The following is a 53,839-nucleotide window of genomic DNA, read 5'->3' as shown; positions in this document are numbered from 1 at the left end:
TCGGCAGCCTGGGCATGACCGTGATCTTCCTGGTGGCCCAGGGCGTGTACCTGTCGCGCCATCTGCACGACGCCGACCCTTCCACCTCCAAACCCAAGGATTGACATGCTCTACGCCATCATCGCCAGCGACGTCGCGAGCTCCCTGGAAAAACGCCTGGCTGCCCGCCCTGCGCACATCGAGCGCCTGCAGCAACTCAAGGCCGAAGGTCGAGTGATCCTGGCCGGCCCGCATCCGGCCATCGACAGCAACGACCCGGGCGCTGCCGGTTTCACTGGCAGCCTGATCGTCGCCGAGTTCGACTCCCTTGCCGCCGCACAGGCCTGGGCCGACGCCGACCCGTACATCGCGGCAGGCGTGTACGAGAAGGTGGTGGTCAAACCGTTCAAGCAAGTGCTGCCCTGAGCCCGATCGTTTCTGTTCGCGTGCACGCCGTGAAGACGACTTGCACGCGAACAGGCCCAGGCAATCCACGGATTCATCTATTGCGACCCACTGCCGACAACCTTCTGAATCGAACAAGAATCAGGAGTTCCGATGCGCCAAGGTCCGATGTCCCTGCTGCTTTTCTGGCTGTTGCTGCTCTCTCCCCTCGCTCTCGCCGAACAGCCTCTGTCGCTGGAAGCTGGCGCGCGCATCACCGAGCTGCAGCAGCGCCTGGAAGACAGCGAGAAACAGCGCGCTGCGCTGAGCAAACAGCTGCAAGATGCCGACAGCGCCCGGGAAAGCACCCAACTCGAACGCCTGCGCCAGGACAACCAGCGCCTGCAGGCTGCGGTGGAAAAACTGCAGGCCAGCAGCCCCCTGCACCTGCTTACCGACCAGCAGCAATGGTTCCTGATCGGATCGGTCGTTGCACTGTTGTCGGCAGTCTGCGGTATCTTAGCCAGCGGCGGACACAGAAGACGCCGACAATGGTTGAATTGAGTGAGTCATGAGCGAGCTGTTACTGATTGATGATGACCAGGAGTTGTGCGAGCTGCTCGGCAGCTGGCTGACCCAGGAAGGCTTTGCGGTCCGCGCCTGCCACGACGGCGAGAGCGCGCGACAGGCCCTGGCCGCACACGCCCCGGCGGCGGTGGTGCTGGATGTAATGCTGCCCGATGGCAGCGGTCTGGAACTGCTCAAGCAACTGCGCAGCGACCACGCCGAACTGCCGGTACTGATGCTGTCGGCCCGTGGCGAACCGCTGGACCGCATCCTGGGCCTGGAACTGGGTGCCGACGATTACCTGGCCAAACCCTGCGACCCGCGTGAGCTGACCGCTCGCTTGCGTGCCGTGCTGCGCCGCAGCCACCCGGCGGCGCCCAGCACCCAGATCGAGATCGGCGACCTGGCCTTCAGCCCCGTACGCGGGGTGGTCAGCATCGATCAGCGCGAGATGAGCCTGACACTCTCCGAGAGCCGCATCCTCGAAGCCCTGCTGCGTCAACCCGGCGAGCCATTGGACAAGCAGGAGCTGGCACAGATCGGCCTGGGCCGCAAACTGACGCTCTATGACCGCAGCCTGGACATGCACGTCAGCAACCTGCGCAAGAAGATCGGCCCCCACGCCGATGGCCGCCCCCGCATCGTCGCCCTGCGCAGCCGCGGCTACTACTACAGCCTGTAAACGCCGCGGGGCGGCCCTGCCCCGCAGCGACACCTTCATTTGCGCAATGGATCGTCCCAGAACGGGCGCTCCACCTCCTGCAGGGTATCCGCCCGACTCAACCCCAGATCGTGCAGCGCATCGTCGCTGAGGCTGGCCAATTGCCGCCGCTGGCGGTACAGCTGTTGCCAGCGCAGCAGTCGCTGAAGCGCCTGTGCAAGAAGTTGGCCCAAGGAGAAGGGGGTGTGCGTGACGCCGAAATGACCTTTCATCGTGAAGCCCTCCGTGTGAGTGGCTTCAGTCTCGCGCTGGGCTTAGGATCAATCCAACGAATGTTTCTTATGTCTTGCATCTGGAGAATTGATGCAATGTCCACTTACCAGAGTCTCGACGCCGAGGTCTTGCGCACCTTCGTCGCCATCGCCGAACAAGGCGGCTTCACCCGCGCCGGGGAGGTCGTCAACCGTACCCAGTCGGCAGTGAGCATGCAGATGAAACGCCTGGAGGAAGACATCCTCCAGCGCCAGTTGTTCGAACGCGACGGACGCCAGGTGCGCCTGACCGCCGAGGGCCAGGTGCTGCTGGGTTACGCCCGGCGCATCCTCAAGCTGCACGGTGAGGTGTTCAACACCTTGCGCATGCCGCACATGGTCGGCGTGGTGCGCATCGGCACTCCAGACGACTACGCCATGCGCTTTCTGCCAGCGATTCTTGCCAGCTTCGCCTGCAGCTATCCGCTGATCCAGGTGGAGGTGCATTGCGAGCCATCGAAGCAGTTGATGCAGCGCCAGGACCTGGACCTGACCATCATCACCCGCGAGCCAGGTGCCGAGGTGGGCCAGCTGCTGCGTCAGGAGCGCCTGGTATGGGCAGCCGCCAAGGGCTTCTGCCCCCACGAACAGAGCCCGATGCCCCTGGCGATGTTCAACACCGACTGTTTCTGCCGCACCTGGGCCTGCAACGCCCTGGACCATCAGGGGATCGATTACCGCATCGCCTACACAAGCCCAAGCCTGGCGGCCATCTTTGCCATCGTCGGCGCAGGCCTGGCGGTTACAGCCCAGTTGCAGAGCCTCATCAGCGACCCTCTGTGCATCCTCGGCGAAGACCAGGGCCTGCCGCAGTTACCGGTGGCCAATGTGATGCTGCTGCGCAATGCGCAAAGCCATTCGCCGATCACCGACTGCATGGCCGACTACGTGATCGACGGCTTCAGGTAAACGCGATTACAGCTCCAGGCCCAGCATCACCGCACAGACAATCAGAAACACGCAGAACAGCGTACGCAGCACTTTCTCGGGCAACGCATGGGCCAGCTTCACGCCCCAGCTGATGCTGAGCAGACCGCCCACCGCCAGTGGAATACCGGCATGCCAGTCAACGCTGCCATGAACGCCATAGGTGAGCAGTGTCACCATGGTGCTCGGCGCCGCAAGCGCCAGCGACAGCCCCTGGGCCACCACCTGGGTGGTGCCGAACACGCTGGTCAGGATCGGCGTGGCCACTACCGCGCCGCCAACACCGAACAGCCCGCCCATGCTACCGGCGAAGCAACCCAGCACACCCAGCCAAGGCCAGGGATAACGCAACTGGCTGCTCGGCGGGCTGACCTTCATGAACATGCGTGCCACGTTCCACACCGCCAGCGCCACCAGGAACGCGACGAAACCCAGGCGCATGGAGTGCGCATCGAGCCCGACCGCCCAGATCGACCCCAGCCACGCAAAAATGAAACTGCACAGCGAAAGCGGCACCGCATGGCGCAGTTCGATGCGGTTGCGTTGATGGTAGCGCCACAGCGCCAGCAGCACGTTGGGCACTACCATCACCAACGCCGTGCCTTGGGCCAGTTGCTGGTCGAGACCGAACAGCACTCCCAGCGCAGGAATAGCAATCAACCCGCCGCCGATGCCGAACAGGCCACCCATGGTGCCCAGCGCCGCGCCTAAAACGATGTACATCACCCACTCGATCATCAGTGCCTCATCCGACAGCATTCTCAATCCAGGCATGCTACCCAGTGCAGGCTGGCGGGGAAACGCACAGCAGCGCACAATGGCTTTGCGTTTTACGCAAAAGCATGGGAAGGGTCATGAGTCCAGATATCCTCACCGAACAATTGAGTCTGTTTCTCGACGTGCTGGAAACCGGCAGCTTCTCTGCCGCCGCGCGTCGTCACCCCTTGACGCCTTCGGCAGTCGCACGACGCATCGACAACCTGGAAAACGCCGTGGGCAGCCGCCTGTTCGTGCGCAGCACCCATGCCGTGCGCCCGACCCCAGCGGGCAATGCCTTCGCCGAACGCGCCCGGCGCATCATCGAGGAACTGCGCCTGGCACGCGCTGAAGCGGTATCCCTGAGCAATGCACCGGAAGGCCTGATCCGCATGGATGCCCCGGCAGCCTTCGGACGCCGTCACCTGGCACCCGCGATCGCCGACTTCCTGGTGGCCTACCCCGGGCTCGATGTGCAACTGCGCCTGATCGACAGTTTCGTCGACATGCACGGCAGCCACCTGGGTGAGGTCGACCTGGTGCTGCGCGCAGGCACTCTGGCCGACACACGACTGGTCGCCACACCGCTGGCCTACATGGTGCGCATCGCCTGCGCCAGCCCGGCCTACCTGGCCGCGCGAGGGGTGCCTACCTGCCCCAGCGAGCTGCCGCAGCACGACGGCCTGGACTGGGATGGCCTGGCACCACCGTTCGCCTGGCGCTTCGCCGTCGATGGCCAGGTGCGCCTGTACCGCCCGGCACGCCTGCGTATGACCGCCAACAACGCCGAAACCCTGCTGTTCGGCGCCCTCGCCGGCCTCGGCATCGCCCATCTGCCCACCTGGCTGGTCAGCGAATACCTGCTGCGCGGTGAACTGCTGCCGCTGTTCTGCGAAAACGGCCTGCCCGAACCGGAAACCACCGGTATCTATGCACTCCGGCTCGAACATGAAACGAACTCTCGCAGCCGCTTGCTGCTCGAATTCCTCAAGAGCCGCTTCAGCCCGGTCCCTCCCTGGGACCTGGCGCTACGCAGTGGACTGCGTGGTTGATGAGCGCGCTAACGATCTGCGTGCTAGATTCTTAACTGAACTCATTCAAGGACTTGCATGAACGCCGACACCAAAGCCCCCTGCGACGAGCTGCTGCTGGACAACCAGGTGTGCTTCGCCCTGCACTCCACCTCGTTGCTGATGACCAAGGTCTACAAACCCTTGTTGCAGGCCCTGGGCCTCACCTACCCGCAATACCTGGCCATGCTCGTGCTGTGGGAGCAGGACGGCCTGACCGTAGGCGAAATCAGCCAGCGCCTGTTGACCGACCCCGGTTCGCTCACCCCGCTGCTCAAGCGCCTGGAAAGCGAAGGCCTGCTCAAGCGCACCCGCAGCCGCGACGATGAGCGCGTGGTGCTGGTGCAACTGACCGACAAGGGCCGTGATTTGCGCGATGAGGCCAGCAAGGTGCCGCACTGCATCCTGGAAGCCTCCGGGCGCACGGTGGAACGCTTGCAGAAGCTGCAGGCCGAACTGCTCGACCTGCGCGACAGCCTGCAAAAAAGCCTCTGAGGACTATGCTGTGAAAGCCTGTCGGACGAATGGTCGAAAATTTATCTTGCGCACTAAATAATTGCGCGCTAACTTAAACCCACACCCACCCAGCGCCAAGGCGCACAGCACACAAGCGAGGCTCAAGATGCAAAAGGTCACTCCCCTGTACATCGCAGAAGCAACCTCCACTGGTGGTCGCGACGGCAAATCCCGCTCCAGCGACGGCAAGCTCGAAGTCAAGCTGAGCACCCCTAAAGAACTGGGCGGTGCTGGCGGTGAAGGCACCAACCCCGAGCAGATGTTCGCTGCCGGCTACTCGGCCTGCTTCATCGGCGCGCTGAAGTTCGTCGCCGGCCAGGAAAAGAAAGCCCTGCCTGCCGACGCCTCGATCACCGCCAAGGTCGGTATCGGCCAGATCCCCGGTGGTTTCGGCCTGGACATCGACCTGCACATCAACCTGCCGGGCCTGGCCCAGGCAGATGCCGAAGGCCTGGTGGAGAAGGCGCACAAAGTCTGCCCATACTCCAACGCCACCCGCGGCAACGTCGATGTGCGCCTGCACGTGACGGTCTGAGTAAACGCCAGACACAAAAAACCCGGCCAAGGCCGGGTTTTTTGTGGGTCGCAAGAAGATTACTTCTTGGAACGGCCCTTGAAGCTGTTGTCGCGAGTGTCGATGTCGATCCACTCGTCGATCTGGATGAAGTCAGCTACCGAAATCTCGGTACCGTTCTTCAGCTTGGCAGGCTTCATGACCTTGCCCGAGGTATCGCCGCGAGCAGCGTTCTCGGTGTAGACAACCTGACGGCTGATGGTGGTCGGCAGTTCAACCGATACCAGGCGGCCTTCGAAGAAGACGGCTTCACAGACATCTTCCATGCCTTCTTCGATGTACGGCAGAACGGCGTCGATGTCTTCGGCGTTCAGCTCGTACATGGTGTAGTCGGTGGTGTCCATGAAGGTGTACGAGTCACCGCTGATGAACGACAGGGTCGCTTCTTTGCGATCCAGGATCACGTCGTCCAGCTTGTCGTCCGCACCGTAGACGGTTTCGGTCTTGTAGCCGGTCAGCAGGTTCTTCAGCTTGGTCTTCATGATCGCGCTGTTACGGCCCGACTTGGTGAATTCCGCTTTCTGGACCAGCCACGGGTCGTTGTCGATCCGCAGTACGGTACCGGGTTTCAGCTCTTTACCAGTTTTCATTACGAAGTATCCGAATCTGGATGGATTTATAAAAATCGAGGCCGCATATCATATCCAATTTCGGTAAAACTGTACCAGCGCTGTGGCAAGGTCCGGCCGAGTGGCCTGTTCCAGACACCATTGCCGGGCGTGCGTCTGCAGTTGCGGCCAGTGTTTGAGCACCCCGCGCCAGGCCTCGCCCATGTCACGATCCATGTTCCAGGCACGCCACAACGCCACCAGCGCATCTGCGGCATCGTCCGACAGCCCCTGTCGATAGATCTTGAGAAAAGCCTCGAGCTTTTCCCAGTGAGCATTCTCCTCTTGCACGTAGATGTGCCACAGCAGAGGGCGCCCGGCCCATTGTGCACGCACGAAGGAATCCTCGCCGCGCACGGCATTGAAGTCGCAGCACCAGAGGATACGGTCGTAGTCGTCCTGGCTGACGAATGGCAGCACCTGCAAGGTCAGCGCCCCGCGCTGGCGCACCTCGCCCACGGCCAGTCGTTCACCCAGCCACGCATGCAGGTCGGACAGGATTCGACCTTCGGGGACCACCAGGTGGGTGGGCTGATCGTCTGCCGCCAGGGCTTCCAGCCAATGGCCCAACTGTGCGTTCTCGTAGGCGAACAACGACATCAGTCGCGCCTCGGGCGCAGGTTTCACGCCGAGGCCGGCAAGGAATGCCTTGCGCGCGGCAGCATCCTCCTCGAACGCAGCACGCTTGCCCAGCAGTTCGCCTTCACGCAGCAAGCCGCCGGTATTGGCGGTGAAGCCTGGGAAGAAAAACACTTTGCGCAGGCCATTGGGTTGTGGCGACGGCAGCCCATGACAACCCTCGACCCAGTCTTCGGCGCTCAGGTATTCGAGGTTCAGCCACAACGCCGGTGTAGGGCGACCGGCCAGGGCTTCGACATAGGCCGCCGGTAGTCGGCAACCGAAGGCACCGATCACCACCTCGGCGGTTTCGCATGCGGGCCAATCGACCGGCCAATGGCATACCTCGACGCCTTGCTGATATTGCCGCTCGGCCTGTGGATCAGCCTCCGGGCAGAGGCGTGCGAACGCCTGCAGGTCGTCCACCCAAAGCCGCACGGTCAACGCATGCTCATCGGCGAGCTGGCGCGCCAGGCGCCAGGTGACGCCAATATCGCCGTAGTTGTCGACGACCGTGCAGAAAATGTCCCAGGTGGCTTTCACGACCACTCCCCTCGCAGCGCAGAAAACCATGGATTGTGCGGATAAACCGGCACCGACAAAAGCGCTACCCGCACCCGGCAATAAAACAAATCGCACAGCCATGCGACAATGGCCCCTTGATCGACCCCTGCCAGGAGGCCACGATGCCCCGTCGCCGCGAACTGAAGATCACCCTGAACCCTTTGCAGTTGATTGTCTGCGTGGCCATCGGCCTGTGGCTCGGCGCCGTGGCCATCGCCCTGAGCCTGTGGCTGGCCTGGCAGTTGTGGCCGGAGCAGGTCGCACCACTGGCCCAGGCAGTGGCCCCGGCACGCACCGCCCCCGCCCCGGTTGCCCCGCCGCAACCGGCCGACGCGCAGCAGGCGATGTTCGAGCGCTACAAGGAAATCCTGAATACACAGCAGGCCCAACAGGCCATCGAGGCCAACCCGCGCAACCTGAACAACCCCAAATGCCAGTTCTGGCTACAGCAGAACCGCAATGCACCGACCGACAAGAGCCAGGCCAACGTGCTGGAGTTCTGCCGCTGACCATGGACAAGCCAACCCTGCTCGCACGCATCATCGACACCCTCGTGCACGACATGGAGGTGCTGCGACGCGCCGCCCAGACCGCCTACGAAACCGCCACTGCCGAAGAGAACATCGCCGAGAACAAGTACGACACCCTGGGGCTCGAAGCTTCCTACCTCGCCACCGGCCAGGCGCGCCGTACCGCGGAAATCCGCCAAGCGCTGCTGAGCTACCAGCAGTTGCTGCTGCGCGACTACGATCCGGCGCGGGGGATCCAGCTCAGCAACCGGGTAACGCTTGAAGACGAGCAAGGTCGCCAGCAGTTGCTGTTTCTCGGTCCCGAGGGCGCCGGACTGAAAATCGGCGAAGGCCCTGGACTGGTGACCGTGATCACCCCGCGCTCGCCGCTTGGCAAGCAGTTGATCGGCAAGAAACTCGATGACGAAGTAAGCCTGATGCTCGCCGGGGTGGCGCAGGTGCAGTTCGTAGTCGAAGTCGACTGACGGCAGGATTCAGACGCCTGCCATCGCATCGAACTGCTTCGCCAACCCCTGCGCCTCGAAACACGCCACCAGATAGTCGATGAACGCGCGGGTCTTGCCCGGCAGCAGCTTGCGCTCGGCGTAGTAGACGCTGACGCTGCCATCGTCCACATACCAGTCCGGCAACACCCTGCACAGCCGTTTGCTGGCGAAGTACGGCACGGCGAACGGCATGCTCACCAAGGCAATCCCCAACCCTTGCTCCGCCGCAGCACAGGCGGCATCCGAGTCGCTCATGGTCATCGCCTGGCGCAGTTGCAGCGGGCGCTGCTCCTGGCTGCGGCTGGTCAGGGGCCAGGAACGCACTCGCCCGGTCTGCGGCGACCGGATCAGGATGCCGTCGTGCTGGGGTAGTTGTTCCGGCATCTGGATCGGCGCGTGCCGCTGCAGGTACTCAGGCGCCGCTACCAAGACCCGGTGTGCAGGCGCCAGCTTGCGCGCAACGACACCCGGCGGCAGGTCGAAGCCGCCGCCGATAGCGGCATCGAACCCTTGGCCGATGAGATCGACCTGGCGGTTGTCGAAATGCCAGTCCGCGGTGATTGCCGGGTATCGGCGCAGGAACTCCCCCAGCAACGGCAGCACGTACAAACGCCCGAACACGATGCCCATGCTGACCCGCAGCACCCCGGCCGGTTGGCCTTCGCTGCTGGCCAGGTTGGCGACGGCGTACTGGATGCTGCGAAAACTCTCGCTCACTTCACCGAGAAAGCGTTGCCCGGCCTCGGTCAGGGTCAACTTGCGCGTACTGCGCTGGAACAGGCGCACACCCAGGCGGGACTCCAACTGGGCGACGTTCTTGCCCACCGCCGCAGGCGTGATCGACAAGCGCCGGGCGGCCTCGGCGAAGCTGCCGACCTCGGCACTGGTGATGAAGCACTCGAGGCTGCTGAAGGATTCCATGGGCGATTCCCAACCAGAAGTTCACTCTGACGATAGCGATTGCCATCTTATCAGCAGGTAATACCCAGCCGATACTGGGCTCATCCAAGGCACACCGCCTTGCTCGCTTCAGGAGAGCAGCATGTCCCACGTATCGAACCTCGAAGGCAAAGTCGCCCTGGTCCAGGGCGGTTCCCGCGGCATCGGCGCCGCCATCGTCCGGCGCCTGGCCCGCGAAGGCGCGCAAGTCGCCTTCACTTATGTCAGCTCAGTTGCCCCCGCGCAGGCCCTGGCTGATGCCATCAACGCCGAGGGGGGCCGCGCCCTGGCCTTGCGCGCCGACAGTGCTGATGCCAGTGCGGTGCAGCAAGCGGTGGAAGATACCGTCAAAGCCTTCGGCCGCCTCGACATCCTGGTCAACAACGCCGGTGTACTGGCCGTGGCGCCAGTGACCGAATTCGACCTCGAAGACTTCGACCGCATGCTGGCGATCAATGTGCGCAGCGTGTTCGTGGCGAGCCAGGCTGCGGCCCGGCACATGGGCCAGGGCGGCCGGATCATCAACATCGGCAGCACCAACGCCGAACGCATGCCGTTCGCAGGCGGCGCGCCCTATGCCATGAGCAAGTCGGCGCTGGTCGGCCTGACCCGCGGCATGGCCCGCGACCTCGGGCCCCAGGGCATCACCGTCAACAATGTGCAGCCTGGCCCGGTGGACACCGATATGAATCCGGCCAACGGCGAGTTCGCCGACAGCCTGATCCCGCTGATGGCGATCGGACGCTACGGGCATGCCGATGAAATCGCCAGCTTCGTCGCCTATCTGGCCGGCCCGGAAGCTGGCTACATCACCGGTGCCAGCCTGCTGGCAGATGGCGGGTTCGCCGCCTGAGGCCATGGCGACAGGGAGCGGCCCAATGGCCGCCCCTATCCGCCGGCCGCCACGAAGGCTTCGTCCACCCGCGCCAACTGCGCTTCGCTCAAGGTTCCCGCCTGGTAATGCAGCTTGATCCAGGCCAGCAGGTAGTCGTAGCGCGCCCGCGCCAAGTCACGCCGGGTGGTCGCCAGTTGCTGTTCGGCATTGAGCACATCCAGATTGACCCGCTCGCCCCCTTGCACACTCTTGCGCGTCGACACCACCAGAGCCTCGGCCGCCTGCAGCGCCCTTTCGTAGGCGCGCAGGCGACTGGCACCGGACTCGCAGGCGCTGTACTGCTTGCGCAGCTCGATCAAGGTGCGGCGGGTATTACCGTCGAGCTCGTACTCGGCCTGCTCCAGATGCCGGCTGGCCTGGCGCGTCGAGGCGCTGACGCCACCACCGGCAAACAGCGGCACGCTGATTTCGATACCGACGGTGTTGGTGTCGTAGCGCTGGTTGTAGGTGTTACCACTGTCCGACTCCTGGCGCCGCGAAGTCGCGAAGGCGCTGACCTTGGGCAGGTGCCCGGCACGATTGCGCTCGACCTCGTAACGCGCCACTTCCAGCGCATGGCGCTGCGAGCCGAGCTGCGGGTTGCTGGCCAGGGCCAGCGATTGCCAGGCCTCGTAACCGCTGGGCATCACCTGCGGCAAGGCAAAGCCGCTGCGCAGGGGGGCGAGCATGTCGATCTGCACCGCCGGTTCGCCAATCAACGCGCCGAGTTCACGCAGGGCGGCATCCTCGTCGTTACGTGCCTGGATTTCCTCGGCATCGGCCAGTTCGAAACGCGCCTGGGCCTCGAGAATGTCAGTGCGCGTCCCCTCGCCGGCCTGGAACAGGCGCTGGTTCTGCTGGAATTGCTGGCGGTAGGCCTGCTTGCTGGCCACGCTGATAGCGATCTGGTCTCGGGCGTACAGGGCCTGGGTATAGCTGGTCATCACTCGCACCAGCAACTGCTGGCTCTGGTCGCGAAAGCTTTCGTCGGCGAACAGCGCCTGGGCCACCCCTTTGCGATAGGCCGCATAGGCTTCGTAGTCGAACAACGGTTGCTGGAGGATGAAGGTCGAGCCATAGCTGTCATAGCGCCTGTCTTCGCTGGAGCGACGCGAATCACCGAGGTAGCTGGCCTTCGAATCGTTACGGCCCTTGTTGTAGCTGTAGGAAAGGTTGGGCAGCAAGCCTGCGCGGCCGATGGTCCGGTACTCCTGGCCCGCCTCACGGGCCTTGAAGGCTGCAAGGTAGGTCGGATCGCGGCGCAGCGCCTGCTCGTAGACCTGGAACGGCCCCATGCTGGCCTGGGCCAGTGTCGGCAGCAGCACGAAGGCCAGCAGCAGCCTGGTTGCAGATGTGTTCATCAGCGCGTCCTTATTGTTCGGTCAAGGCGCTGCCTGCACGGTCGAGCAGGGGCTTGAACAGGTAGTTGAGCAGCGAGCGCTCGCCAGTGCGCACGAACAGTTCGGCTGGCATGCCCGGGCGGATCGCCAAGCCCTGCAAACGCGCCAGCGCCTCTTCGCTGACGGTGCTGCGCAGCACGTAGTACGGCTGGCCACTGCGCTCGTCGAGCAACTGGTCGGCCGACACCAGCGCCACTTCGCCGGTGACCCGTGGCGTGCTGTTCTGGTTGAAGGCTGTGAACAGGATATCGACCGGCAACTGCGGCGCGACCTTGTCCACCAGGTTCACCGGCAGGCGCCCTTCCACCTCCAGCGCCGTACCTTGCGGCACGATCTCCAGCAACGTGTCGCCTGCCCGCACCACTGCACCTTCGGTGTGTACCCCCAGGTTGACGGCGATGCCGTCGGCTGGCGCGAGGATCTCGCTGTGACGCAACTCGAAGCGCGCCGAGTTGAGCTGCTGCTCCAGCGTCGCGGCCTTGACCTGGGCCTCGGCCAGTTGGGTGCGCACCTCTTTCTGGTATTCCTCACGGCGCTGCTGCAGGTTGAGCCGAGCCTCGACGATGCCCTGTTCCAGGCGCGCGCTGTCGCCCGCGTTCTGCGCCAGGTCACGTTGCACCTGGGACAACTGACGCTGGTATTCGAGCACCCGATTGCGCGGGATGTAGCCCTCGCCAGCCAGCGGGCGCAGGTTGTCCAACTGCTCGCGCAGGGAGTCGGCCTGGGCCTGCAGGTCGCCCCGTGCACGGCGCATGCCGGCCAGTTGGGCCTGGGAGCCTTCGATGCTGGCCGACACCGCGCCCTGTTCACGGGCCAGGGCCTGGCGACGGCTGTCGAACAACTGGCGCTGACCTTCAAGAACCAGGCCGAGTTGCGCGTCGGACTCATCCATCAGCTCAGCAGGAAACTGCACCTGCCCCGCGTTGTCACGCTCACCGCGCCAACGCGCCAGGCTGGCCAGGGCCAGGCGGTACTGGGCCTGCAGCGCCTCGACATCTGCCTGTACCTGGGTACGGTCGAGACGGAACAGCGGCTCACCCTGACGCACCGTCTGCCCTTCGCGGACCAGAATCCGGCTGACCACCCCGGCAGCCATGGACTGCACTGCCTTGCGCTTGCCCGACACCACCACGGTGCCCTGCACCGCCACGCCCTGATCCAGCGGCGCAAGGCTGGCCCAGGCCATGAACCCGCCAAACCCCAGCAGGGTCAGTAGCCAACCAAGGCGGACATAAAAACGCGCATCGCTTGTCGTGCGGCTCATGCGCCACCTCCGGCTTGCAGCGGCCGCTGCGTGGTGCCCTGGCCCAGCGCCTGGAGAATATCCCGCGCAGGGCCAAACGCCTGCACACGCCCGTCGTTCATCACCAGCAGCTTGTCGGCCTGGGCCAGAGCCGCACTGCGATGGGTCACCAGCACCACAGTGCGCCCCAGCGCCTTCAACTGAACGATGGCATTGGCCAGCGCCGCCTCGCCAAGGCTGTCGAGGTTGGAGTTGGGTTCGTCGAGCACGATCAGGCACGGGTTGCCATAGAGCGCACGCGCCAGGGCAATGCGTTGTTTCTGGCCTCCGGAGAGGTCGCCGCCGCCCTCGCCAAGGCGTGTGTCGTAACCCTGCGGCAAGCGCAGGATCAACTCATGCACACCCGCCAGGCGCGCCGCTTCCACCACTTTGTGGCCATCAAGTTCGCCGAAGCGGGCGATATTTTCGGCGATGCTGCCGCGCAGCAGCTCGATGCCTTGCGGCAGATAGCCGATATGCGGACCAAGCGCATCGCGGTCCCACTGGCAAAGCTCGGCGCCATCCAGGCGCACCTGGCCCGCCAGTGGTTGCCAGACGCCAACCAGCAGCCTGGCCAGGGTCGACTTGCCAGAGCCCGAAGCCCCCAGCACCCCCAGCACCTCACCGGGTGCCAGGGCAAAACTGACCTGCTGCACGGTAGCCACCCTGCGCCCCGGTGGCCCGCCGCTGACCTGCTCGATGGACAACTGGCCGCCAGGCGCCGGTAGCGGCATTGGTAGCGCCGGTTCAGGGTGCTCCTGCAGCAGGGTTTCCAGACGCTTGTAGGCCAACTGGGCACCGCTCCACTGCTTCCACACCGCGATGAGCTGGTCGATTGGCGCCAGCACCCGGCCCATGAGAATGGAGCCGGCAATCATCATGCCCGGCGTCATCTGGCCCTCGATCACCAGCAACGCCCCAAGGCCCAGCACCAGCGACTGCAAACACAAGCGCAGGGACTTGCTGGTGGCCGTGATCACTGCCGACGTGTCGCTGGCACGGTTCTGCAACTCGAGAAAGCGTCCGTGCAAGGCAAACCAGCGCTGACGCAGCGCACCGAGCATGCCCATGGCCTGGATGCTCTCGGCGTTGAGCAGTTGGCTGCCGGCCAGGCTACTCGACTGCTGCTGCAGGCTGCTTGCCTCGGCCAACGGGCGCTGGGTCAGGCGTTCATTGAGCACAGCCAGCAGCACCAACAGCAAGGCTCCGGCACTGGCGAGCACACCCAACCAGACGTTGAACAGGAAGATCACCGCCAGATACACCGGAAACCACGGTGCATCGAAGAAGGCGAACAACGCGGGGCCGGTGACGAACTGACGCACTTGGGTCATGTCGTTCAAAGCCTGGCCAGCGGCGCCATCACCTTGGCGCAAGTGACGCTCGAACGCGGCGCGATAAATCCGCAGGTTGAAGCGCTGCTCCAATCGATGGCCGACTCGAATCACAATGAAACTGCGCACCGCCTCCAGTACGCCCATATAGACGAAGAAACCCACCACCATCAGGGTCAACATCCACAAGGTGGTTTCATTCTGCGAAGTCAGTACACGGTCGTACACTTGCAGCATATATATCGATGGCACGAGCATGAGAATATTGATCAACGCAGTAAAACAACCGACGCTGATCAACGTCGATTTGAATTCGCCAAGTGCCGCCCACAAAAGTGCGCCGGGCCTGTTGCTCGGAAGTTTCATGTTTCGCCCTTATGGCCGTTATAACCTGGCCGGGTAATTAGTTATCCACACGCTCCAGCACCACTGCACTGCCGGCAGCAGACGTCCAGGTATAGCGACCGGCGCCCTGGCGGCTGAAATGCACCACCGTGCTGCCGTCGCTGCCCACCAGGGCCAGGGTGTCGGGGGTCACCAGCCAACTGCCCGGGCGCACGCCGAGCAAGGTTTCGGCGCAGGCCAGGTCGCCGTCCAGCGCGCCCTCGCTGGCGGCCAGGTTCAGGCTGCAGGCGCTGGCCTGCTGCGGTTGCGCATAAAGCTGCCAGCGCCCGGCCAGTTGCGCGGCGTTGGGGAGTAGCAGGCTGCTCGCCATACCTACCTCGGTCATCGACATCAGGGAAATCGCGGCCAGCGCGATCATTCGTTTGATTGCTCGCATCCACCCACCTCACGTGGCTGGGAGCGACCCATGCAATACAGCGTGAGCCGCTCCCGGCCCATCAGACCACGATATCCGTGGCGACGGCCTGACCCACCGTGGTCACCAGGAAGTCAGCCAGGCTGTTTCCGGTGAAATCGATGGACAGACTGCCCAGGTTGGTCGCCTGGTCATAGCTCAGGACCGCCTCGCCGGCATGTCCGGTGAAGGCGCTGACGAACTCCAACGGCAGCTTGCCCTGGGAAAACGCCGAGATCGCAGACAGATCGATCTTGTCCTGACCACTGACGAAATCCATGATCCGATCCGGCGCACTGACCGTGGAGTCGCTGATGGCGCCATAGACGAAGGTATCCGCACCGCTTCCCCCCCAGAGGGTGTCAGCCCCGCCACCGCCGTAGATGATGTCGTTGCCGGCACCGCCCTTGAGCACGTTGGCCACCGCGTTGCCAATCAGCAGGTCGTTGCCCGAACCGCCGATGGCGTTCTCCACCGTCACGCCCTTGGCGATCGAGACGTTGCCGATCATGCCGCCAACATCGGAGAACGAAGCCTCGTTGAGGTTGATCTTCTGGTTCTGAGTGAACCCGGAGAAATCCAGGGTGTCGTTGCCACCACCATCCCACACGCTGAACACCACCTTCGACGACGCCGAGGTAGCCGAGTAGAAATCGCGGTCGGCGGTGGAGTTGAAGCCATACACGGTATCGCCCGAGCGGGTGGCGTAGTTGGCGCCGTAGAGCTTCTGGATGGCGGCGATGTCGTCCATCAGCGGGGCCGAGGCATAGTACTGCCCGCCGCCCTTGACGAAGTTCTGCGCCGTGTTGCTCTCGCTCCAGTAGCTCATGACACTGTAGCCACGGGTGTCCTGCGCATACGAAGCGTCACGATAGCTCGGATTGCCTTCGCCGGCGTTGTAGTCGCCGGGATGGGACAGCCCGAGTACGTGACCGATCTCGTGGGTCAGGGTCTGGCGGCCGTAGTTGCCGGTGTCCGGGTTGATGTTCACCTGATAGCCGCTATTGATCAGGTACCAGGACTCACCCTTGTGCGAACCCCGGCCATCGAACGGCAGGTAGGCAAATGCCGCCCCGCCATTGCTGGCGCTGAAGTTGCCGAAGGTCATGTGCCCGTCGCCGCCCGAAGCGGCTTCGGTAAAGGTCACCTTGGCCACATCGCCCCAGGACTCCATGGCCAGCTTGGCCTGGGCCTTCTGCTGGTTGTTGAACTGGCTGAAGCTGCCCAGGCCACGGCTGACGAAGTCCGCCGGTGCCTTGGTCAGGAAGGTGTAGGTGAGGCTGATGGTGCCGTCCTTGTTCAGGTCCTTCCAGGACGCCCCGTCGCGCAACAGCTGGGTGGCTGCCTGGTCGACGGTGAACGAAGGTTTGCCATTGATGTTCGCGCCACCGCGATCGTACTGGTGGGCGAAGTTGTTGATCAGCCCGAAGGCCGAACTCGGCCCGTTCGGCTGCAACACCGAGGCGGCGGAAACAACAGCATTTGCTTTGACTTTCGACATGCAGACACTTCCTTGTTTGCGGAATAGTTGATGTTCGACAGGAACGCTCAAACTTTCGGCGAGAGCATCCTGTCACTCGCCCTTGTGAGGCGCAAAAAAACTGACACATCCTGAAACTTTCTGTCCAGTGTTTTTTGACGTCATTTTTTCTGCGTGAATCATCATCTGCTGTATCGCTGTTATTTGCGCAAACTGTTATCGATCAATTGCATTAGTGAATACCCCCAATCCAGATAATGACTGATCGGTTTAATATTCAGGACGGGGAAGTTTTATTATGAAAAGGCGACGGAGTGCTGGTGTTTCAATGAGGCCATTCGTTATTGGCGCGGATGTCGCGACAACCGGTCGCATGACCCTCCGTCGCCTGCTCGTTGACTTGCCGAGGGGTGCGGCGCTCAGTAGGTGCTGGTCACAGCCCTTCCACTGACAGGACGACACAATGACAAGACTCACGGTGCAATCCGGCGACTTCTTGCAAGGTGAAGGCGAGTATCGCAACGGATCGCTCACACTCAAGACCCCACGCAGCCAGGCCGGTGAGCGCATCTCACTGGCCCGTATCAAGGACCTCAGGCTTGCCAGCCTGGAATCGAACCGCAATCTGGGCGCCACCCTCGGCTGGGGTGTGGCCGGTGCCTTGGTGGCCGGACCGGTCGGCCTGCTCGCCGGCTTGTGGCTGGGCGGCAAAGAGGAAGAAGCCACCTTTCTTGCCACGTTCAAGGATGGCCGCAAGCTGCTGGCCATTACCGATGGCAAGACCTGGTCGAAGATCGACGACACCTGGCGCCAGCGGCAAAAACCAAGTCAGCAATAAAGCAAGCTGATTCGAGTTCGTCTGAATGATCGAGGTGTTCTTTTCGCGGGCAAGCCCGCTCCCACAGGTATCACACTGCTCTGAGTTCGTGGGAGCGGGCTTGCCCGCGAAAAGAACACCGCACAGCCCCTGACACCCCTGCTACCATTGCGCCCCCTTTGCCAACCGCCTCACCGACAATAGCCGGAGCATACCGGCGCGTCCGTTTTCCAAGGAGCCTTGCATGACCCCGCTTCGCCCCCGCCTGCCCCTCGGCCTGCTCGGCCTGGGCCTTGCGCTGCATGCTGGCCATGGTCTGGCCGATGAACGCGTGACCCTCGCCCCCTTGCAGGTCACCGAGCGCAGCGACGACGGCTATCAACCTGGTGAAGCCCAGGTCGGCGGCTGGCATGCCGCGCCACTGCTCGACACCCCGGCCTCGGTCAGCGTATTCAGCCGCCAGTTGCTCGACGACCGCCAGGTGCGCACGCTCAGCGAAGTGCTGCAAAGCGATGCCTCGGTCGGCGAAAGCTACGCCCCCATCGGCTACTACGAGAACTTCAACGTGCGCGGCTTCGAGCTCAATGCCGCCAGCAGCTACCGGATCAATGGCCAGACCATCGCCGGCGAGCAGAACGTGGCGCTGGAGAACAAGCAGCAGGTCGAATTGCTCAAGGGGCTGTCGGGGTTGCAGAGCGGGGTATCGGAGCCCGGCGGGCTGGTCAACTATGTGACCAAGCGCGCCGAGGACGCACGCAGTGTCACTGTCTCGACCAACGAGCAGGGCGAACGCTACCTGGCCACCGACCTCGGCGGCTGGTTCGGCAGCGAGAAGCAGTTCGGCCTGCGCGCCAACCTCGCGCATGAAGACATCCGTTCCTACGTCGACCACGCCGACGGCAAGCGCGACTTCGCCTCGCTGGCATTCGACTGGCAGATCAACCCCGATGCCACCCTGCAACTCGATGCCGAGTACCAGCACCGCGAACAGCGCTCGGTGCCCGGCTACCAGCTGCTGGGCGGCACCCAGGTGCCCCACGGCATCGACCCGGACGACCGCCTGGCCTACCAGCACTGGGCCAAGCCTGTGACGAACGACTCGCTGAACCTGGGCGGGCGCTTCGAGTACCGTTTCGACGAAGCCTGGACCGGCGCCCTCAGCGCTTCGCGCAGCAAGGTGGTGATCGACGACTACAGTGCGTTCGCCTGGGGCTCCAGCGAGGGTGCGTTCTTCGGCAGCAATGGCGACTACGACATCTACGACTTCCGCAGCCCCGACGACACCCGGCGCACCGACGAACTCCAGGCCACCCTCGAAGGCCGTTTCCAAGCCTTGGGCCTGCAGCATGAACTGACTGTCGGCAGCAGCGCCCAGCGTCGGACCCTTGATCAGCGTCCGTATTACAACGAGTGGCTCGGCAATGGAAACATCTACACCGGCGCGCCCGCTCTGGCGCCGTCCGAAAAACCGATCGGACATAGCGAACGCCGCCTGGACAGCCGCCAGTACGGCCTGTTCGTCAGCGACCGCATCAGCTTCAACGAGCAATGGCAGACCGTACTCGGCGCCCGCGAAGTGCGCCTGGACGAAAAGACCTGGGACGAAACCGGCACACCGGGCCGTCATACCCGCCAGTACCAGTTGCTGCCCAACGCCGCCCTGATCTACAAACCGCAAGCGGACACCACGCTGTACGCCAGCTGGTCCAAAGGCCTGTCGGCGGGCGGCACCGCGCCTTGGTTCGCCAGCAATCGCTACGAAATCCTCGCTCCGACCCTGTCGCGCCAATTGGAAGTGGGTATCAAGCGCGACTGGAAAGGCATGAGCCTGAGCGCAGCGCTGTTCCAGATCCGTCAGGCCTACCAGTACGCCCGCCCACAGGACGGCACGGCCCCGATCTATGTGCAGCAAGGCCAACAGAAGAACACCGGCCTGGAGCTGGGCGCCAGCGGCTGGGTGACGTCCAACCTGCAACTGCACGCCAGCGCCGCCGCGATCCGCGCCCGGGTGCAGAACAGCGGCACCGACGTCTACGAGGGCCACCAGGCGATCAACGTGCCCCGCCTGCGCGCGGCGCTGCAGGCCGAATACAACCTCCCGGTGCCGGGCCTGGCACTGCTCGGCGGTGCACGCTACAGCGCCAGCAAGTACGCAAGCCAAGCGGGTAACGTCGAGGTGGGTGGCTACACGTTATTCGATATCGGCAGCCGCTACCGCACCCGCATCGGTGACTACGACACCGTGCTGCGCCTGACGGTCGACAACGTCTTCGACAAGCGCTACTGGCGCGACGTGGGGGACTATCTGGGGGACAACTATCTGTTCCAGGGGGCACCGCGCACGGCACGACTGTCGGCTTCGGTCAGTTTCTGAAGATATCGCCCGCCTGCGAGCACCGGTTGAGTCGGTAATCGCGGGCGAGCCAGCCAAGCCGGATTTCACGCAAACAAAAAACCCCTGAACCTTTCGATTCAGGGGTTTCTCGTGGAATGTGGCGGTGAAGAAGGGATTTGAACCCTTGATACGATTTCTCGTATACACACTTTCCAGGCGTGCTCCTTCGACCACTCGGACACTTCACCGGATCTCTTCAAGCTATTCAGCCTGTCGAGGCGCGCTAATTTAGTAGAAGACCCTTTCTTTGGCAAGCATTTTTTTCAGAATTTTCATGCGCTTAAGCCTCACCCCGGAAAAACCCGGCCAGCCAGGGCGATGCTGCCAATCTGGCCTGCGCTTTTTCCGCATTCCTGGCGCCTGCCCCGGCGCCACACGGGGTCGGTGACGCAGGCTGACTGGCCAGTCAGCCTTGGCGCTTTACCTGGCCTGCGCCGCTGGGTAACGTCATCGCCACGCCACCCAAAGGACTCTGTCATGAGCGAGTTGATTACCTACCACGCCGAAGACGGCATCGCCACCCTGACCCTGAACAACGGCAAGGTCAACGCGATCTCGCCGGACGTCATCACCGCGTTCAACGCAGCACTGGACCGAGCCGAGGAAGAGCGCGCCGTGGTGATCATCACCGGCCAGCCAGGCATTCTTTCCGGCGGCTACGATCTCAAGGTGATGACCGCCGGCCCCAAAGAGGCTATCGACCTGGTCACCGCCGGCTCCACCCTGGCCCGCCGCCTGCTCTCGCACCCTTTCCCGGTGATCGTCGCCTGCCCCGGCAATGCCGTGGCCAAAGGCGCGTTCCTGCTGCTGTCGGCCGACTACCGCATCGGTGTCGAAGGCCCTTACAAGATCTGCCTGAACGAGGTCCAGATCGGCATGACCATGCACCATGCCGGAATCGAACTGGCCCGCGACCGCCTGACCCGCTCGACCTTCCAGCGCTCGGTGAACAATGCCGAAGTGTTCGACCCGCACGGGGCGGTGGTGGCCGGGTTCCTCGACAAGGTGGTGCCGGCCGAGCAACTGCAGGAAACGGCGCTGAGCGCGGCGCGAGAGCTGAAGAAACTGAACATGCTGGCGCACAAGAACACCAAGCGCAAAGTGCGCAAGGCGCTGCTGGAGACGCTCGACAAGGCGATCGAGGCCGATAAGGGCCACATGGGCTGAAACCAGGCCTCCTGGAGCGGTAACGTGCCGCTCCTGACAGGCCAGGACACTACAGAGCGTTGTCCGCAGGTTTGCCCCAGCCAGTGCACGGTCGTACACTGCGCCGCGACTGTCTGGTGTGAGCCGTATCATGCTCTATATGCTTCGCATGCTCCTTCTGGCGCTGCACTTCCTGCTGGTCGGCGCCGTCGGCCTGGTCATCGGCCTGTGCCGCCCCTTCAACCCCGATAACAGCCGCCTGTTCGCCCGCCTCTACAGCGTGCCGGCAGCCTGGTTCATGCGCATCCGGGTCAAGGCCGAAGTCGGCCCCTTGTGGGACCAGCCGCCCGGCTGCGTGATCGTTGCCAATCATCAATCCAACTACGACCTGTTCATCCTCGGCCAGGTGGTTCCACGGCGTACGGTCGCCATCGGCAAGAAGAGCCTGGGCTGGATTCCGTTGTTCGGCCAATTGTTCTGGCTCGGCGGCAACGTGCTGGTGGACCGCAAGAATGCCTACCAGGCGCGCAAGGCGATGCAACTGACCACACGGATCCTGCGCGATGACACCTCGATCTGGATCTTCCCCGAAGGCACGCGCAACCCGGCGGAACAGCTGCTGGCGTTCAAGAAAGGCGCGTTCCACATGGCAGTCGAGGCCGGCGTGCCGATCGTGCCGGTGTGCGTCAGCCGCTACTCCAGGCGCCTGAGCCTCAACAGCTGGCGACGGCGCACGGTGATCGTCCGCTCGTTGCCGCCGATCGCCACCCATGGCCTAGGCCAGCAGGACGTGCCCGCGCTGATGGAGCAATGCCGCCTGCAGATGCAGCAGTGCATCGACCGCATGGAGCGGGAATTGCCGCACGCCTGAGCCGCCAGCTTGCTCTGCGCCGCAGCACGGCCCAAGCTGTCGAGGTGTCCAACCGAAGAAGCAGGCAACCATGGGTCGAGTCGTCGCAGCGGCGGTGTACAGCGCCGGGAGAAAGGTCACCAACATCAGCCTGGATGAAGGCAGCGAATGGGCACGCAAGCCCGGGCATTTCGTCTGGATCGGCCTGGAAGAGCCCAACGCCCAGGAACTGGCCAACCTGCAACGCCAGTTCGGCCTGCACGAACTGGCCATCGAGGACGCCCTCGAGAAACACAGCCGCCCCAAGCTCGAAACCTTCGGCGATGCGCTGTTCATCGTCACCTATTCGCCGGTGCGCCATGAGGGCAAGCTGGAGTTCATCGAGACCCACATTTTTGCGGGCAACGGCTACATCATCACCTGCCGTAACGGTCATTCGAAATCCTACGCCCTGGTGCGCCAACGCTGTGAAGCGCGGCCGCTGCTGCTCGAGCACGGCGAGGACTTCGTGCTCTACGCCCTGCTCGACTTCGTCACCGAAAACTACCAGCCCGTCAGCGAGGCGATCCATGGCGAGATCGAGGAGCTGGAGCAAAGCGTGCTCAGCGGCTCGCTGCAAGAGCAGGACATCCGCCGCCTGCACAGCTTGCGTCGCGACATCCTGCGGCTGCGCCGCTACGTGGCGCCGATGGTGGAGATCGGCGAAGAACTGCAGCGCCTGAGCTTCCCTTTCATCGACAAGAACATGCGCCCGTACTTTCGCGACGTGCAGATCCACGTCACACGGCAGATGGAAGACCTTGTCGGCATACGCGACATCGCCAGCCAGACCATCGAGATCGGCATGCTGCTGGAGTCGTCACGCCAGAGCATCGTGCAGCGCAAGTTCGCTGCCTGGGCGGCGATACTCGCCTTCCCCACGGCCATTGCCGGGATCTACGGGATGAACTTCCAGAACATGCCGGAGCTGGGCTGGCACTACGGCTATTTTGCGGTGCTGGGGGTGATCGGGGCGGGATGTGCGGGGCTGTACGCGAGCTTCAAGCGCTCGGGATGGTTGTAACCGGCCGAGTACCGAGTCGTTCTTTTCGCGGCGGTTCGGTGCTCCGACAACCCCGCGAAAAGAACGATGCAGTGGCAGGCTCAGGCAGCGCTCTGCTTGCCCTTGCGCGGTTGCTTGACGAACCGCATCATCCACTCGCCCACCAGATCGCCCTGGTGCTCGGTGGCAAGGCTCGCCACCGCCTTGTGATACACCTCATCCCCCAGAACGTCCTGGCGCGCATCGAGCAGCGCACGGGAATAGTCGTGGACAAACTCCGGATGCCCCTGGAAGCACAGCACCTGGTCACCCACGTGATAGGCCGCATTCGGGCAGAAATCGCTGGAGGCGATCAGGGTCGCGCCTTCAGGCAACGCGGTCACCTGGTCCTGGTGGCTGATCAGCAGGGTCAGCTCGGTCACTTCAGGATCCATCCACGGCGCATGGGCCGCCAGGCTGTAGCGGTGGATACCCAGCCCCCAACCGCGGTCGGCGCGCTCGGCCTTGCCACCCAACACCAACGCCAGCAACTGGTGACCAAAACAGACACCCAGCAGCTTCTCGCCCCGCTCATAGAGCTTGAGCAGGTAGGCCTTGAGGGTCTGAATCCAGGGATCGGAACCGAACGAGTCGGCCTTGCTGCCGGTCACAAGGTAGGCATCGAAGGTTTCACCTTCGGGTGGGTACTCGCCGTTCATCACGTTGTAGACGCGAAACTCGGCGGCGATCGGCTGACGCGAGAACAGCTGCTCGAACATCCTTCCGTAGCCCTGGTACTGCGCGGTCAACTCCGGTCGCAGGACATCGGTTTCAAGGATGCAGATGCGTAACGACATAGGGATAGTCCTGAACGACATGTGGTGGAATCTGATGTAGAGACTGACGCGAAAGACACGTACAAGCAAGAGGTGTGCACTGACGAACGGTCACCTTGCAGGCCCTGCCCGCGCAGCCTCCACGATGTGTCTAGTCAGAGCATGCCAGCTAAATGGCCAGTGGCCTCATAACGTTCGGAAATGCCTGCTGTCACGCTTAGAACAAAGCGTTCTCAAACAGGCCCGGTGTTCGCCCTACTGTTGGGTGTAGATATCCACGCAAGAGGCACGCAAGGCCTGCGTTTCATACGCCACAGTGATCGACCCGACGCAAGACAAGGAAGCCAAAGGCTATTCAGGAATAACAACAAGAAGGCGGTCCGCCATGTTCAGACAATCGAAAGTACGCCAAGCCGGACTCATACTCTTCGCCACCACGTTGCTGCTGATCCTGCCGAACCTGACACGCTTGTTCGGCTGACGGCAGCGGTGGCATTCACAGGCTGCGCAGGAGTAATCTGCCGACCTTTCAGGGTTGGAGATCGTTCATGCGTCATTGCCTGAGTTTGCTGTTGCTGCTGGTCAGCCTGCCGCTGGCAGCCGCGCAATTGACGCTGGAGCTGGGCAACGGTCAACGCCAATGGCAATCCGAGCAATTGCTCGAACACCCGCAGGCGCGTGCTATCGACATCCCCCAGGATGTCGCCTACAAACGCCCCATGCATTACCGCGCCGTGCCACTGGCCACCCTGCTCGAAGGAGTGAAGCCGGGCGATCACCTGCAAGCGGTGGCACTGGATGGCTTTGCCGCGGAGATGCCCGCTGCGCAGTTGCTGCAGGAAGGTCCGGCACGGGCCTGGGTGGCGGTGGAAGATCCGCGCCAGCCGTGGCCAGCGCTGGCCCAGGACAAACCCGGTGCCGGCCCGTTCTACCTGGTCTGGACCAACCCGCAAGCCAGCGGCATCCGTCCCGAGCAATGGCCCTACCAGATCGCCAGCATCCGCCGCCTGGCGCCGGTCGCCGAGCGTTTCCCTGCCCTGTTGCCAGCGCCCGAACTCCCCGCGCAAGACCCGATACGCCAGGGTTTTGCACTGTTCCAGCAGAACTGCCTGGCCTGTCATCGCCTCAACGGTGCGGGGGATGCCCAGTTCGGACCAGACCTGAACCTGCCGCACAATCCCACCGAGTACTTCCAGCCGGGTTACCTGCGCCTGTACATTCGCGACCCGCAGAGCCTCAGGCAGTGGCCGCAGGCTCGCATGCCGGGATTCTCGAAGGATGTGTTGAGCGAGCAGGAGCTCGATGCGCTGATCGCCTACCTCGGGCACATGGCCAAGCGGCGACCTTGAGAGGAATGCGCGGGGCCGCAATGCAGCCCCGAACGCGTCAGGCGATGGGTCTTTCCTGTTTGACGCCCCAGCCCTCGACCTCGCCTCCCAGCGGCGAGATCACCGCCTCGAAGGCCTCCTCGAAAGCCCCGATCCCTCGGTAGGTGGCGTACATGACCTTGCTCAGCTCCAGGTGCCAGGCGCCGTCATCGCGCTCGCGTACCTGGGCATTGATCGACTCCCCGCGGAATTGCCCCGCGGCCCGGCGTGCCCCGACTTCGTCTGGAAAAGTGGCATAGAACTCGATGGGATGGATCTGGGTGAAGTCGAAACCACCCGCTTTCATCTGGCGAAGCACGCTGCTGCTGATGTCTTCGTTCTGGCTGCTCATGAAACGTCCTCCTGAAAAACCCAAGGGATAGACTTTCCGTGCACTACGCACCTGCCGGCAGCCCGCAAGGGGCCTGGCAGTTCGAGCTGATGCAAGACGCGAATGAAAACGGCGTAGACCCGCAGAAGACCAACGCCTCTGTCCAGCGTAGTGCGGATGACGGCACCTTGCCAGTTGCCCCGTTCAGGGCGCTTCGTGAATGGTGGTGATGATCACGCCGTTCTGCTCCTTGAGCCACAGCGCGGTAGGGGAAGGCTTTCGGTCCTGGAAATCGTTGAGGTCCAGTTCATCCATGAGCGGAAACAGCTTGGAGCGGATGGCCCGCGCCGCATCCTCTTCACTGGGCAGATGCTCGCTTTTGAGCAGCAGGGACTGCGGTACACCTTTCTGATCAGCAAAGATGACTTCCCACTCTTTCATTGATCGACCCTCTTGGAAGCACAACGGTCAGTGATATCCGTACTTAGCTGACCATACACAAAGGCTGATGTTCAGAGTGGCTGAGAGATGGAGATGAAGATTTCTTCAGCAAGCGATGACAGAGGCCGCAAATGAAAAAGCCCGCCATCATCGGCGGGCTTCTGCACACGGGTAGCCGTTACTCAGGCTTGCCGTGAACCACACCGGCGGTGTTGTCCAGCAGACTCTTGGTCGCGGTCTGGATATAGGCCTCGAGCTTCTTGAGCATTTCCGGCTGGTCCGGACTTTCGATCAGTTCGGCCTTGAACTCACGCCCCAGCTGGTAGCGATACATCCGTGGCGTCATGTCCTTGGACTCGATGAGGATGTGATCACCCTGCACCAGGCCAACGATCTGCTCGCTGCCCGATGGCTTGATCATGCCTACGCCCTGGTCACCGGCCGGCAGGTTGAGCAGGTCACGACCCCAGCACTGGTGACGGGTGTCGCCACCCAGGCGCCCCATGATGGTCGGCACGATATCGACCTGGGTGCCAACGGTATGGTTGACCGCACCGAACTTGTCCTGGATACCCGGGGCGATCAGCAGCAGCGGCACGTTGAAACGGCCCAGATCCAGCTCGGTGACCTGTTGGTGGTTACCGAAACCGTGGTCGCCGACGATCACGAACAGGGTCTCCTTGAAGTAGGGCTCCTTGCGCGCCTTCTCGAAGAACTGCCCCAACGCCCAGTCGGAGTAACGCATGGCGGTCAGGTGCTCATCCAGGCGGCCTTGGCCGGTGACCTTCTCCACCGGCAGGTCCTTGGGCAAGGCGTACGGGGTGTGGTTGGAGAGGGTCTGGAGCAAGGCGTAGAACGGTTTCTTGCCGTAGTTGTGGGCCAGCTCCTGATTGGCACGGTCGAACATGTCCTGGTCCGAAACACCCCAGGTCGGGTCGGAGAACACCGGATTGACGAAGTCGTTGCGGCCGATGAAGGTGGTCATGCCCTGGTTGCCGAAGAACCCGGACTGGTTGTCCCAGGCGAAGTCGCCGTTGTAGACGTAGACATCATCGTAGTCGCGGGCGCTGAGCAGTGCCGGCAGGCCCGAGAGCTTGTGTCCGCCCTCTGGGGTCTGCATCAGGTACTCGAAGCCCGGCAGGTTGGGGAAGCACGCCATGGTGGCGAACATGCCCTGGTGGGTGTGGGTACCGTTGGAGAAGAAGCGGTCGAACAACAGCCCCTCCTTGGCCAGCTTATCGAAGTACGGGGTGATGTTGTTCGGGCTGCCCAGGGCGCCCACCGAGTGACCAGCGAAGCTCTCCATGAGGATCACCACCACGTTCTTGATCGGCAAGGTGTTGCCGGCCGGCGGCACGAAGTCTCGGCGGATGGCCGCCTGGTCGGCATCGACCAGCGTGTCGTTGGGGGTCAGCAGCAGGTCACGCACACTTTGCTGGGCGACTCCGGTTTCCAGTACCGGTTTCCAGATATTGGCGCGGTCTTCACCGAAGCGGCTCTTGGCGGCGTCGATCAGCGTCAAGGTGCCGTTCAGGCCCAGCTGGTTGACGAAGTTGGAGTCGGTGGTGAAGGCATCACCCCAGCGCATGGGTGGGCCCTGGCGCAGGGTGCCGCGGGCGGCGACCACCGCCACCACCAGGATGACCATGAACACCGCCAGGCGGGCGTACCAGGGTGCGACACGGCGCTGAGCGACGATCTGGCCGCTGCCCTGGCCACCACGGGTCAGGCGGTCGATACCCTTGAACAGCAGGCTCAGCAGCCAGGTGCCGAACAACCACGCCAGCAGGTAGCGAACCACCGGGAAGCCGTACCAGAGCATGCTCATGACGGTCTTGGGGTCTTCCTTGATGTACTGGAAGACCAGGCCATTCAGGCGCTGGTGAAATTCACGGTAGAAATCCAGCTCCATCAGGCCAAGGAACATCACGACGCTGGAGCTGACGGTCAACCAGAAACGGAACAAGCCGCGCCGCGCCATGGCCCAGGGGCTGTTAAGGGCCAGCAGTAGCGGAATGCTCAGGTACACCACCACCCGCAGGTCGAAGCGCAGGCCGTTGAGGAAGCCTTCGGCCACCGTGGAGTACGGGGTGTCGCCGATCATGTCGCTGTTGTAGATCAGCAGCGCCAGGCGCACCAGGCTGAGCATCAGCATGATCAGCAGGCCGCTGAGCAAGGTGTAGGCGAGGTGCGATTTGAGGGTCGGCGAGAACGGTGCCGACGCGGCCCGTTGCTTCAAGGCATCCGTGTTAGCCATGAATGGGAAGATCCTAGGATTTCGGGGTTGGGAAAGGCGCTGACGCGGCCTCGCAGTCCTGTGCCGGACAATCGCCGGCAAGGGCCTATACATTAAATGTGCGGCGCGGAGTTTGGTTAATGCCGTGTGAAAATTTTGTCACGATGAACGGTCAGAGGCGCACGTTACCCCGTGGCCCTGCAATTGCCCAGATGATCAGGCCCAGCACCGGCAACAGCAGGATGAGCAGAATCCACAGGATCTTGATGCCTACCTCGCTGCCACTTTTCAGCACGTTGATGATCGCCCAGATATCCAGGGCAAGAATGATCAGCCCGACCAGGCCGTTGAAGGTAGATCCCATGCTGCAGCTCCTGCGTGAACGTTCCTGTGGCTGAGCATAGTCCGCTATCGGCACGATAGAAGGGAATCCTTGGCCGGGCTGGCAGGTCACTGGATAGACTGCTGTCATCCATCGCTTTCGAGGTTCCCATGCCACCCGCCCACAGCCACAGCGCCGCCCCTCCTTCACTCATCCATGCCTGGCGCCAGCAAGCGCTGAGTACCCCCTGGCTCAGTGCAGGCCTTGGCTTGAGCCTGCTGGCGATCGTCTTCCTGCTGCTGGCCAGCCTGTGGAATGCCGTCAACGGCGATCATTCGCAGAACCTGCACCTGGCGGTGCTGGGTGGGCTGTCGGGCTTCGGCGCCACGGCCCTGGGCGCGGTGCTGGCCGTGGTGCTGCGCGATGTCAGTGCCCGCAGCCAGGATGTGATGCTGGGTTTCGCTGCCGGCATGATGCTCGCCGCCAGCTCGTTCTCGCTGATCCTGCCGGGTCTGGATGCCGCCCGGGAAATCACCGGCAACGGCCCCGCCGCTGCGGGCGTCGTCGTGCTGGGCATGGGCCTGGGCGTGCTGCTGATGCTCGGCCTGGACCGCTTCACCCCACATGAGCACGAGAGCACTGGCCCTTGTGGGCCGGACGCTGAACGAATCAGCCGGGTGTGGCTGTTCGTGCTCGCCATCACCCTGCACAACCTGCCCGAGGGCATGGCCATCGGCGTGAGTTTCACCAACGGTGACATGAGCATCGGCCTGCCGCTGACCAGCGCCATCGCGATCCAGGACATCCCCGAAGGCCTGGCCGTGGCCATGGCCCTGCGCGCCACAGGACTGTCGAACTTCAAGGCCGCGCTGGTGGCGATCGGCTCTGGCCTGATGGAGCCGCTGGGGGCAGTGATAGGCCTGGGCATCTCCACCGGCTTCGCCCTCGCCTACCCGATCAGCATGGGCCTGGCAGCGGGCGCGATGATCTTCGTGGTGTCGCACGAGGTGATTCCGGAAACCCATCGCAACGGTCACCAGACCTCGGCAACCCTGGGCCTGATGGGCGGCTTTGCGGTGATGATGTTCCTCGACACCGCGCTGGGCTGATCTGCAGGAGCCCCATGGGGGCGGCGTTCGCCGCCCCTGCAACACACAATCACAGCGTCAGACGTGCACCGCGACCTTCAAGGCCTCCAACGCCGGTTCCACCTTGATGCCCAACTCGGCGCCCAGCTCCAGCGCGCGCGCCAGGTCCTGCTGACCGACCATCACCATCTGCAGCTCGTCATCGAGCAACTGGCTGAAGTTCAGCAGCACATAGCCGCCCGCTTCCTTGTTCAGTGCACCCATCTGCACCTGGATGCGGTTGAGCGCGGTCAGCGGCTCGGTGCGCGCCAGTTGCTTGGGCTTGAGGGTGAATGGCACGCTCTTGTCGAACGAATCGGTGATCGCCTGGAACAGGTCCTGGTAGCTGTCGGCCTGGAACACCACGGTGTCCGGCAGACTGCCGAGCACTACCCATTCGCCCAGTGGGATCGGGAAACTGTCGTCGTAGTTGATGTCTGGATTGGCCGCAAGAAAAGCGGCAGGGTCGGCGTAGGCCTGGGCGGCCTCGTCGGCGATACGCTCGATGTCAGCCTCGCGCAGGCAACCGGCGCCGATGAGGCTGATGAATTCGAGCAACTGGTTTTTCATGGGGTGCCCTGCTTGGCGATTGGCGAAAAAGGCGCCAAGGATACCCCCCGAGGTGTCAGCCTGCCAGCGCCTGCAGGCGAGCGGCTGCTTCGCTGGCACCCATGGTCTGCGCTGCGGCCAGTGCGGTGGCGCCACGTGCATCCTGGCGCGCCGGATCAGCGCCCTGGGCCAGGAGATAGTCGAGGATTTCGCTGCGGTTGAACATCGCTGCCAGCATCAATGCCGTACGGCCATCGCCCGCCGCCGCGTCCACCGGCACTCCGTGTTCGATGAACAACCGGATCATCGCCAGGTCGCCCTTGAAGGCTGCACCGGCTATCGGCAACTGGCCATTGTCGTTGGCGATCAAGGGGTCCGCGCCATGGGCCAGCAGCACTTTCACCGCCTCGTGATGACCGTGGTAGCTCGCCAGCATCAGCAAGGTGTCGCCCTTGTGGTTGCGCAGATTGGCCGGCAGGCCACCGTCCAGCAGACGCTCGAGCATGGTGGCATCGCCACGACGGGCGCGCTCGAACACTTCTTCGGCGAAGGCGGCGGATTCTTCTTCGGTCATGGCGGTGGGCTGTTGGTCGGACATCTGGAACCTCCTGGCAAGTGTGATGGCCCAATTTTGTGTCAGGCCATCGTCGAACGGCAAAGGTTCAGATTCTATGGGACCGAGAGGCAGGCTCTATGACCTTGCAAAATGCACTGTGCAAAATGCACGACCATGCACAATGCACGGCAGGCGACTTCTTGAATTGCCTTAAATTATTGTTTTTAAAGGAGTTTATTTTTACTTAAGGCCTGGCACGGTCACTGCAACCATCAACTCACGTCTGCAAACCTACACGTCAGGAGTTGATATGGACCTCATCCAGGAAAAATTCGTCTCGGTCTTCGCGGCCTATCAGGTCGACACCAAGTCCCGTCCGGACGGCGGCATCCTGCTGACCCTGCGCGCCGCCGACGGCACCGTGACTCGCCGCGTGCTGTCCTATGCGCAACTGCACAGCGCCGAACAGCTGTCCTGGGCCATCAGCGCCATTCGCCGCGACCTGGCCGAGCAGGCCAGCGAGCTGCCGGTGATCTCCATGCTGCAGAGCCAGCAACGTTTCGCCCTGCCAACCTATCGTTGACAGTGCCGCCCGTTTCGCGGGGCAATCCTCCTTCCACGAAGGGATTCTGTGGGAAGAGGATTGCCCCGCGATCTATTACAGCTCGCTCATCCCCACAAACTGTCGTGCCTGCTCGTCGCCAGTCATGGTGATGCCCTGCTCGCTGCCGAACAGGCGCAAGGCCAGACAGAACGGTGTATCGCCCAGGTCGATCCAGCGACGGGTCTGCGCAGGCACAACCAGCACATCGCCCTTCTCGCACAGCAGCGCAAACACCTGCTCACCCAGGCGCAGGCTGATCTGGCCTCGCCCGCTCACCACGGCAAATACCTCGACGGCGTCATGCACGTGCTCATCACGCAGATCGACCTCGACCAACTGCTCGCCGTCGCGGTTCAGCAGCATCAATCCCTTGCAACCGTGCGCGGTCATCAGTGTGTCGATCAAGCCAGCGGCCTCTTGGCGCACCTGTGCCTCGGCGCTGCCCGGACGAATACGCAGTCCGTGCTCGTGTCGTGCAAATTGCACGCCCTGCTCGGCCAGGGTAGCGGCAATGTCTTCATGGTGGGTCAGCACCTTGTGCGCCAGCTGCGGGCTGCTGGAATGAAAAACGCTGAGAATGCTCATCAGGGGCTGTTCCTGGTCTGTTGCGAACGAAGGGCAATGATAACGGCTGCAGCCAGCGCTGCGACGCTGGCCATACCAAAGGTGAACTGCGGGCCGAGCAGTTTCCAGCTGTAGCCCGAATAGAGCGCGCCCAGCGCGCCACCGGTGCCGGACAGCGCCGCATACAGCGCCTGGCCCTGCCCCTGCTGGCGAGCGCCGAAGCTGGACTGGACGAAGGCGATGGAGGCGGCGTGGAAGCAACCGAAGGTGGCTGCATGCAGCAACTGGGCGAGGATCAGCACTGCCGGGATATCGGCAAGGCTGCCCAGCAGCAGCCAGCGCAACGAGGCCAGCAAGAAGCTCACCAACAGCACACTGCGCACCGGGAAGCGCGCGAAGATCCGGCTCATCAGCATGAACATCAGCACCTCGGCGACCACCCCGAGCGCCCACAGCAGGCCGATGGCGCCGCGGCTGTAGCCCAGGTGTTCCAGGTGCAGGGTCAGGAAGGTGTAGTACGGACCGTGGCTGAGCTGCATCAGCGCCACGCAGATATAGAACGCCAGCACTCCCGGTGCCGCCAACTGCTTGAGAAAGCCCCCCGCCGCGCGCCGTTCGGCATGCTCGACCGGCTGGGCATTGGGCACCCACAGGCTGGCGATGACGATGCCGACCATGATGCTGACCATCGCCAGCGGGTAGACGTCCAGGCTCAACCATTCGAACAACCGCCCCAACCCGACCACAGTGAGGATGAAGCCGATCGAACCCCATAGCCGGACCTGGCTGTAGCGCGAGGTCTGTCCATGCAGGTGCGCCAGGGTGATCACTTCGAACTGCGGCAGCACCGCATGCCAGAAGAACGCGTGCAGGGCCATGACCAGCGCCAGCCAGGCGTAGCTCTTGGCGAAGAAGATCAGGGAAAAGGTCGCCAGCGTGCACAACGCTCCCAGGCGCACGATCAGCAGGCGCCGCCCGCTGCGATCACCCAACCAGCCCCACAGGTTGGGAGCGATGCAACGCATGAGCATGGGGATCGCCACCAGCTCGCCGATGCGTGCCGGGGGAAAACCCAGGTGATCGAAGTACAGGGCCAGGAAAGGTGCGGTGGCACCGAGCAAGGCGAAGTAGCAGAGGTAGAAGCTGGACAGACGCCAGTAGGGGATGGGGTGCATGGGTGGGCCTTGTGGGGACCTTTACCGGCCTCTTCGCGGGCACGTCCGCGAAGAGGCCGGGCCTGGCTGAATCAGAGCTGGCCCAGCACCGGGGTGTCGACCTTCACATCGGCATTCTGCGCACGCTGGCGCAGCAGGTGGTCCATCAGCACGATGGCCATCATCGCCTCGGCGATCGGCGTGGCGCGAATGCCCACGCACGGGTCATGACGGCCCTTGGTGACGACGTCGACCGGGTTGCCATCGACGTCGATCGAGCGGCCCGGCACGGTAATGCTCGAAGTGGGCTTGAGCGCCAGATGGGCAACGATCGGCTGACCCGACGAAATACCGCCGAGGATGCCGCCGGCGTTATTGATGAGGAAGCCTTCCGGGGTGAGCTCGTCGCGGTGCTCGCTGCCGCGCTGGGCGATGCTGGCGAACCCTGCGCCGATCTCCACGCCCTTGACCGCGTTGATGCTCATCAGCGCGTGGGCCAGTTCGGCGTCGAGGCGGTCGAAGATCGGCTCGCCCAGGCCCGGCATCACGCCCTCGGCGACCACGGTGATCTTCGCGCCGACCGAATCCTGGTCGCGGCGCAGTTGGTCCATGTACGCCTCAAGCTCAGGGACCTTGTCCGGGTCGGGGCTGAAGAAGGCGTTCTGCTCGACGCTGTCCCAGGTCTTGAAGGGGATTTCGATCGGGCCCAACTGGCTCATGTAGCCGCGCACGCGAATGCCCTGGGTGGCCAGGAACTTCTTGGCGATGGCACCGGCGGCCACGCGCATGGCGGTTTCCCGCGCCGAGCTGCGGCCACCGCCACGGTAATCGCGGATGCCGTACTTGTGGTGGTAGGTGTAGTCGGCGTGGGCCGGGCGGAACAGATCCTTGATGGCCGAGTAGTCCTTGGACTTCTGGTCGGTGTTGCGGATCAGCAGACCGATCGAGCAACCGGTGGTGCGACCTTCGAACACCCCGGAGAGGATTTCGACTTCGTCGGCTTCCTGGCGCTGGGTGGTGTGCCGGCTGGTACCGGGCTTGCGACGATCCAGGTCGTGCTGCAGGTCGGCCAGCGAGATTTCCAGGCCCGGCGGGCAGCCGTCGACGATGGCGACCAGCGCGGGGCCATGGCTTTCGCCTGCGGTGGTGACGGTGAACAGCTTGCCGTAGGTATTGCCGGACATGGACGCTCCGCGAAAATCAGCCTGAACTTGAAAGAGGCCGCCAGTATACGGAAAGCCGCAGCTTTGCGAAAAAAATCGCGAGAACCTTCGTTCGCGCTCCAGGTCCAACCGAACATCTCCCCATGCAGTATCCGAAGATGCGCATCGTCGCCCTGCTCTTGCTGTTCTGCGCAAGCCTGGCCCAGGCCGCCGCCCCTACCGTGCTCAAGCATCCCATCGACCTGGACACTGGTCATGGCGTGCTGCACGGCAGCCTGCTGCTGCCGCTGCAGGATACTCCGCCGCCGGTGGCGCTGATCATCGCCGGCTCCGGCCCGACCGACCGCGATGGCAACAACCCGGCATCCGGGCGCATCGACAACCTAAAGCGCCTGGCCCAACTGCTAGCCAACGAGCACATCGCCAGCGTGCGCTACGACAAGCGCGGGGTCGCCGCCAGCCAGCCCGCAGCGCCCGACGAACGCGACCTGAGCGTCGAAGGCTATGTCGCCGATGTCGTGGCCTGGGCGCACAAGCTGCAAGCCGACCCACGCTTCGGCCCGGTGATCCTGATCGGCCACAGCGAAGGCGCGCTGATCGCCAGCCTCGCCGCCAATGAGGCCGGCGCCAGCGCGGTGATCACCCTGGCCGGCAGCGGCCGCCCCATCGCCGACGTGCTGCGTGAACAACTGGCCCAGCGGCTGTCTGCGGCGCAACTGGCCCGCGGCAACAGCCTGCTCGACCGCCTCCAGGCCGGCCAGACCAGCCTGGATGTGCCCACGCCCTTGCGCGAGGTGTTTCGACCTACGGTGCAGCCCTACCTGATCTCACTGTTCCGCCAGGACCCGGCCACGGCCTTTTCGCGTCTGCAGGTGCCGGCGCTGATCGTCCAGGGCCGCAATGACGTACAGGTCGAGGTCGACGACGCCAAGCGCCTGAAAGCCGCCAAGCCGGACGCGGAACTGGTGCTGATCGACGGCATGAACCATATGCTGCGCATCAGCCCGCGGGCGATGAGCGAGCAACGCGACAGTTACAGCAATCCTGACCTGCCCCTGGCTCATGAGCTGGGCGAGCGGATCGTCGCCTTCATCCACCGCTTGCAGTCCGCCTGACACTTTTACCCCTCAGGTCTTGCCCGGTGCTGCCGATAACGCATGGCAAGAGGCGGTGATGCCAAAGAGCCTTATCGCGCAGCGACCGTTGCGCGCCCGCGCATGGCATCAACCGACCCGTGCACTTGAGGATTGCCCTGATGACCGATGCCCCCGCCGCCGAGGCGACCGAAGAACACCCCCCAGAGAGCGCACCGCTGCCCTGGGCCGACCTGGCCGCTGAACACTTTCAGCTGCTGCGCCTGGCGCCGCTGCCCACCGATCGCAACAGCGGCGCGCGACCGCTGCGCTTCGTGCAATTCGGCTACGCCGAGCGCCACGACAAGGCCAACAGCCTGCTGCGCATGGAAATCCTGCTGCCAGGCCAGAAGGTACGCAAGGAGCAGAACCGCCTCGACGTGCGGGTCGACCATGAACACCGTGTGGTGCGCATCGGCGACGAAGCCGGCCTGCAACTGGAACCGCTCAACCGTGGGCTGGGCCGTTACTTGCTGGCCCAGGCCGTACAATGGCTGCAGCGCAAGTGGTCGCACTATCAGGTCGAGGGCATGGCCCTGCCGAGCAAGGATGCCCTCAACGAAGACTCGCGCCTGCGCCGCGACCATGTGCTGCGCAGCGTAGGACTGGAAGTGGAATATGCCGACGGCCAGATGCTCAAGGCCCGAACCGTCGAGACCCCGGTTGGCCAGCTCAAGAGCCTCTGGAGCAGCGAGAAGGTGCAGCGCGTCGACATGCTCGAAGCGGCGACCATGCTGCAGCAGGCCGAGCAGAAACTGCAGGAGAAGGAAGCGCAACTGCGCGAGCGTGACGAGCGTGTGGCCAAGTACCGCCGCGAGGACAGCGGCCTGCGCTTCACCATCACCTGCCTGGTGGCCTTTGCGGTGTTCCAGGCCGGCCTGCTGATCTGGATCGCCACCCGCTGACGCCGGATCGCGGGGGCCTGCCCCGCGACCGAAGCCTCATACTCGCGAAGCAAACAGCTCCTGGTGGTCCCGGCACTGTTGCGCCGTGAGCATGAACACGCCGTGGCCACCGCGCTCGAACTCCAGCCAGGCGAAGTCCACCTCCGGGTAGAGGGCTTCGACATGCACCTGGCTGTTGCCCACCTCGACGATCAACAAGCCCTTCTCGGTCAGGTGATCAGCGGCTTCGGCAAGCATGCGTCGCACCAGGTCCAGACCGTCGTTGCCACAGGCCAGACCAAGCTCCGGCTCGTGGTGGTATTCGGTGGGCATGTCGGCGAAATCCTCGGCGTCGACATAAGGCGGATTGGACAGGATCAGGTCGAAACGCTGCCCAGGCAGCCCGGCGAAACCATCGCCCTGCACGGTGAACACCCGCTGGTCGAGGCCGTGGCGCTCGATATTCTGATTGGCCACTTCGAGTGCGTCGAAGGACAGGTCGGCCAGTACCACCTCGGCCTCCTGGAACACATCGGCGGCAACGATACCGATGCAGCCGGAGCCGGTGCAAAGGTCGAGGATCCGCGCCGGCTCGCTGGCCAGCCAAGGCTCGAAGCGCTTCTCGATCAATTCGCCGATCGGGGAGCGCGGTATCAGTACACGTTCGTCGACGATGAACGACATGCCACAGAACCACGCCTCGCCCAGCAGGTAGGCGGTCGGTACCCGCTCCTCGATGCGTCGCTTGAGCAAGTGCTGCAGGCGCACCCGCTCGTCATCCTCCAGCTGGCAGTCCAGGTAGCTGTCGGCCACCTCCCAGGGCAAGTGCACGGCACCGAGCACCAGCAGGCGGGCCTCGTCCCAGGCGTTGTCGGCGCCATGGCCGAAGAACAGCTCGTGCTCATGGAAGCGGCTGACCGCCCAGCGGATGTGGTCGCGCAGGGTGCGCAGGCGGGATGTGATCACGGAGTACTCCTTTTCAGACTGTGCGAAAGTCTAACAGTCCCCCGGCTGAAATGTTCCACCGGTTCCCGTTCGGATAGCCACAGGCCAGTAATCATGCCGTCTGCGTTGTCAACCATTCACATTGGCGCCGAGGCAAGGGAGAATAGAGGGATAAAAGCCCTTCCAAGGAGCCCTTGATGTCCGTTCCAACCACGATGTTCCGCCTCACCGGCCGCGACTACCCGCCGGCCAGGCTGAGCCAAGCCAGCCTGATCGTCATCGACGCGCAAAAGGAGTACCTGAGCGGTCCGCTGGCGCTGTCGGGCATGGACGAGGCCGTGGCGAACATTGCCAAGTTGCTCGAGGCTGCCCGCAAGGCCGGCCGCCCGATCATCCATGTCCGCCACCTCGGCACCGTCGGTGGCCGCTTCGACCCACAGGGGCCGGCCGGCGAATTCATTCCGGGCCTCGAGCCGCAAGGCGATGAAATCGTCATCGAGAAGCGCATGCCCAACGCCTTCAAGAACACCAAGCTGCACGAGACGCTGCAGGAGCTCGGCCACCTGGACCTGATCGTCTGCGGTTTCATGAGCCACTCCAGCGTCAGCACCACGGTGCGCCGCGCCAAGGACTATGGTTATCGCTGCACTCTGGTGGAAGACGCCTCGGCCACCCGTGACCTGGCGCTCAAGGATACGGTCATCCCGGCCGCGCAGATCCACCAGTGCGAGATGGCCGTGATGGCCGACAACTTTGCCTGTGTCGCCCCGACCGCCAGCCTGATCTGACTGCGCAACCGCCCGGCAGCCGGGCGGAACCCGAAGGGCGAGCACAGGTCTGATTCCGGATACCTACAGAGGAACACGGAATGAAGCTCAAAGGCAGTTTCGATGCCAGGCGCCTGCGCCCGCACGAGCCGGGCAACTGGGGCGCGCGCCTGGCTGCCGGCCTGTCCGCCCTGCTCGCCACCTTGGGCATTCTCCTGGCCATGGCCGGTATCGCCGGGCTGCTGGGCAACTACCAGGCCCTGGCCGAACTCAACGCCAACCGTCCCTTGTCGGCCATCCTCGCTGTGGTCGGGCTGCTGATGCTGTACCTGGGAGTGCGCTTCTGGCGGCGCAGCCGCATTCGCCTGCGCCGTGGACGGGAGCTGAACCTGTCGCCGCACCTGATGAAAAAGCATGATTGAGCGTTGGCCGCAGCGGTACTGACGACGCGGGGCCAATCGCGTAGAATACGCCGCCCACGTGGAGGCACACATGCAAGACGACGACTTTTCCCTCTTCCGCAGCGAGGTGCGGGGCGTCAAGCCCATCGCGCACGACCGCGCCGAAGTCGGCAAGCCCAAGGCCGACCGCAAGCAATTGGCCGGCCTGCGCCAGGCTGCGACCGTGCGCAGCGACCAGCCGCTGGTAGTCGATGGCATGTCGGACCAGTTCGTCATCGACGTTGGCGCCGAAGACGAGCTGATGTGGCGCCGCGACGGCGTGCAGGAAAGCCAGATCCGCAAGCTCAAGCTCGGCCAGATCGCCTTCGAGGGCAGCCTCGACCTGCACGGCATGACCGTTGAACGCGCGCGCGAAACGCTGTGGGACTTCATCGCCGAAGCCACCAAGCTGGAAGTGCGCTGCGTGCGGGTCACCCATGGCAAGGCTGCGCGTATCGACGGCAAGCGCCCGATGATCAAGAGTCACGTCAACACCTGGCTGCGCCAGCACCCGCAGGTGCTCGGTTTCGTCTCTTGCCAGGCCCGTCATGGCGGCACCGGCGCCTTGTACGTGATGCTCAAGCGGACCATGCTCGACGGTCGCGACGAATGACATCACGCTTGCAGCGCCGCGTTTGCCGCCGTAACCTTCGTTTTTGCGTTTTTTCCCACAGGTAGATCCATGTCCCTGGAACAGAACTACACCGAGATCCTCAGCCAGATCGGCGAGGACGTCTCCCGTGAGGGCCTGCTCGACACGCCCAAGCGGGCCGCAAAGGCCATGAAGTACCTTTGCCGCGGTTATGAACAAACCCTGGAAGAAGTCACCAACGGTGCGCTGTTCACTTCGGACAACAGCGAGATGGTGCTGGTCCGGGACATCGAGCTCTATTCGATGTGCGAACACCACATGCTGCCGTTCATCGGCAAGGCCCATGTGGCCTACCTGCCCAAGGGCAAGGTGCTGGGGCTGTCCAAGGTGGCACGGATCGTCGACATGTACGCACGTCGCCTGCAGATCCAGGAAAACCTCAGCCGCCAGATCGCCGAGGCCGTGGAGAAGGTTACCGGCGCCGCAGGCGTTGCGGTGGTCATCGAAGCCAAGCACATGTGCATGATGATGCGCGGCGTCGAGAAACAGAACTCGAGCATGATCACTTCGGTGATGCTTGGCGAGTTCCGCGAGAACGCCGCCACCCGCAGTGAATTCCTCAGCCTGATCAAGTGATCGGACTCTGCGCGAAGCCGACCCCTCGGGGTCGGCTTTTTATTTTCCGTTGTGCCCCACAGATCAGGAGTTGCCCATGATCGTCAAAGCCCTGCGGGTCGGCCTCGGCCAGCTCATCGTGTTCGGCGACTGGATCAGCCGCCCGGCCAAGCGCAAGCGCGACGCCGCCGCCCAGGCCCAGGTCGAGCAGCAGGCCAAGGGGCTGGCGCTGTACCAGTTCCACGCCTGCCCGTTCTGCGTCAAGACCCGCCGTGCCCTGCACCGCCTCAACGTGCCGGTGGCACTGCGCGATGCGAAGAGCGACCCGCAACACCGCCAGGCGCTGCAGGAAGGCGGCGGCCGGGTAAAGGTGCCGTGCCTGCGTATCGAAGAGGACGGCAAGGTGACCTGGATGTATGAATCCAAGGACATCATCGGCTATCTGGAAAAGCGCTTCGGGTCGGTCTGAGCCTGGCCTGCAGCGGCCGCCACAAGGGCTGCGCCGCTGCCAGGCCGATCAATCCACCATCGGCACATGCCGCGGATGGCTGGCCACCCGCTCCAGCCAGGCCCTCACCCCCGGATACTCGGCCAGGTCGAACCCACCCTGCTGCGCCACATGGGTGTAGGCATACAACGCGACATCAGCGATCGAATAGTGCTCGCCCACCAGGTACGGCGTCATCTGCAACTGACGCTCCATCACCTTGAGGGCCTTGTAGCCACCCTTGTGCAACTTGCGATATTCCTCAAGGCGCTCGTCCGGCAACCCCAGGTAGAACTGGATGAAGCGCGCCACGGCGATGTAAGGCTCATGGCTGTACTGCTCGAAGAACTGCCATTGCAGCACCTGGGTGCGCAAGCGCGGCTCGGCCGGCAGGAACTCGCTGCCATCGGCGAGGAAGTTGAGGATCGCGTTGGATTCCCACAGGCAAGTACCGTCTTCGAGCTCCAGCACCGGTACCTTGCCATTGGGGTTTCTGGCCAGAAACTCGGGGGTCTCGGTTTCGCCTTTGAGAATGTCCACCGAGTGCCACTCATAGGGGCGCCCCAGAAGATTCAGCATCAACTTGATCTTGTAGCAGTTGCCCGACTGGTAATCCCCATAAACCTTGTACATCGCCCCTCCCCTCCTGTGCAGTTGCAGGTCAGCGCCCAATAGTTGGGGACTGTACGGCTAAAAGCAATGACTGCTGTATGGCAAGCTTCCGATTCGCCCGCGTTAATCTGAAAAAACTGCTTACATGAACAAGGAATGCCCCATGACCGACGCCACTTCCACGCGTCTGCGCCCACTGGCGGACAGCGCCCCATCGGCGGTGGTCGCCGGTTTCATCGCCATGCTGACCGGTTATACCAGCTCCCTGGTGCTGATGTTCCAGGCTGGCCAGGCCGCCGGGTTGACCACCGCGCAGATTTCCTCGTGGATATGGGCCCTGTCGATCGGCATGGCGGTGTGCAGCATCGGCCTGTCACTGCGCTACCGCACCCCGATCACCGTGGCCTGGTCGACGCCGGGCGCAGCGTTGCTGATCACCAGCCTTGGCGGTGTCAGCTATGGCGAAGCCATCGGCGCTTACATCACCTGCGCCGTGCTGGTGCTGGTCTGCGGCTTGACCGGCAGTTTCGAGCGCCTGGTGCGGCGTATTCCGGCGTCGCTGGCGTCGGCCTTGCTGGCTGGGATCCTGTTCAAGATCGGCAGCGAAATCTTCGTCGCCGCCCAGCATCGCACTCTGCTGGTACTGGGCATGTTCTTCAGCTACCTGCTGGTCAAGCGCCTGTCGCCGCGCTATTGCGTGCTGGCCGCGCTGGTGGTCGGCACGACGCTGTCCGGCATGCTGGGGCTGCTGGACTTCAGCCACTTCAATCTGGAGGTGGCAAAACCGGTCTGGACCACGCCGAGCTTCTCGTTGGCAGCGACCATCAGCATCGGCATCCCGCTGTTCGTGGTGGCGATGACCTCGCAGAACATGCCCGGCGTTGCCGTGCTGCGCGCCGACGGCTACCAGGTGCCGGCCTCGCCGCTGATCTCGGCGACCGGTTTCACCTCGCTGCTGCTGGCACCCTTCGGTTCGCACGGGGTCAACCTGGCAGCCATCAGCGCGGCGATCTGCACCGGCCCGCATGCCCATGAAGACCCGGCCAAGCGCTATACTGCGGCGCTCTGGTGTGGAATCTTCTATGGCATCGCCGGGGTGTTCGGCGCGACCTTGGCCGCGCTGTTCGCGGCGCTGCCAAAGGAGCTGGTGCTGTCGATCGCGGCGCTGGCGCTGTTCGGCTCGATCATGAACGGGTTGACCGTGGCGATGAGCGAGGCACGGGAGCGTGAGGCGGCGCTGATCACCTTCATGGTGACGGCTTCGGGGCTGACACTGTTCTCGATCGGCTCGGCGTTCTGGGGGATCGTGGCGGGGGTGATTACCTTGCTGATACTGAGTCCGCGCAAGGGGTAAAGGTTATTGGTTGCCTGTACCGACCTCTTCGCGGGCAAGTCGCAGCGGCGAACCGCCGCTCCTACAGAGGTCCAGCAGTATTGAAGGCTGCGCCGTACCTGTGGGAGCGGGCTTGCCCGCGAAGAGGCCAGCCTCATCCCAAGCGGAAATGCCCCACCATCCCTTTCAACTCATCTCCCAACTGCGCCAGCTCCACACTCGACCGCGCATTGTCCTGCATCGCCAACGCCGCCTGATCCGCACTGCCGCGAATCTGTGTGACGCTGCGGCTGATCTCCTCGGCCACCGAGCTCTGCTGCTCCGCTGCCGCAGCGATCTGCTGGTTCATCTGCTGGATCAGCGACACCGCCGAGGCGATGCTGCCCAGGGCGCTTTCGGTATGCAGCGCATCGGCCACGGCCATGCGCACCAGCTCGGTACTGCCACGAATCTGCGCCACCGACTGCTGGGCATTGCCGCGCAGGCTGGCCACCAGGCGCTCGATCTCCTCGGTCGACTGCCGGGTACGCCGCGCCAAGGCCCGCACTTCATCAGCCACCACAGCAAAACCACGGCCCTGCTCACCGGCGCGCGCGGCCTCGATCGCCGCGTTGAGCGCCAGCAGGTTGGTCTGCTCGGCGACGCTCTTGATCACTTCCAGTACATCGCCGATGGTGTGGATCTCGGCACTCAGGCTGTCGATGCCGGCGCTGGCGGTTTCCGCAGCCTCGGCCAGCTGTTCGATGCGCTGCATGCTCTGGCGCACCACCTGCTGACCGGACTCGACCTTGTCGTCGGCATCCTGTGCCGCCTGCGCTGCCTCCTCGGCATTGCGCGCCACATCGTGCACGGTCGCGGTCATCTGCTGCATCGCGGTGGCGACCTGTTCGGTCTCCTCCTTCTGGCTGCCCACCTCGCGGTTGGTCTGCTCGGTCACCGCCGACAGCGCCTGGGCGTTGCCGGCCAATTGTTCGATGCCCTGCTGCAATCCGCTGACGATACCTGACAGCCCCGCGGCCATCTGCTGCATGGCCAGGGTGAGTTGCCCCACCTCATCGCGCCCCGCCACTTGCGCCTCGACCACCAGATCGCCGGCCGCGATGCGCTGGGCGCTGTCGATCACCCGTTTGAGCGGCCCCACCACGGCGCGCGTGATCAGCCAGGCGGCAACGATGCCCACCAGCAACGCCAGGGCCGTGGCGATGGCGATGGCCAGCGCGTTGTGCAGCAGCTCCTGGCGCATGGCTTCCTGCTGCGCCGCGTAGGCCTGGTCAACCCGGCTGGTGACCTGTTCGGCGCTGGCCTGCAACTGGGTCTTGGTGCCCTGCTCCTTGGCCAGTTCATCGGTGTATTCGTTGAGTTTGTCGGAGAAGGTGGCGATATGCCCGGCCACTTCACCCAGCACGCTCTGGTAACCGGAATCGGTGACGGAGGTCTTGAGCTGATCGACCAGATTCGCCGCCTCGACCGTCTGTGCGATGCGCCCGGCGGACACCGCCTCTTCCCCCTTGCGCCCCTGCTCCAGACGCACCCGCGCCTCGTCCATCGCCTGCAGCATCAGGCGCGAGACCTGGGCCACCTGCGCGGCCTGATCGAGAAACTCGCTGCCCTGCTGGCCCTGAGACTGCTTGAGGGTGTAGGCGCCATCGTCCGCCAGCCCGGCCTGCAGCACATCGAGATTGTTGGCGACGCTGGAAACCGACCAGCCAGCCGTATCCAGCGCCAGCTCCTTGGCCTGCACGGCCTCGACAAAGGCATCGAAGGCCTGGCCATAGGCATTGAGATCCGCCTCGCTCGCCGCCAGTGCCGGCAGGCCACGTACGCGCTCGAGCAACGTCTGCAAGCCCGCACGCAGCGCCTCGGCCTCCTTGATGTCGGAACGCAGGGCGAAGGCCTGCTCATGCTGGCGCAGGCGCAGCAGGTCGGTATTGACCTCGCCCATCTGGCGCAGCCCATCGAAGCGCTGGCCGACATTGTTCAGGGCGTACACTCCGATGGCCGCCACCGCCAGGGTCAACAGCAGCACCAGGGCGAAGCCCAGGCCGAGTTTACGTGCCATGCCCAGATTGGACAGACTACCGCGCTTGGTCGCCCCCATCGCCGCTCCCCCTTGCCCATTCAGGTGTTCCCGAATACCAAGAGTGACAACCGTGCCGGCCGGCTCACAAGGGCTTGACGTCAGAATGGTGTCAAATAGCTATGCCCCTGTCGTTTTCAGCTATCTGCAGGTCGCCCTGCATGTGAGAAGAAGGCCTGGGCGCGGATGTCCTGCCCGTACGCGACATTGATGCGCAGCCAGTCGCTGTCGGCGCCCAGATGATCGAAAGCGCTGCCCGGGGTCAGCAGCACCGAATGCTCCAGCGCCAGGCGATCGAGCCAGGCGAAATCCCGGCCCGGCACCCGCGCCCAGACGAACATGCCGCCATAGGGCTCGCAGAACACCTCCCACCCGAACGCTTCCAGTTGCCCCAGCAACTTGGCCATGTGCTGGGCCAGGCGCAGCCGCAAACGCTGCACGCTCTTGCGGTAGCTGCCGTTGGCTAGCATCTGCCCGACCACTTGCTCGACGAAGCGTGAAGTCCCGATGCCGGTCACCATCTTCAACTGCGCCAGTTGGCCGATCAACTCGGCGTCGGCGGCGATGTAACCGACTCGCAGGGCACTGCTCAGGGTCTTGGAAAAGCTGCCCAGGTAGATCACCCGCTGTTCGCTGTCCAGCGTCGCCAGCCGCGTGGCCGGGCCGTCCTGGAAGTCTGCGTAGATGTCATCCTCGACGATCCGCAGGTCATGCTCGCGCGCCAGCTCCAGCAAGCGGTAGGCGGTCTTGGGGCTGAGGCTGGTGCCAGTCGGGTTCTGGTACAGACTGTTGACGAACAGGCAACGCGGGCGATGCTCGACCAGCAACCGCTCGAGCGCCTGCACATCAGGGCCCGAAGGCGTGCGCGGCAACGGCAGCATGTGCACTTGATGCTGACGCAGCAGGGTGAACAGGTTGTAGTAGCCGGGGCTTTCGACCACCACCGTATCGCCGGGCTTGAGCAGGGTCCGCACCAGCAGGTCAAGGCCATGGCTGCCGCCTTGCGTGGTGAGAATGCGTTCAGGAGCGGTGGGGATATCCAGCTGCGACAGGCGCTTGTGCAACTGCTGGCGCAGGCTGGCCAACCCCAGCGGCGAGCAATAGCGGAACAGGTCTTCGGGGTCGCCACGGCTGACCAGACGTATCGCCTGGGCCAGGGCCTCACGCGCATGCCAGGCGGTGGGCAGCCAGCCACAACCGAGCTTGAGCATGGCATCGTGGCCGTCGCTGAACTGCCGCCAACTGCCATCGATGGCATCGCCCCAGGCCATGGCATCCTCCTGGGCCACCCCCGGCTTGCGCTCGGCGACGAAGAAGCCGGTGCCGTGGCGCGCCTCGAGCCAGCCAATGGCTACCAGACGGTCATAAGCGTCGATCACACAGGATTGGCTGACGTCTAGAGTGCTGGCCAAGGTGCGAATCGACGGCAGCCGCGCACCGGGGCGCAGGCGCTGTGTCTCGATCCAGGCTTGCAGATGCTCGGTAAGTTGTCGCACCAGAGGTGTGCGGCTGAGGCGATCCAGAGGAATGTGCATGGTGAAGTGTTTGTTGTTTTCAAGGGAACAGTTAAGCATAAATCGCGTAAATGTGTGCCTTGTCGCTGCATCGTGATCACGCCAATGTGGCTGCACCACCCTCTTGCCTATGGACTCTCCATGCCCGCCCGCCTGGCCTTCGCCCTGTGCCTGATCACCCTCGCCGTGAATCTGCAGGCACCGCTCTACACCACCTACGCCGACCTGTCCGGATACGGCGCCGCTGCCACTGCCCTGGCATTCTCCAGCTATGTACTGGGTGTGCTTCCCGTGCTGCTGGCCTTCGGTGGCTTGGCGGACCGGGTCGGCCGCCGCCCCCTGATCATGGCCGCATTGCTACTGTCGATGCTGGCCACAACCCTCGTCCTGCTCGCACCCGGCCTCGAAACCCTCGCCATGACCCGCCTGCTGATGGGCGTCGGTACGGCCTTGGCGACGACCACCGCGACCGCCTACATGGGTGAACTGCTGGGCGCCGCTGACAGTACCCGGGCTGCCAACTGGGTAACCGCCAGCACCTCGTTGGGCTTCGGGCTGGGTGCGGCACTGACCAGTCTGTTCCTGTTGCGTGGCCCGAGCCTGAGCCCGGGTAGCTTCTACCTGCAACTGCTGCTGGCCGCCGTCGCCCTATTGCTGGTGTGGCGCCTGCCTGACCGCGGTCCGACACAACGCAGCGCCATGCTGCGCCTGCCCTGCTATCCACCCGGCAGCCTGCCTTTCGGCCTGGCGATCCTGCTGGCCTGGGCCAGCACCGGGCTGGTCATCGCGCTGCTGCCAGGTGTACTGCGCCAGCACGGGCTGAGCGAGTGGTCGGGCTTTTCCACCTTCTGCGTAATCAGTTGCGGCCTGCTGTTCCAGCCGCTGGCTCGGCGCCTGGCAAGCGTGCGCGCCACGCTGCTCGGCCTGGCGATCCTGCCACTGAGCTACGCCCTGTTGGCCTGGGGTGCCGAAAACGGCAGGCTGGCAGCGGTACTGGCAGGCGCAGTGGCCGCCAGCAGCGCCTGCTATGGCTTCATCTATCTTGGTGGGCTGGCGGCGGTAAACACTCTCGCAGGGAACCAGAAGACCCGCGCCAGCGCCGGTTTTTTCCTGCTCGCCTACCTGGGTTTCAGCCTACCGGTGATCTTCACCGGCCTGATCAGTGATCGCCTCGGCTCGCGCATGGCGCTGATGCTGTTCGGCGCAGCCCTGCTGCTGGCCTGCGTCGCGGTGGCGCTGGCGTTGCTGATCTCGGCACGCGTCTCGATCAGATGGCCGTGGCACCGCCATCCACGGTCAGGCTATGGCCGGTGGTGAACTTCGCCCCATCGCTGCACAGATAAAGCACTGCGCTGGCGATCTCCTCGACCTTGCCGATGCGCCCGACCGGGTGCATCGCTGCGGCGAACTCGGCCTTGCGCGGATCGGCCTCGTAGGCGCGGCGGAACATGTCGGTGTCGATCACTGCCGGGCACACCGCGTTGACCCGAATCCCCTTCTTCGCATACTCGATGGCCGCCGACTTGGTCAGGCCGATCACCGCGTGCTTGGACGCAGCATAGATGCTCATCTTGGGTGCTGCGCCCAGCCCGGCCACCGACGCGGTGTTGACGATCGCGCCACCGCCCTGGGCAAGCAGCAGCGGCAACTGGTATTTCATGCACAACCAGACGCCTTTGACGTTGACACCCATGATCGCGTCGAACTCGGCCTCGCTCCCCTCGGCCAGACGCCCCTTCTCGATCTCGATTCCGGCGTTGTTGTACGCGTAGTCCAGGCGGCCATAGACGTCGATGATCTTCTCGTGCAGCTGGCGCACATCGCTGTCGCGGGTCACGTCGCAGGCCACGAACAGCGCGTCACCACCGGCTTCGCGAATCAGTGCGACGGTTGCCTCGCCACCGGCCACGTCGAGGTCAGCCACCACCACCTTCAACCCCTCGGCGGCAAATGCCTGGGCCGTGGCTCGGCCGATACCTGCCGCACCGCCGGTGACCAGGGCGACCTGGCCAGAAAAAGTCATGCTCATCACAGGCTCCTGTTTCACAGAGATCGAGTAGAGACCGAGTCTAGTCAGAGCACCGCCCGGCTGGGCAGCATCATCAGGAGCACGGTTGGACTACCATCGTTTGCAGTGATTGTGCGCTGTCGGCCAGATCATCGAGGTGGATTACCGGGCATTCGCCAACCCGGTCAACCTTGCCTGGCCAGGCTCGACGGTCTATCAACAGGCTTTGCCATCTACAGGGAGAGATACCATGACCCAGACCAACCGCCGCTTCCTGCTCGCCAAACGCCCCGTCGGTGCCGTGCGCCGCGAAGATTTCGACTACCAGCAGGGCCCCGCCGCCGAACCTGCCGACGGCCAGATCCAGGTGCGCAACCTCTACCTGTCGCTGGACCCCGCCATGCGTGGCTGGATGAACGAAGGCAAGTCCTACATCCCGCCGGTGGGCCTGGGTGAGGTGATGCGCGCGCTGGGCGTCGGCGAAGTCGTCGCCTCCAAACATCCGGACTACAAGCCCGGCGACCATGTCAGCGGCGCCCTTGGCGTACAGGACTACTTCACCGGCACGCCCCAGGGCCTGCACAAGATCGACCCGCGCCTGGCCCCCCTGCCCCGCTATTTGTCTGCGCTGGGCATGACCGGCATGACCGCCTACTTCGCCCTGCTCGACGTCGGCCAGCCCAAGGCCGGCGAAACCGTTGTCATTTCCGGCGCTGCCGGCGCGGTTGGCAGCATCGCCGGGCAGATTGCCAAGCTCAAGGGCTGCCACGTCGTGGGGATCGCCGGCGGCACGCAGAAATGCCAGTACCTCAAGGATGAACTGGGATTCGATGGTGTCATCGACTACAAGGCCGAAGACGTGCTCGCCGGCCTCAAGCGCGAATGCCCCAAAGGCGTGGATGTGTATTTCGACAACGTCGGTGGCGACATCCTCGACGCGGTGTTGAGCCGCCTGAATTTCAAGGCCCGGGTAGTGATCTGCGGCGCCATCAGCCAGTACAACAACAAGGAGGCGGTGAAAGGGCCAGCCAACTACCTGTCGCTGCTGGTGAACCGCGCGCGCATGGAAGGCTTCGTGGTGATGGACCACGTCAAGGAGTACGGCAAGGCTGCGCAGGAAATGGCTGGCTGGCTGGCCAGTGGCAAGGTCAAGAGCAAGGAAGATGTTGTGGACGGGCTGGAAACCTTCCCGGAAACGCTGCTCAAGCTGTTCAGCGGGGAAAACTTCGGCAAGCTGGTGCTGAAAGTCTAAAACGGATACAGCTAGCCGCTCCGTGCGGGAGCGGCCTTGTACAGCGATGGGCTGCATAGCAGCCCCTGGATCGAATCAACCGCGAATCTCGGCCACCACCGACGCCAGCGCCTTTGCCGGATCCGCCGCTTGGCTGATCGGGCGGCCGATTACCAGGTAGTCGGAGCCAGCATCCAGCGCCTGGCGCGGCGTAAGGATACGGCGCTGGTCATCCTGGGCGCTGCCCGCCGGCCGAATACCCGGAGTCACCAATTGCAGCGCCGGATGCGCAGCTTTCAATGCCGGCGCTTCCAGCGCCGAGCACACCAGGCCATCCATACCGGCCTTCTGCGCCAACGCCGCCAGACGCAACACCTGCTCCTGTGGATCGATATCCAGGCCGATACCTGCCAGGTCCTCGCGCTCCATGCTGGTCAGCACGGTGACGCCGATCAGCAGCGGCTGCGGCCCGCTGCGCTTGGCCAACTCTTCACGGCAGGCCGACATCATGCGCAGGCCGCCGGAGCAGTGCACGTTGACCATCCACACGCCCATCTCCGCGGCAGCCTTGACCGCCATTGCCGTGGTGTTGGGGATGTCATGGAATTTCAGGTCGAGGAATACTTCGAAGCCCTTGGCGCAGAGGGTCTCGACGATGCCCGAGGCGCTGCTGGTGAACAGCTCCTTGCCGACCTTGACCCGGCACAGCGCCGGATCGAGCTGGTCAGCCAGCTTCAGGGCGGCCTCACGGGTAGGGAAATCGAGGGCGACGATCAGGGGCGTCTGGCAGGCGGACATGGTCAGGTCTCTTGGCAAGTCGTAAACGGCGCGCATTGTAAACGAAGTGGCCGGGGGTTTGGGGGCCGTGGGACATCAGAATTGGCCCGGCTGGGCTGCACTCCTATAATTGAACCAATAGGATGGCCAATCGCTCCAAAATCGTACAAGTACCTACGGGAGAACAACAATGCCTTGGTATGCCTGGCTGATATTGATCATAGCCCTTGGCTCCATCGTCGGCGGGTTGATGATGCTGCGGGATACGGCGAAGAAGTTGCCGTTGACGGAAGAGCAGTTGCGCAAGGTGCATGAGCGCAATGCCGAGGCTGACGCCAAGGACGCTAAAGACCGTTGATGGACGACGAACAAAAGCCGGGACAGACATGCTGCCCCGGCCGATAGGGCTTACTCGACCATCAGCTTGCCCCGATTACGTTCCAGCAAGGCACTGCCGATCCCTTTGATCTCCAGCAGTTCGTCCACGGAAGCGAAGGGACCATTCGCCTCACGGTACGCTACGATCGCCTCGGCCTTGGCCTTGCCGATCCCGTTCAATTCCTTCTGCAGAGTCACTGCATCGGCCGTATTCAGGTTCAGATACGCCATGGAGCCCTGCACCTGACTCGCCAACGGTACTGGCTCCTTCGGAACGCTTGTGGTGGCCGACGCAGCACTAACGGAAAACGAGAAGCCCGCGAGCAGCGGCAGCAGCAGATAATTGAGTACGGTATTACGCATGGCGTCACTCCTGTGAATTGCGTTTTTGGGCAGCGGTTTCCTCGGCTGCCACCTCAAATTAGCGGTTCACAGGTCATCCGCCCAGCCCGATCCCCCAGGAAATGGTAACCGGATTAGACGTCACAGCATGTTGCACGCCTGCTGGGTAAAACATCCCACAACAGGCGTGCAGATAACCTCCAAGCTCAGAAGATCGTGTCGCGCAGAACACGTTGCAGGTATTGCCCATAGCCATTCTTGGTAAGCGGTGTCGCCAACTTTGCCAGTTGTTCGGAGTCGATCCAGCAATGAAGGTAGGCAACCTCCTCCGGGCACGCGACCTTGAGCCCATGGCGGCGCTCGATAGTTGCAATGTAGCCACTGGCCTCAAGCAGAGAATCGTAGGTACCGGTATCCAGCCAGGCATAGCCGCGTCCCACCACCTCAACCGAAAGCTGCTCACAATCAGAGGCCTGCCACGCTGCAGACCCGCGTCCACAATACGGCCTGGCGCAACATCACGATTCAATTCTCAATGTCGACAAAACAACAACCGCTCTTCACAACGCCTGCGGGCAGGTCGACGGGCCCGGAAGAGAGGCAATGCAGGAGCGATCGCCAGCACCAGCCTTGAGAGCATCAAGGCTCTAGTCGGCGCTGCTGGTAAATCCAGTCGACGATTTCACCTTCAGGTGCATAGCCGATTACCGTTTCGCGCAGCAGCTGGCGCACACGCACAAAATCGTCGCCAGCCGCAGCATCAAGCAATTGGTCCAAGGCTGTTTTGAGCGAGTCCCATGGAATGAAATCCTCGTTTGCACTCATGATCATAGGATGCCGTGTAGCGATCACATTGTCGCCGATCAGCAATTCCTCATAAAGCTTCTCGCCAGGACGCAACCCGGTAAACTCAATGGCAATATCACCGGTGGGGTTACGCTCAGAGCGAACACTGAAGCCGGAGAGATGAATCATCTTTTCGGCCAGTTCGACAATCCGTACTGGCTCGCCCATGTCGAGAACGAATACATCCCCGCCCTTACCCATCGAGCCGGCCTGAATCACTAACAGCGCAGCTTCAGGAATGGTCATGAAATAACGGGTAATCTTTGGATGCGTAACGGTCAGCGGTCCTCCCGCTTTTATCTGTTTATGGAACAACGGGATCACCGAACCCGATGAACCGAGAACATTTCCAAAGCGAACCATGGTGAAGCGGGTCTTGTTGACCTGCGAAACATTGCTGGCATCACCGAACAGCACAGGTGCCAGCTCCCGGCTAAGGGCCTGCAAGGTCATCTCGGCAAGACGCTTGGTGCTACCCATCACGTTGGTAGGCCGTACTGCTTTGTCCGTGGAGATCAGAACGAAGTTTGCTACTCCGGCCTGCAAGGCAGCTTGGGCGGTATGCAGCGTACCGATCACATTGTTCAACAAACCTTCTGTGATATTGTGTTCGACCATCGGCACATGCTTGTAGGCGGCAGCATGATAGACGGTATCGACACGCCAGGTTTTCATGATGTCGAGCATCTGCGTCTGATTACGCACAGAGCCGAGAATTGAAATCAGGCGAATAGGTAACGACTCGCGAGCTACGCGCTGCTCCAGCTCCGAAAGTATGCTGTAGAGGTTGAACTCGCTGTGGTCGAAAAGCAGCAGCGTCTTGGGCAGCTGACCGAGAATCTGCCGGCACAGCTCCGAACCAATTGACCCACCTGCGCCGGTAACCAGAACAACCTGATCGACAATACAGTGTTCCAGCAGATCATTTTGTGCTGGCACCGCGTCGCGCCCTAACAAATCAGCGATATCGACTTCCTGGATGTCATCAACCTTGACCTTGCCACTGGCGAGGTCCATGAAGCCCGGCACACTCCGCACATGCAGCGGGAAATTTTCGAGGAAGTTGAGTATTTCGCGGCGGCGGGTACGTGTCGACGAGGGGATGGCCAAGAGAATCTCTTGAGCCCCGGTCACATCGATCATGCGCTGCAGCCTCTCCGGGTGGTACACCTGGAGCCCGGCAATGACCCTGTCGGTGATACTGGCATCATCATCGATAAAGGCAACCGGACGCATGGCCTTGTCCATGCGCAGCGCCGCGACCAGCTGATTACCGGCCGCACCTGCACCGTAGACAGCCACTTTTGGCAAACCATCGTCACGGCTGGCGAATGGAACATGCTGAACCGCGGCAGTAAACCAGTCGCCCAGGAAATACTGACGCATTCCCAGGCGCAACCCGCCAACCATGATCAGGCTCAACCACCAATAGTTGAAGGTGATCGAACGCGGCACGACGTTCTGGTGATTGCCCGCCCAATAGATGATGAACCCAAGGATCAACGCGGACAGCGTGACGGCCTTGATGATTGCGATCAATGCATCATTGCCGAAGTAGCGCATGACAGCACGGTACAGGCCAAAACGGATGAACAGCGGTATCGATACAACTGGCGCACAGATGAATAGCCAAGTGTGGTCGATGAGTGGGTTAGCCATCTCATCCAGACCGAGACGGACCGCAAATGCAAGCCACAAGGCAACCCATATCAACACTATATCGGTCATGACTTGCAGCAGCCGCTTGTGGCGACGTGGCAAACCCAGCAGTTTCGTACGCACCTTATCCATAACTCCTCTAGGCATCCTCATGCACCTGATAGCACATCGCCTAATTAATCTCTAACGCCGATCTTCCAGATCACCTGCACGGTAACGCACTGCCAGGACAATCAAGGGAAGATAAGCGATCACCACTCCAAACACCCCGTCCAAGCCAAGCTGCATGACGCATAAAGCCACGGGAAGCAACCAGCACACATTGAGCGCGACGACCGCCAGGGTTACCGGTAAATGCCGGCCATACTGGCGAGATGCAAACTGATAAGCGTGGCTGCGGTGGGCCTCGTAGACCTTATCACCGCGCAGCAGCCGCCTTATCAGGGTGTATGTGGCGTCTACGATAAACACACCCAGCAGGATCAGCCAGCACCAGAACATCTGCGGCGCAACCCAGGCCGCTTGCAGCGACAAGCCTCCCAGGACTATCCCGATAAAGCCACTGCCCGCATCCCCCATGAAGATCTTTGCCGGTGGGAAATTCCAGCACAGGAAGCCCGCCACCGCAGCAGCCAGAAGCAGAGGCAACAGGGCCGTTGTATTAAAACCGGCAAGCCAGTAAAGAAGAGCGGCCCCGAGGCATGCAGTAATGGCTTCAACACTGGCGATGCCATCAATACCATCCATGAAGTTGTAAAGGTTGAGCAACCAGACCAAGTAGACAGTTGCCAGCAAGCCTCCAAACCAACCCAGGTCCACTGTCCACCCGAACATCGACAATGGAGGCAACCCGCCAATCCACGCCAGCATCCAGATTGCAGCTACAAAGTGCCCCAGCAGGCGCCACCTTGCGGCAATGTGCCCGTGATCGTCCATGAAACCGATGATGGCAATCAATGCTCCACCACCAACGAGCGCTGTCAGCATCCTGATCTGCTCGTCGCCTGAGAACATCAACGCAATGACTGCCAACAGGAAAGTCAGAACGATGGCGACACCGCC

The 53,839-nt window shown here is 63.1% G+C and carries 59 protein-coding genes, 1 tRNA gene and 1 pseudogene (2 of these 61 only partly in view); 30 read left to right on the top strand and 31 right to left on the bottom strand.

The features are described from left to right. From HU748_RS02695 to HU748_RS02680, 4 genes are all read left to right on the top strand, one after another. A protein-coding gene (locus tag HU748_RS02695) for a septation protein A (RefSeq protein ID WP_186666507.1) crosses the window boundary here: on the top strand, nt 1–104 show its 3' portion. The gene continues 493 nt to the left of window position 1, outside the view; the window shows 104 of its 597 coding nt (coding positions 494–597); the start codon falls outside the window, past its left edge; the stop codon is at nt 102–104. Nucleotide 105: 1 nt separating this feature from the next. Continuing rightward, nucleotides 106–405: a YciI family protein gene (locus HU748_RS02690; protein ID WP_186719087.1), complete on the top strand. Its 300-nt coding sequence runs from the start codon at nt 106–108 to the stop codon at nt 403–405. A 132-nt stretch (nt 406–537) separates the two neighbouring features. Next, nucleotides 538–927, top strand: a complete 390-nt coding sequence (locus HU748_RS02685) for a translation initiation factor 2 (protein WP_186666511.1) — start codon at nt 538–540, stop codon at nt 925–927. Between the two features lie 7 nt (nt 928–934). Continuing rightward, nucleotides 935–1,612, top strand: a complete 678-nt coding sequence (locus tag HU748_RS02680) for a response regulator transcription factor (RefSeq protein WP_054891952.1) — start codon at nt 935–937, stop codon at nt 1,610–1,612. Nucleotides 1,613–1,647: 35 nt separating this feature from the next. On the opposite strand, the gene HU748_RS02675 is transcribed toward HU748_RS02680, so the two are convergent. After that, nucleotides 1,648–1,863 (bottom strand): DUF1127 domain-containing protein, encoded by a 216-nt coding sequence (locus HU748_RS02675; RefSeq protein WP_186666513.1) that lies wholly within the window; start codon nt 1,861–1,863, stop codon nt 1,648–1,650. Nucleotides 1,864–1,959: 96 nt separating this feature from the next. Between HU748_RS02675 and HU748_RS02670 the strand changes: the two genes are divergently transcribed. Beyond that, complete coding sequence (locus HU748_RS02670) at nt 1,960–2,811, top strand: LysR substrate-binding domain-containing protein (RefSeq protein ID WP_186666515.1); 852 nt, start codon at nt 1,960–1,962, stop codon at nt 2,809–2,811. Nucleotides 2,812–2,817: 6 nt separating this feature from the next. Here the strand turns inward: HU748_RS02670 and HU748_RS02665 are convergent, their stop codons facing one another. Beyond that, a complete protein-coding gene (locus HU748_RS02665) occupies nt 2,818–3,567 on the bottom strand; it encodes a sulfite exporter TauE/SafE family protein (protein WP_186666678.1) in 750 nt (249 codons plus the stop codon). 116 nt (nt 3,568–3,683) lie between these two features. Between HU748_RS02665 and HU748_RS02660 the strand changes: the two genes are divergently transcribed. The 3 genes from HU748_RS02660 to HU748_RS02650 all read left to right on the top strand — a co-directional run bounded on the left by HU748_RS02660 (nt 3,684) and on the right by HU748_RS02650 (nt 5,706). Then, a complete protein-coding gene (locus tag HU748_RS02660) occupies nt 3,684–4,637 on the top strand; it encodes a LysR family transcriptional regulator (RefSeq protein WP_054891955.1) in 954 nt (317 codons plus the stop codon). 57 nt (nt 4,638–4,694) lie between these two features. Beyond that, the gene (locus tag HU748_RS02655; protein ID WP_186666519.1) at nt 4,695–5,150 is read left to right on the top strand and encodes a MarR family transcriptional regulator; all 456 of its coding nucleotides are present in this window, start codon (nt 4,695–4,697) and stop codon (nt 5,148–5,150) included. A gap of 127 nt (nt 5,151–5,277) precedes the next feature. Then, nucleotides 5,278–5,706, top strand: a complete 429-nt coding sequence (locus HU748_RS02650; RefSeq protein ID WP_011532840.1) for an organic hydroperoxide resistance protein — start codon at nt 5,278–5,280, stop codon at nt 5,704–5,706. 59 nt (nt 5,707–5,765) lie between these two features. Here HU748_RS02650 and efp read toward each other — a convergent pair whose 3' ends face one another. After that, nucleotides 5,766–6,335, bottom strand: coding sequence for an elongation factor P (gene efp / locus HU748_RS02645; protein ID WP_028691737.1), 570 nt, complete (start codon nt 6,333–6,335; stop codon nt 5,766–5,768). A gap of 48 nt (nt 6,336–6,383) precedes the next feature. Next, nucleotides 6,384–7,514 (bottom strand): elongation factor P maturation arginine rhamnosyltransferase EarP, encoded by a 1,131-nt coding sequence (gene earP / locus HU748_RS02640; protein WP_186719086.1) that lies wholly within the window; start codon nt 7,512–7,514, stop codon nt 6,384–6,386. Nucleotides 7,515–7,657: 143 nt separating this feature from the next. Here earP and HU748_RS02635 point away from each other — a divergent pair, with 143 nt between their 5' ends. Then, nucleotides 7,658–8,044 carry a hypothetical protein gene (locus HU748_RS02635; protein WP_186719084.1) on the top strand — a complete coding sequence of 129 codons (387 nt, stop codon included), beginning with the start codon at nt 7,658–7,660 and terminating at the stop codon, nt 8,042–8,044. Between the two features lie 2 nt (nt 8,045–8,046). Continuing rightward, nucleotides 8,047–8,529, top strand: coding sequence for a GreA/GreB family elongation factor (locus tag HU748_RS02630; RefSeq protein ID WP_186711668.1), 483 nt, complete (start codon nt 8,047–8,049; stop codon nt 8,527–8,529). 9 nt (nt 8,530–8,538) lie between these two features. Here HU748_RS02630 and HU748_RS02625 read toward each other — a convergent pair whose 3' ends face one another. Next, nucleotides 8,539–9,471, bottom strand: a complete 933-nt coding sequence (locus tag HU748_RS02625) for a LysR family transcriptional regulator (protein WP_186711669.1) — start codon at nt 9,469–9,471, stop codon at nt 8,539–8,541. Between the two features lie 121 nt (nt 9,472–9,592). Here HU748_RS02625 and HU748_RS02620 point away from each other — a divergent pair, with 121 nt between their 5' ends. After that, nucleotides 9,593–10,342, top strand: a complete 750-nt coding sequence (locus tag HU748_RS02620) for a 3-oxoacyl-ACP reductase family protein (RefSeq protein WP_186719083.1) — start codon at nt 9,593–9,595, stop codon at nt 10,340–10,342. Between the two features lie 35 nt (nt 10,343–10,377). On the opposite strand, the gene HU748_RS02615 is transcribed toward HU748_RS02620, so the two are convergent. The 5 genes from HU748_RS02615 to HU748_RS02595 form a co-directional block, all read right to left on the bottom strand. After that, a complete protein-coding gene (locus HU748_RS02615) occupies nt 10,378–11,724 on the bottom strand; it encodes a TolC family outer membrane protein (protein ID WP_186719082.1) in 1,347 nt (448 codons plus the stop codon). A gap of 10 nt (nt 11,725–11,734) precedes the next feature. Continuing rightward, nucleotides 11,735–13,027 (bottom strand): HlyD family type I secretion periplasmic adaptor subunit, encoded by a 1,293-nt coding sequence (locus HU748_RS02610; RefSeq protein ID WP_186719081.1) that lies wholly within the window; start codon nt 13,025–13,027, stop codon nt 11,735–11,737. Continuing rightward, nucleotides 13,024–14,745 (bottom strand): type I secretion system permease/ATPase, encoded by a 1,722-nt coding sequence (locus HU748_RS02605; protein ID WP_186666530.1) that lies wholly within the window; start codon nt 14,743–14,745, stop codon nt 13,024–13,026. The genes HU748_RS02610 and HU748_RS02605 overlap by 4 nt, the downstream gene beginning before the upstream one ends. 37 nt (nt 14,746–14,782) lie before the next feature. Then, on the bottom strand, nt 14,783–15,160 hold the full coding sequence (locus tag HU748_RS02600) for an AprI/Inh family metalloprotease inhibitor (protein WP_186711674.1): 378 nt from the start codon (nt 15,158–15,160) through the stop codon (nt 14,783–14,785). A gap of 61 nt (nt 15,161–15,221) precedes the next feature. Then, nucleotides 15,222–16,679, bottom strand: coding sequence for a serralysin family metalloprotease (locus tag HU748_RS02595; RefSeq protein WP_186711675.1), 1,458 nt, complete (start codon nt 16,677–16,679; stop codon nt 15,222–15,224). 442 nt (nt 16,680–17,121) lie between these two features. Between HU748_RS02595 and HU748_RS02590 the strand changes: the two genes are divergently transcribed. Together HU748_RS02590 and HU748_RS02585 are read left to right on the top strand one after the other, a co-directional pair. After that, nucleotides 17,122–17,496 carry a hypothetical protein gene (locus HU748_RS02590; RefSeq protein ID WP_186666536.1) on the top strand — a complete coding sequence of 125 codons (375 nt, stop codon included), beginning with the start codon at nt 17,122–17,124 and terminating at the stop codon, nt 17,494–17,496. A gap of 223 nt (nt 17,497–17,719) precedes the next feature. After that, nucleotides 17,720–19,849 (top strand): TonB-dependent siderophore receptor, encoded by a 2,130-nt coding sequence (locus tag HU748_RS02585; RefSeq protein ID WP_186719080.1) that lies wholly within the window; start codon nt 17,720–17,722, stop codon nt 19,847–19,849. A 119-nt stretch (nt 19,850–19,968) separates the two neighbouring features. On the opposite strand, the gene HU748_RS02580 is transcribed toward HU748_RS02585, so the two are convergent. Continuing rightward, a tRNA-Ser gene (locus tag HU748_RS02580) sits at nt 19,969–20,058 on the bottom strand. Nucleotides 20,059–20,347: 289 nt separating this feature from the next. Between HU748_RS02580 and HU748_RS02575 the strand changes: the two genes are divergently transcribed. The 3 genes from HU748_RS02575 to HU748_RS02565 all read left to right on the top strand — a co-directional run bounded on the left by HU748_RS02575 (nt 20,348) and on the right by HU748_RS02565 (nt 22,929). Further along, entirely contained in the window at nt 20,348–21,037 is a 690-nt protein-coding gene (locus HU748_RS02575; protein WP_054891971.1) for a crotonase/enoyl-CoA hydratase family protein, read from the top strand. A 130-nt stretch (nt 21,038–21,167) separates the two neighbouring features. Continuing rightward, nucleotides 21,168–21,887: a lysophospholipid acyltransferase family protein gene (locus tag HU748_RS02570; RefSeq protein WP_186711228.1), complete on the top strand. Its 720-nt coding sequence runs from the start codon at nt 21,168–21,170 to the stop codon at nt 21,885–21,887. 70 nt (nt 21,888–21,957) lie between these two features. Next, nucleotides 21,958–22,929 carry a magnesium and cobalt transport protein CorA gene (locus tag HU748_RS02565; protein ID WP_054891973.1) on the top strand — a complete coding sequence of 324 codons (972 nt, stop codon included), beginning with the start codon at nt 21,958–21,960 and terminating at the stop codon, nt 22,927–22,929. Nucleotides 22,930–23,009: 80 nt separating this feature from the next. Here the strand turns inward: HU748_RS02565 and HU748_RS02560 are convergent, their stop codons facing one another. After that, nucleotides 23,010–23,744, bottom strand: coding sequence for an amidotransferase (locus HU748_RS02560; protein ID WP_186666542.1), 735 nt, complete (start codon nt 23,742–23,744; stop codon nt 23,010–23,012). 527 nt (nt 23,745–24,271) lie between these two features. Here HU748_RS02560 and HU748_RS02555 point away from each other — a divergent pair. Beyond that, a complete protein-coding gene (locus HU748_RS02555; protein ID WP_186711227.1) occupies nt 24,272–25,072 on the top strand; it encodes a cytochrome c in 801 nt (266 codons plus the stop codon). A 37-nt stretch (nt 25,073–25,109) separates the two neighbouring features. Here the strand turns inward: HU748_RS02555 and HU748_RS02550 are convergent, their stop codons facing one another. The 4 genes from HU748_RS02550 to HU748_RS02535 form a co-directional block, all read right to left on the bottom strand. Continuing rightward, nucleotides 25,110–25,442 (bottom strand): ribonuclease E inhibitor RraB, encoded by a 333-nt coding sequence (locus HU748_RS02550; RefSeq protein ID WP_186666546.1) that lies wholly within the window; start codon nt 25,440–25,442, stop codon nt 25,110–25,112. Between the two features lie 183 nt (nt 25,443–25,625). Next, a complete protein-coding gene (locus HU748_RS02545) occupies nt 25,626–25,862 on the bottom strand; it encodes a hypothetical protein (protein WP_125931685.1) in 237 nt (78 codons plus the stop codon). 178 nt (nt 25,863–26,040) lie between these two features. Beyond that, entirely contained in the window at nt 26,041–28,119 is a 2,079-nt protein-coding gene (locus tag HU748_RS02540; RefSeq protein WP_186666547.1) for an LTA synthase family protein, read from the bottom strand. 151 nt (nt 28,120–28,270) lie between these two features. Beyond that, entirely contained in the window at nt 28,271–28,462 is a 192-nt protein-coding gene (locus tag HU748_RS02535; protein ID WP_186711226.1) for a PLDc N-terminal domain-containing protein, read from the bottom strand. Between the two features lie 128 nt (nt 28,463–28,590). On the opposite strand from HU748_RS02535, the gene HU748_RS02530 reads away from it, so the two are divergent. Continuing rightward, the gene (locus HU748_RS02530) at nt 28,591–29,529 is read left to right on the top strand and encodes a ZIP family metal transporter (RefSeq protein ID WP_186666551.1); all 939 of its coding nucleotides are present in this window, start codon (nt 28,591–28,593) and stop codon (nt 29,527–29,529) included. Nucleotides 29,530–29,586: 57 nt separating this feature from the next. On the opposite strand, the gene HU748_RS02525 is transcribed toward HU748_RS02530, so the two are convergent. Together HU748_RS02525 and HU748_RS02520 are read right to left on the bottom strand one after the other, a co-directional pair. Further along, a complete protein-coding gene (locus HU748_RS02525; RefSeq protein WP_186666553.1) occupies nt 29,587–30,117 on the bottom strand; it encodes a hypothetical protein in 531 nt (176 codons plus the stop codon). A gap of 55 nt (nt 30,118–30,172) precedes the next feature. Continuing rightward, on the bottom strand, nt 30,173–30,694 hold the full coding sequence (locus HU748_RS02520; protein WP_186719078.1) for an ankyrin repeat domain-containing protein: 522 nt from the start codon (nt 30,692–30,694) through the stop codon (nt 30,173–30,175). A 268-nt stretch (nt 30,695–30,962) separates the two neighbouring features. On the opposite strand from HU748_RS02520, the gene HU748_RS02515 reads away from it, so the two are divergent. Beyond that, nucleotides 30,963–31,235 (top strand): DUF3509 domain-containing protein, encoded by a 273-nt coding sequence (locus tag HU748_RS02515; RefSeq protein ID WP_186666558.1) that lies wholly within the window; start codon nt 30,963–30,965, stop codon nt 31,233–31,235. A 75-nt stretch (nt 31,236–31,310) separates the two neighbouring features. On the opposite strand, the gene HU748_RS02510 is transcribed toward HU748_RS02515, so the two are convergent. The 3 genes from HU748_RS02510 to aroC all read right to left on the bottom strand — a co-directional run bounded on the left by HU748_RS02510 (nt 31,311) and on the right by aroC (nt 34,158). Continuing rightward, nucleotides 31,311–31,841, bottom strand: coding sequence for an oxidase (locus HU748_RS02510; RefSeq protein WP_186719076.1), 531 nt, complete (start codon nt 31,839–31,841; stop codon nt 31,311–31,313). Further along, nucleotides 31,841–32,995: an MFS transporter gene (locus HU748_RS02505; RefSeq protein ID WP_186719074.1), complete on the bottom strand. Its 1,155-nt coding sequence runs from the start codon at nt 32,993–32,995 to the stop codon at nt 31,841–31,843. Before HU748_RS02505 ends, HU748_RS02510 begins: the two co-directional genes overlap by 1 nt. A gap of 71 nt (nt 32,996–33,066) precedes the next feature. Continuing rightward, nucleotides 33,067–34,158 carry a chorismate synthase gene (aroC, locus tag HU748_RS02500; protein ID WP_186719072.1) on the bottom strand — a complete coding sequence of 364 codons (1,092 nt, stop codon included), beginning with the start codon at nt 34,156–34,158 and terminating at the stop codon, nt 33,067–33,069. A gap of 122 nt (nt 34,159–34,280) precedes the next feature. Between aroC and HU748_RS02495 the strand changes: the two genes are divergently transcribed. Continuing rightward, on the top strand, nt 34,281–35,252 hold the full coding sequence (locus HU748_RS02495) for an alpha/beta fold hydrolase (protein WP_238343265.1): 972 nt from the start codon (nt 34,281–34,283) through the stop codon (nt 35,250–35,252). Between the two features lie 140 nt (nt 35,253–35,392). Then, a complete protein-coding gene (locus tag HU748_RS02490; RefSeq protein ID WP_186719067.1) occupies nt 35,393–36,175 on the top strand; it encodes a hypothetical protein in 783 nt (260 codons plus the stop codon). 36 nt (nt 36,176–36,211) lie between these two features. On the opposite strand, the gene prmB is transcribed toward HU748_RS02490, so the two are convergent. After that, nucleotides 36,212–37,120: a 50S ribosomal protein L3 N(5)-glutamine methyltransferase gene (gene prmB / locus HU748_RS02485; RefSeq protein WP_065862117.1), complete on the bottom strand. Its 909-nt coding sequence runs from the start codon at nt 37,118–37,120 to the stop codon at nt 36,212–36,214. Between the two features lie 176 nt (nt 37,121–37,296). Here prmB and HU748_RS02480 point away from each other — a divergent pair, with 176 nt between their 5' ends. The 5 genes from HU748_RS02480 to HU748_RS02460 all read left to right on the top strand — a co-directional run bounded on the left by HU748_RS02480 (nt 37,297) and on the right by HU748_RS02460 (nt 39,982). Continuing rightward, entirely contained in the window at nt 37,297–37,887 is a 591-nt protein-coding gene (locus tag HU748_RS02480) for a cysteine hydrolase family protein (protein WP_125931680.1), read from the top strand. 80 nt (nt 37,888–37,967) lie between these two features. Beyond that, entirely contained in the window at nt 37,968–38,288 is a 321-nt protein-coding gene (locus HU748_RS02475; protein WP_186666563.1) for a hypothetical protein, read from the top strand. 70 nt (nt 38,289–38,358) lie between these two features. Then, nucleotides 38,359–38,919 (top strand): Smr/MutS family protein, encoded by a 561-nt coding sequence (locus HU748_RS02470; RefSeq protein ID WP_054891991.1) that lies wholly within the window; start codon nt 38,359–38,361, stop codon nt 38,917–38,919. 69 nt (nt 38,920–38,988) lie between these two features. Then, nucleotides 38,989–39,534, top strand: coding sequence for a GTP cyclohydrolase I FolE (gene folE / locus HU748_RS02465; RefSeq protein ID WP_054891992.1), 546 nt, complete (start codon nt 38,989–38,991; stop codon nt 39,532–39,534). Between the two features lie 76 nt (nt 39,535–39,610). Continuing rightward, on the top strand, nt 39,611–39,982 hold the full coding sequence (locus HU748_RS02460) for a glutaredoxin (RefSeq protein WP_186719065.1): 372 nt from the start codon (nt 39,611–39,613) through the stop codon (nt 39,980–39,982). Nucleotides 39,983–40,030: 48 nt separating this feature from the next. Here HU748_RS02460 and HU748_RS02455 read toward each other — a convergent pair whose 3' ends face one another. Beyond that, the gene (locus HU748_RS02455; protein WP_186719063.1) at nt 40,031–40,633 is read right to left on the bottom strand and encodes a glutathione S-transferase family protein; all 603 of its coding nucleotides are present in this window, start codon (nt 40,631–40,633) and stop codon (nt 40,031–40,033) included. A gap of 142 nt (nt 40,634–40,775) precedes the next feature. On the opposite strand from HU748_RS02455, the gene HU748_RS02450 reads away from it, so the two are divergent. Beyond that, nucleotides 40,776–41,966, top strand: coding sequence for a benzoate/H(+) symporter BenE family transporter (locus tag HU748_RS02450; RefSeq protein ID WP_186719062.1), 1,191 nt, complete (start codon nt 40,776–40,778; stop codon nt 41,964–41,966). A gap of 133 nt (nt 41,967–42,099) precedes the next feature. Here HU748_RS02450 and HU748_RS02445 read toward each other — a convergent pair whose 3' ends face one another. Then, nucleotides 42,100–44,043, bottom strand: a complete 1,944-nt coding sequence (locus HU748_RS02445; RefSeq protein WP_186666570.1) for a methyl-accepting chemotaxis protein — start codon at nt 44,041–44,043, stop codon at nt 42,100–42,102. A 116-nt stretch (nt 44,044–44,159) separates the two neighbouring features. Further along, nucleotides 44,160–45,557 carry a PLP-dependent aminotransferase family protein gene (locus tag HU748_RS02440; RefSeq protein WP_186719061.1) on the bottom strand — a complete coding sequence of 466 codons (1,398 nt, stop codon included), beginning with the start codon at nt 45,555–45,557 and terminating at the stop codon, nt 44,160–44,162. Between the two features lie 120 nt (nt 45,558–45,677). Between HU748_RS02440 and HU748_RS02435 the strand changes: the two genes are divergently transcribed. Beyond that, nucleotides 45,678–46,853: an MFS transporter gene (locus HU748_RS02435; protein ID WP_186719060.1), complete on the top strand. Its 1,176-nt coding sequence runs from the start codon at nt 45,678–45,680 to the stop codon at nt 46,851–46,853. Here HU748_RS02435 and HU748_RS02430 read toward each other — a convergent pair. Further along, entirely contained in the window at nt 46,804–47,565 is a 762-nt protein-coding gene (locus HU748_RS02430; protein WP_063545753.1) for an SDR family oxidoreductase, read from the bottom strand. The two genes, HU748_RS02435 and HU748_RS02430, sit on opposite strands and share 50 nt — an antisense overlap. A gap of 229 nt (nt 47,566–47,794) precedes the next feature. On the opposite strand from HU748_RS02430, the gene HU748_RS02425 reads away from it, so the two are divergent. Beyond that, on the top strand, nt 47,795–48,796 hold the full coding sequence (locus HU748_RS02425) for an NADP-dependent oxidoreductase (RefSeq protein WP_186719059.1): 1,002 nt from the start codon (nt 47,795–47,797) through the stop codon (nt 48,794–48,796). A gap of 75 nt (nt 48,797–48,871) precedes the next feature. Here the strand turns inward: HU748_RS02425 and pyrF are convergent, their stop codons facing one another. Continuing rightward, nucleotides 48,872–49,573 (bottom strand): orotidine-5'-phosphate decarboxylase, encoded by a 702-nt coding sequence (gene pyrF / locus HU748_RS02420; protein ID WP_063545755.1) that lies wholly within the window; start codon nt 49,571–49,573, stop codon nt 48,872–48,874. Between the two features lie 169 nt (nt 49,574–49,742). Between pyrF and HU748_RS02415 the strand changes: the two genes are divergently transcribed. After that, on the top strand, nt 49,743–49,910 hold the full coding sequence (locus HU748_RS02415) for a DUF2897 family protein (RefSeq protein WP_186719058.1): 168 nt from the start codon (nt 49,743–49,745) through the stop codon (nt 49,908–49,910). A gap of 50 nt (nt 49,911–49,960) precedes the next feature. On the opposite strand, the gene HU748_RS02410 is transcribed toward HU748_RS02415, so the two are convergent. The 4 genes and pseudogenes from HU748_RS02410 to HU748_RS02395 all read right to left on the bottom strand — a co-directional run. Beyond that, nucleotides 49,961–50,293, bottom strand: a complete 333-nt coding sequence (locus HU748_RS02410) for a helix-hairpin-helix domain-containing protein (protein ID WP_186719057.1) — start codon at nt 50,291–50,293, stop codon at nt 49,961–49,963. 185 nt (nt 50,294–50,478) lie between these two features. Further along, a pseudogene (locus HU748_RS02405) lies at nt 50,479–50,730 on the bottom strand (glucose-1-phosphate thymidylyltransferase); the annotation flags it as partial. A 181-nt stretch (nt 50,731–50,911) separates the two neighbouring features. Next, entirely contained in the window at nt 50,912–52,909 is a 1,998-nt protein-coding gene (locus HU748_RS02400; protein WP_186719056.1) for a nucleoside-diphosphate sugar epimerase/dehydratase, read from the bottom strand. A 51-nt stretch (nt 52,910–52,960) separates the two neighbouring features. Beyond that, nucleotides 52,961–53,839 carry the 3' portion of a glycosyltransferase family 4 protein gene (locus tag HU748_RS02395; RefSeq protein ID WP_186719055.1) on the bottom strand. Its footprint extends 141 nt past the window's final position, so 879 of the gene's 1,020 nt are visible here — the last part of the coding sequence; its start codon lies off the right edge, out of view — the gene reads right to left on this strand; the stop codon is at nt 52,961–52,963.

The organism is Pseudomonas sp. RW3S2, assembly GCF_014268955.1.
GTDB classification, from domain to species: domain Bacteria; phylum Pseudomonadota; class Gammaproteobacteria; order Pseudomonadales; family Pseudomonadaceae; genus Aquipseudomonas; species Aquipseudomonas wayambapalatensis.
The sequence above is the reverse complement of the archived record's forward strand: the minus strand, read 5'-3'. Positions and strand labels throughout refer to the sequence as shown.

What these genes read in the sequence shown, in the direction of transcription:
- HU748_RS02450 (WP_186719062.1), top strand. Translation starts at nt 40,776, where the DNA reads ATGACCGACGCCACTTCCACGCGTCTGCGCCCACTGGCGGACAGCGCC.
- HU748_RS02440 (WP_186719061.1), bottom strand. Translation starts at nt 45,557, where the DNA reads ATGCACATTCCTCTGGATCGCCTCAGCCGCACACCTCTGGTGCGACAA.
- folE (WP_054891992.1), top strand. Translation starts at nt 38,989, where the DNA reads ATGTCCCTGGAACAGAACTACACCGAGATCCTCAGCCAGATCGGCGAG.
- HU748_RS02540 (WP_186666547.1), bottom strand. Translation starts at nt 28,119, where the DNA reads ATGGCTAACACGGATGCCTTGAAGCAACGGGCCGCGTCGGCACCGTTC.
- HU748_RS02400 (WP_186719056.1), bottom strand. Translation starts at nt 52,909, where the DNA reads ATGGATAAGGTGCGTACGAAACTGCTGGGTTTGCCACGTCGCCACAAG.
- HU748_RS02590 (WP_186666536.1), top strand. Translation starts at nt 17,122, where the DNA reads ATGACAAGACTCACGGTGCAATCCGGCGACTTCTTGCAAGGTGAAGGC.
- HU748_RS02620 (WP_186719083.1), top strand. Translation starts at nt 9,593, where the DNA reads ATGTCCCACGTATCGAACCTCGAAGGCAAAGTCGCCCTGGTCCAGGGC.
- HU748_RS02515 (WP_186666558.1), top strand. Translation starts at nt 30,963, where the DNA reads ATGGACCTCATCCAGGAAAAATTCGTCTCGGTCTTCGCGGCCTATCAG.
- HU748_RS02675 (WP_186666513.1), bottom strand. Translation starts at nt 1,863, where the DNA reads ATGAAAGGTCATTTCGGCGTCACGCACACCCCCTTCTCCTTGGGCCAA.
- HU748_RS02595 (WP_186711675.1), bottom strand. Translation starts at nt 16,679, where the DNA reads ATGTCGAAAGTCAAAGCAAATGCTGTTGTTTCCGCCGCCTCGGTGTTG.
- HU748_RS02525 (WP_186666553.1), bottom strand. Translation starts at nt 30,117, where the DNA reads ATGAAAAACCAGTTGCTCGAATTCATCAGCCTCATCGGCGCCGGTTGC.
- HU748_RS02520 (WP_186719078.1), bottom strand. Translation starts at nt 30,694, where the DNA reads ATGTCCGACCAACAGCCCACCGCCATGACCGAAGAAGAATCCGCCGCC.
- pyrF (WP_063545755.1), bottom strand. Translation starts at nt 49,573, where the DNA reads ATGTCCGCCTGCCAGACGCCCCTGATCGTCGCCCTCGATTTCCCTACC.
- HU748_RS02410 (WP_186719057.1), bottom strand. Translation starts at nt 50,293, where the DNA reads ATGCGTAATACCGTACTCAATTATCTGCTGCTGCCGCTGCTCGCGGGC.
- HU748_RS02560 (WP_186666542.1), bottom strand. Translation starts at nt 23,744, where the DNA reads ATGTCGTTACGCATCTGCATCCTTGAAACCGATGTCCTGCGACCGGAG.
- HU748_RS02635 (WP_186719084.1), top strand. Translation starts at nt 7,658, where the DNA reads ATGCCCCGTCGCCGCGAACTGAAGATCACCCTGAACCCTTTGCAGTTG.
- HU748_RS02585 (WP_186719080.1), top strand. Translation starts at nt 17,720, where the DNA reads ATGACCCCGCTTCGCCCCCGCCTGCCCCTCGGCCTGCTCGGCCTGGGC.
- HU748_RS02665 (WP_186666678.1), bottom strand. Translation starts at nt 3,567, where the DNA reads ATGATCGAGTGGGTGATGTACATCGTTTTAGGCGCGGCGCTGGGCACC.
- HU748_RS02605 (WP_186666530.1), bottom strand. Translation starts at nt 14,745, where the DNA reads ATGAAACTTCCGAGCAACAGGCCCGGCGCACTTTTGTGGGCGGCACTT.
- HU748_RS02460 (WP_186719065.1), top strand. Translation starts at nt 39,611, where the DNA reads ATGATCGTCAAAGCCCTGCGGGTCGGCCTCGGCCAGCTCATCGTGTTC.
- HU748_RS02680 (WP_054891952.1), top strand. Translation starts at nt 935, where the DNA reads ATGAGCGAGCTGTTACTGATTGATGATGACCAGGAGTTGTGCGAGCTG.
- HU748_RS02630 (WP_186711668.1), top strand. Translation starts at nt 8,047, where the DNA reads ATGGACAAGCCAACCCTGCTCGCACGCATCATCGACACCCTCGTGCAC.
- HU748_RS02435 (WP_186719060.1), top strand. Translation starts at nt 45,678, where the DNA reads ATGCCCGCCCGCCTGGCCTTCGCCCTGTGCCTGATCACCCTCGCCGTG.
- HU748_RS02430 (WP_063545753.1), bottom strand. Translation starts at nt 47,565, where the DNA reads ATGAGCATGACTTTTTCTGGCCAGGTCGCCCTGGTCACCGGCGGTGCG.
- HU748_RS02510 (WP_186719076.1), bottom strand. Translation starts at nt 31,841, where the DNA reads ATGAGCATTCTCAGCGTTTTTCATTCCAGCAGCCCGCAGCTGGCGCAC.
- HU748_RS02425 (WP_186719059.1), top strand. Translation starts at nt 47,795, where the DNA reads ATGACCCAGACCAACCGCCGCTTCCTGCTCGCCAAACGCCCCGTCGGT.
- HU748_RS02615 (WP_186719082.1), bottom strand. Translation starts at nt 11,724, where the DNA reads ATGAACACATCTGCAACCAGGCTGCTGCTGGCCTTCGTGCTGCTGCCG.
- HU748_RS02655 (WP_186666519.1), top strand. Translation starts at nt 4,695, where the DNA reads ATGAACGCCGACACCAAAGCCCCCTGCGACGAGCTGCTGCTGGACAAC.
- HU748_RS02550 (WP_186666546.1), bottom strand. Translation starts at nt 25,442, where the DNA reads ATGAGCAGCCAGAACGAAGACATCAGCAGCAGCGTGCTTCGCCAGATG.
- efp (WP_028691737.1), bottom strand. Translation starts at nt 6,335, where the DNA reads ATGAAAACTGGTAAAGAGCTGAAACCCGGTACCGTACTGCGGATCGAC.
- HU748_RS02495 (WP_238343265.1), top strand. Translation starts at nt 34,281, where the DNA reads ATGCAGTATCCGAAGATGCGCATCGTCGCCCTGCTCTTGCTGTTCTGC.
- HU748_RS02535 (WP_186711226.1), bottom strand. Translation starts at nt 28,462, where the DNA reads ATGGGATCTACCTTCAACGGCCTGGTCGGGCTGATCATTCTTGCCCTG.
- HU748_RS02685 (WP_186666511.1), top strand. Translation starts at nt 538, where the DNA reads ATGCGCCAAGGTCCGATGTCCCTGCTGCTTTTCTGGCTGTTGCTGCTC.
- HU748_RS02570 (WP_186711228.1), top strand. Translation starts at nt 21,168, where the DNA reads ATGCTCTATATGCTTCGCATGCTCCTTCTGGCGCTGCACTTCCTGCTG.
- HU748_RS02600 (WP_186711674.1), bottom strand. Translation starts at nt 15,160, where the DNA reads ATGCGAGCAATCAAACGAATGATCGCGCTGGCCGCGATTTCCCTGATG.
- HU748_RS02415 (WP_186719058.1), top strand. Translation starts at nt 49,743, where the DNA reads ATGCCTTGGTATGCCTGGCTGATATTGATCATAGCCCTTGGCTCCATC.
- HU748_RS02555 (WP_186711227.1), top strand. Translation starts at nt 24,272, where the DNA reads ATGCGTCATTGCCTGAGTTTGCTGTTGCTGCTGGTCAGCCTGCCGCTG.
- aroC (WP_186719072.1), bottom strand. Translation starts at nt 34,158, where the DNA reads ATGTCCGGCAATACCTACGGCAAGCTGTTCACCGTCACCACCGCAGGC.
- HU748_RS02660 (WP_054891955.1), top strand. Translation starts at nt 3,684, where the DNA reads ATGAGTCCAGATATCCTCACCGAACAATTGAGTCTGTTTCTCGACGTG.
- HU748_RS02565 (WP_054891973.1), top strand. Translation starts at nt 21,958, where the DNA reads ATGGGTCGAGTCGTCGCAGCGGCGGTGTACAGCGCCGGGAGAAAGGTC.
- HU748_RS02610 (WP_186719081.1), bottom strand. Translation starts at nt 13,027, where the DNA reads ATGAGCCGCACGACAAGCGATGCGCGTTTTTATGTCCGCCTTGGTTGG.
- HU748_RS02475 (WP_186666563.1), top strand. Translation starts at nt 37,968, where the DNA reads ATGAAGCTCAAAGGCAGTTTCGATGCCAGGCGCCTGCGCCCGCACGAG.
- HU748_RS02470 (WP_054891991.1), top strand. Translation starts at nt 38,359, where the DNA reads ATGCAAGACGACGACTTTTCCCTCTTCCGCAGCGAGGTGCGGGGCGTC.
- HU748_RS02575 (WP_054891971.1), top strand. Translation starts at nt 20,348, where the DNA reads ATGAGCGAGTTGATTACCTACCACGCCGAAGACGGCATCGCCACCCTG.
- HU748_RS02670 (WP_186666515.1), top strand. Translation starts at nt 1,960, where the DNA reads ATGTCCACTTACCAGAGTCTCGACGCCGAGGTCTTGCGCACCTTCGTC.
- HU748_RS02445 (WP_186666570.1), bottom strand. Translation starts at nt 44,043, where the DNA reads ATGGGGGCGACCAAGCGCGGTAGTCTGTCCAATCTGGGCATGGCACGT.
- HU748_RS02530 (WP_186666551.1), top strand. Translation starts at nt 28,591, where the DNA reads ATGCCACCCGCCCACAGCCACAGCGCCGCCCCTCCTTCACTCATCCAT.
- HU748_RS02545 (WP_125931685.1), bottom strand. Translation starts at nt 25,862, where the DNA reads ATGAAAGAGTGGGAAGTCATCTTTGCTGATCAGAAAGGTGTACCGCAG.
- HU748_RS02625 (WP_186711669.1), bottom strand. Translation starts at nt 9,471, where the DNA reads ATGGAATCCTTCAGCAGCCTCGAGTGCTTCATCACCAGTGCCGAGGTC.
- HU748_RS02480 (WP_125931680.1), top strand. Translation starts at nt 37,297, where the DNA reads ATGTCCGTTCCAACCACGATGTTCCGCCTCACCGGCCGCGACTACCCG.
- HU748_RS02455 (WP_186719063.1), bottom strand. Translation starts at nt 40,633, where the DNA reads ATGTACAAGGTTTATGGGGATTACCAGTCGGGCAACTGCTACAAGATC.
- HU748_RS02690 (WP_186719087.1), top strand. Translation starts at nt 106, where the DNA reads ATGCTCTACGCCATCATCGCCAGCGACGTCGCGAGCTCCCTGGAAAAA.
- HU748_RS02650 (WP_011532840.1), top strand. Translation starts at nt 5,278, where the DNA reads ATGCAAAAGGTCACTCCCCTGTACATCGCAGAAGCAACCTCCACTGGT.
- HU748_RS02490 (WP_186719067.1), top strand. Translation starts at nt 35,393, where the DNA reads ATGACCGATGCCCCCGCCGCCGAGGCGACCGAAGAACACCCCCCAGAG.
- HU748_RS02505 (WP_186719074.1), bottom strand. Translation starts at nt 32,995, where the DNA reads ATGCACCCCATCCCCTACTGGCGTCTGTCCAGCTTCTACCTCTGCTAC.